Source organism: Variovorax sp. GW822-FHT04A09 (assembly GCF_058801005.1).
In genome coordinates this window covers 54,620-109,289 of sequence record NZ_JBXAMV010000009.1, presented here as the reverse complement: position 1 = coordinate 109,289, position 54,670 = coordinate 54,620, and the positions used below count along the sequence as shown (strand labels likewise).

General features: G+C 68.1%; 60 protein-coding genes and 1 tRNA gene (2 of these 61 cut by a window edge). 33 read left to right on the top strand and 28 right to left on the bottom strand.

The features are described from left to right. The 9 genes in view from AC1RLW_RS30835 to AC1RLW_RS30795 are tightly spaced (at most 58 nt apart) and all read left to right on the top strand, a layout consistent with a single transcriptional unit that may run on beyond the window. Positions 1–368 carry the 3' portion of an ABC transporter substrate-binding protein gene (locus tag AC1RLW_RS30835; protein ID WP_159274675.1) on the top strand. 649 nt of this gene lie to the left of the window's left edge, so the window shows 368 of its 1,017 coding nt (coding positions 650–1,017); its start codon lies off the left edge, out of view; it ends in the stop codon at positions 366–368. A 17-nt stretch (positions 369–385) separates the two neighbouring features. Beyond that, positions 386–949: a VOC family protein gene (locus tag AC1RLW_RS30830; protein ID WP_159274676.1), complete on the top strand. Its 564-nt coding sequence runs from the start codon at positions 386–388 to the stop codon at positions 947–949. Between the two features lie 51 nt (positions 950–1,000). Beyond that, positions 1,001–1,771, top strand: coding sequence for an ABC transporter permease (locus AC1RLW_RS30825; RefSeq protein WP_082818351.1), 771 nt, complete (start codon positions 1,001–1,003; stop codon positions 1,769–1,771). Between the two features lie 58 nt (positions 1,772–1,829). After that, on the top strand, positions 1,830–2,231 hold the full coding sequence (locus AC1RLW_RS30820) for a VOC family protein (protein ID WP_070063818.1): 402 nt from the start codon (positions 1,830–1,832) through the stop codon (positions 2,229–2,231). After that, positions 2,228–3,043 (top strand): ABC transporter ATP-binding protein, encoded by an 816-nt coding sequence (locus AC1RLW_RS30815; protein ID WP_493196188.1) that lies wholly within the window; start codon positions 2,228–2,230, stop codon positions 3,041–3,043. The genes AC1RLW_RS30820 and AC1RLW_RS30815 overlap by 4 nt, the downstream gene beginning before the upstream one ends. 43 nt (positions 3,044–3,086) lie before the next feature. Then, on the top strand, positions 3,087–3,980 hold the full coding sequence (dapA, locus tag AC1RLW_RS30810; RefSeq protein WP_493196187.1) for a 4-hydroxy-tetrahydrodipicolinate synthase: 894 nt from the start codon (positions 3,087–3,089) through the stop codon (positions 3,978–3,980). Positions 3,981–3,986: 6 nt separating this feature from the next. Further along, positions 3,987–4,829: an alpha/beta hydrolase gene (locus AC1RLW_RS30805; protein ID WP_493196186.1), complete on the top strand. Its 843-nt coding sequence runs from the start codon at positions 3,987–3,989 to the stop codon at positions 4,827–4,829. Then, positions 4,826–5,416 (top strand): malonic semialdehyde reductase, encoded by a 591-nt coding sequence (locus AC1RLW_RS30800; protein ID WP_493196184.1) that lies wholly within the window; start codon positions 4,826–4,828, stop codon positions 5,414–5,416. The genes AC1RLW_RS30805 and AC1RLW_RS30800 overlap by 4 nt, the downstream gene beginning before the upstream one ends. Before the next feature lie 10 nt (positions 5,417–5,426). Next, on the top strand, positions 5,427–6,164 hold the full coding sequence (locus tag AC1RLW_RS30795; protein WP_493196183.1) for a sulfite exporter TauE/SafE family protein: 738 nt from the start codon (positions 5,427–5,429) through the stop codon (positions 6,162–6,164). Between the two features lie 12 nt (positions 6,165–6,176). On the opposite strand, the gene AC1RLW_RS30790 is transcribed toward AC1RLW_RS30795, so the two are convergent. Continuing rightward, a complete protein-coding gene (locus AC1RLW_RS30790) occupies positions 6,177–6,878 on the bottom strand; it encodes a YggS family pyridoxal phosphate-dependent enzyme (protein ID WP_493196182.1) in 702 nt (233 codons plus the stop codon). Between the two features lie 51 nt (positions 6,879–6,929). Between AC1RLW_RS30790 and AC1RLW_RS30785 the strand changes: the two genes are divergently transcribed. The 3 genes from AC1RLW_RS30785 to AC1RLW_RS30775 all read left to right on the top strand — a co-directional run bounded on the left by AC1RLW_RS30785 (position 6,930) and on the right by AC1RLW_RS30775 (position 10,116). Further along, the gene (locus AC1RLW_RS30785; RefSeq protein ID WP_062482334.1) at positions 6,930–7,973 is read left to right on the top strand and encodes a type IV pilus twitching motility protein PilT; all 1,044 of its coding nucleotides are present in this window, start codon (positions 6,930–6,932) and stop codon (positions 7,971–7,973) included. 29 nt (positions 7,974–8,002) lie between these two features. Continuing rightward, positions 8,003–9,139: a PilT/PilU family type 4a pilus ATPase gene (locus tag AC1RLW_RS30780; protein WP_062482331.1), complete on the top strand. Its 1,137-nt coding sequence runs from the start codon at positions 8,003–8,005 to the stop codon at positions 9,137–9,139. A gap of 68 nt (positions 9,140–9,207) precedes the next feature. Next, positions 9,208–10,116, top strand: coding sequence for an NAD(P)-dependent oxidoreductase (locus AC1RLW_RS30775; protein ID WP_062482328.1), 909 nt, complete (start codon positions 9,208–9,210; stop codon positions 10,114–10,116). Positions 10,117–10,146: 30 nt separating this feature from the next. Here AC1RLW_RS30775 and AC1RLW_RS30770 read toward each other — a convergent pair whose 3' ends face one another. The 3 genes from AC1RLW_RS30770 to AC1RLW_RS30760 all read right to left on the bottom strand — a co-directional run bounded on the left by AC1RLW_RS30770 (position 10,147) and on the right by AC1RLW_RS30760 (position 12,039). Further along, entirely contained in the window at positions 10,147–10,944 is a 798-nt protein-coding gene (locus AC1RLW_RS30770) for a BON domain-containing protein (protein WP_095950095.1), read from the bottom strand. Continuing rightward, on the bottom strand, positions 10,941–11,582 hold the full coding sequence (locus AC1RLW_RS30765) for an SIS domain-containing protein (RefSeq protein ID WP_062482322.1): 642 nt from the start codon (positions 11,580–11,582) through the stop codon (positions 10,941–10,943). Before AC1RLW_RS30765 ends, AC1RLW_RS30770 begins: the two co-directional genes overlap by 4 nt. An 85-nt stretch (positions 11,583–11,667) precedes the next feature. Further along, positions 11,668–12,039, bottom strand: coding sequence for a YraN family protein (locus AC1RLW_RS30760; protein ID WP_493196180.1), 372 nt, complete (start codon positions 12,037–12,039; stop codon positions 11,668–11,670). Between the two features lie 48 nt (positions 12,040–12,087). Here AC1RLW_RS30760 and rsmI point away from each other — a divergent pair, with 48 nt between their 5' ends. Beyond that, entirely contained in the window at positions 12,088–13,047 is a 960-nt protein-coding gene (gene rsmI / locus AC1RLW_RS30755; protein WP_493196179.1) for a 16S rRNA (cytidine(1402)-2'-O)-methyltransferase, read from the top strand. Positions 13,048–13,050: 3 nt separating this feature from the next. Here the strand turns inward: rsmI and AC1RLW_RS30750 are convergent, their stop codons facing one another. From AC1RLW_RS30750 to AC1RLW_RS30735, 4 genes are all read right to left on the bottom strand, one after another. Then, on the bottom strand, positions 13,051–13,779 hold the full coding sequence (locus AC1RLW_RS30750; RefSeq protein WP_493196178.1) for a glutathione S-transferase: 729 nt from the start codon (positions 13,777–13,779) through the stop codon (positions 13,051–13,053). A gap of 89 nt (positions 13,780–13,868) precedes the next feature. Further along, positions 13,869–14,096, bottom strand: coding sequence for a hypothetical protein (locus tag AC1RLW_RS30745; RefSeq protein ID WP_062481748.1), 228 nt, complete (start codon positions 14,094–14,096; stop codon positions 13,869–13,871). Positions 14,097–14,257: 161 nt separating this feature from the next. After that, positions 14,258–14,332, bottom strand: a tRNA-Arg gene (locus tag AC1RLW_RS30740). 42 nt (positions 14,333–14,374) lie between these two features. Beyond that, a complete protein-coding gene (locus AC1RLW_RS30735) occupies positions 14,375–15,043 on the bottom strand; it encodes a TetR family transcriptional regulator (protein WP_493196177.1) in 669 nt (222 codons plus the stop codon). A 179-nt stretch (positions 15,044–15,222) separates the two neighbouring features. Between AC1RLW_RS30735 and AC1RLW_RS30730 the strand changes: the two genes are divergently transcribed. From AC1RLW_RS30730 to AC1RLW_RS30715, 4 genes are all read left to right on the top strand, one after another. Further along, positions 15,223–16,518 (top strand): efflux RND transporter periplasmic adaptor subunit, encoded by a 1,296-nt coding sequence (locus AC1RLW_RS30730; RefSeq protein WP_062481754.1) that lies wholly within the window; start codon positions 15,223–15,225, stop codon positions 16,516–16,518. Positions 16,519–16,533: 15 nt separating this feature from the next. Continuing rightward, positions 16,534–19,701 (top strand): efflux RND transporter permease subunit, encoded by a 3,168-nt coding sequence (locus tag AC1RLW_RS30725; RefSeq protein WP_062481757.1) that lies wholly within the window; start codon positions 16,534–16,536, stop codon positions 19,699–19,701. Further along, positions 19,694–21,118 (top strand): efflux transporter outer membrane subunit, encoded by a 1,425-nt coding sequence (locus AC1RLW_RS30720; RefSeq protein ID WP_062481759.1) that lies wholly within the window; start codon positions 19,694–19,696, stop codon positions 21,116–21,118. The genes AC1RLW_RS30725 and AC1RLW_RS30720 overlap by 8 nt, the downstream gene beginning before the upstream one ends. 115 nt (positions 21,119–21,233) lie before the next feature. Next, complete coding sequence (locus AC1RLW_RS30715; protein WP_447747539.1) at positions 21,234–21,839, top strand: c-type cytochrome; 606 nt, start codon at positions 21,234–21,236, stop codon at positions 21,837–21,839. A 91-nt stretch (positions 21,840–21,930) separates the two neighbouring features. On the opposite strand, the gene AC1RLW_RS30710 is transcribed toward AC1RLW_RS30715, so the two are convergent. From AC1RLW_RS30710 to AC1RLW_RS30695, 4 genes are all read right to left on the bottom strand, one after another. Further along, positions 21,931–22,479 (bottom strand): DUF2946 family protein, encoded by a 549-nt coding sequence (locus AC1RLW_RS30710; protein WP_390348271.1) that lies wholly within the window; start codon positions 22,477–22,479, stop codon positions 21,931–21,933. Next, positions 22,472–23,488, bottom strand: coding sequence for a YheT family hydrolase (locus AC1RLW_RS30705; RefSeq protein WP_493196176.1), 1,017 nt, complete (start codon positions 23,486–23,488; stop codon positions 22,472–22,474). The genes AC1RLW_RS30710 and AC1RLW_RS30705 overlap by 8 nt, the downstream gene beginning before the upstream one ends. Before the next feature lie 81 nt (positions 23,489–23,569). Then, entirely contained in the window at positions 23,570–24,022 is a 453-nt protein-coding gene (locus AC1RLW_RS30700; RefSeq protein WP_062481770.1) for a YybH family protein, read from the bottom strand. 51 nt (positions 24,023–24,073) lie between these two features. After that, entirely contained in the window at positions 24,074–24,877 is an 804-nt protein-coding gene (locus AC1RLW_RS30695; protein ID WP_493196175.1) for a Rossmann-fold NAD(P)-binding domain-containing protein, read from the bottom strand. 47 nt (positions 24,878–24,924) lie between these two features. Between AC1RLW_RS30695 and AC1RLW_RS30690 the strand changes: the two genes are divergently transcribed. The 4 genes from AC1RLW_RS30690 (at position 24,925) to trxC (ending at position 27,510) form a co-directional block, all read left to right on the top strand. Beyond that, positions 24,925–25,524 carry a LemA family protein gene (locus AC1RLW_RS30690; protein WP_172438430.1) on the top strand — a complete coding sequence of 200 codons (600 nt, stop codon included), beginning with the start codon at positions 24,925–24,927 and terminating at the stop codon, positions 25,522–25,524. A 12-nt stretch (positions 25,525–25,536) separates the two neighbouring features. Then, positions 25,537–26,463, top strand: coding sequence for a TPM domain-containing protein (locus AC1RLW_RS30685; RefSeq protein WP_493196174.1), 927 nt, complete (start codon positions 25,537–25,539; stop codon positions 26,461–26,463). A 5-nt stretch (positions 26,464–26,468) separates the two neighbouring features. After that, positions 26,469–26,999: a TPM domain-containing protein gene (locus AC1RLW_RS30680; protein WP_493196173.1), complete on the top strand. Its 531-nt coding sequence runs from the start codon at positions 26,469–26,471 to the stop codon at positions 26,997–26,999. Between the two features lie 61 nt (positions 27,000–27,060). Next, positions 27,061–27,510, top strand: coding sequence for a thioredoxin TrxC (gene trxC / locus AC1RLW_RS30675; RefSeq protein ID WP_070063801.1), 450 nt, complete (start codon positions 27,061–27,063; stop codon positions 27,508–27,510). Between the two features lie 18 nt (positions 27,511–27,528). On the opposite strand, the gene AC1RLW_RS30670 is transcribed toward trxC, so the two are convergent. From AC1RLW_RS30670 to AC1RLW_RS30595, 16 genes are all read right to left on the bottom strand, one after another. Beyond that, complete coding sequence (locus tag AC1RLW_RS30670) at positions 27,529–28,053, bottom strand: DUF3617 domain-containing protein (RefSeq protein WP_493196172.1); 525 nt, start codon at positions 28,051–28,053, stop codon at positions 27,529–27,531. 69 nt (positions 28,054–28,122) lie between these two features. After that, on the bottom strand, positions 28,123–28,818 hold the full coding sequence (locus AC1RLW_RS30665) for a phosphatase PAP2 family protein (protein ID WP_493196171.1): 696 nt from the start codon (positions 28,816–28,818) through the stop codon (positions 28,123–28,125). Between the two features lie 52 nt (positions 28,819–28,870). Continuing rightward, positions 28,871–30,001, bottom strand: coding sequence for a Gfo/Idh/MocA family protein (locus AC1RLW_RS30660; RefSeq protein ID WP_493196229.1), 1,131 nt, complete (start codon positions 29,999–30,001; stop codon positions 28,871–28,873). Positions 30,002–30,038: 37 nt separating this feature from the next. After that, positions 30,039–31,004: a substrate-binding domain-containing protein gene (locus AC1RLW_RS30655; RefSeq protein ID WP_062480193.1), complete on the bottom strand. Its 966-nt coding sequence runs from the start codon at positions 31,002–31,004 to the stop codon at positions 30,039–30,041. 44 nt (positions 31,005–31,048) lie between these two features. Then, on the bottom strand, positions 31,049–32,089 hold the full coding sequence (locus AC1RLW_RS30650; RefSeq protein WP_390348256.1) for an ABC transporter permease: 1,041 nt from the start codon (positions 32,087–32,089) through the stop codon (positions 31,049–31,051). Then, complete coding sequence (locus tag AC1RLW_RS30645; protein WP_493196170.1) at positions 32,052–33,590, bottom strand: sugar ABC transporter ATP-binding protein; 1,539 nt, start codon at positions 33,588–33,590, stop codon at positions 32,052–32,054. The genes AC1RLW_RS30650 and AC1RLW_RS30645 overlap by 38 nt, the downstream gene beginning before the upstream one ends. After that, a complete protein-coding gene (locus tag AC1RLW_RS30640; RefSeq protein ID WP_493196228.1) occupies positions 33,587–34,756 on the bottom strand; it encodes an ROK family protein in 1,170 nt (389 codons plus the stop codon). Before AC1RLW_RS30640 ends, AC1RLW_RS30645 begins: the two co-directional genes overlap by 4 nt. 247 nt (positions 34,757–35,003) lie before the next feature. After that, complete coding sequence (locus AC1RLW_RS30635; RefSeq protein ID WP_062480186.1) at positions 35,004–35,423, bottom strand: F0F1 ATP synthase subunit epsilon; 420 nt, start codon at positions 35,421–35,423, stop codon at positions 35,004–35,006. Between the two features lie 18 nt (positions 35,424–35,441). Beyond that, positions 35,442–36,857: a F0F1 ATP synthase subunit beta gene (atpD, locus tag AC1RLW_RS30630; RefSeq protein ID WP_062480184.1), complete on the bottom strand. Its 1,416-nt coding sequence runs from the start codon at positions 36,855–36,857 to the stop codon at positions 35,442–35,444. A gap of 43 nt (positions 36,858–36,900) precedes the next feature. After that, positions 36,901–37,776 (bottom strand): F0F1 ATP synthase subunit gamma, encoded by an 876-nt coding sequence (atpG, locus tag AC1RLW_RS30625; protein WP_062480182.1) that lies wholly within the window; start codon positions 37,774–37,776, stop codon positions 36,901–36,903. A 33-nt stretch (positions 37,777–37,809) separates the two neighbouring features. Then, positions 37,810–39,423 (bottom strand): F0F1 ATP synthase subunit alpha, encoded by a 1,614-nt coding sequence (gene atpA / locus AC1RLW_RS30620; RefSeq protein ID WP_062480180.1) that lies wholly within the window; start codon positions 39,421–39,423, stop codon positions 37,810–37,812. 47 nt (positions 39,424–39,470) lie between these two features. Beyond that, positions 39,471–40,001 (bottom strand): F0F1 ATP synthase subunit delta, encoded by a 531-nt coding sequence (locus AC1RLW_RS30615; protein ID WP_062480178.1) that lies wholly within the window; start codon positions 39,999–40,001, stop codon positions 39,471–39,473. A 7-nt stretch (positions 40,002–40,008) separates the two neighbouring features. Next, positions 40,009–40,479, bottom strand: a complete 471-nt coding sequence (locus AC1RLW_RS30610; protein WP_062480176.1) for a F0F1 ATP synthase subunit B — start codon at positions 40,477–40,479, stop codon at positions 40,009–40,011. Positions 40,480–40,512: 33 nt separating this feature from the next. Continuing rightward, positions 40,513–40,782 (bottom strand): F0F1 ATP synthase subunit C, encoded by a 270-nt coding sequence (gene atpE, locus AC1RLW_RS30605; protein ID WP_056576471.1) that lies wholly within the window; start codon positions 40,780–40,782, stop codon positions 40,513–40,515. A 49-nt stretch (positions 40,783–40,831) separates the two neighbouring features. Then, complete coding sequence (gene atpB / locus AC1RLW_RS30600) at positions 40,832–41,710, bottom strand: F0F1 ATP synthase subunit A (protein WP_062480174.1); 879 nt, start codon at positions 41,708–41,710, stop codon at positions 40,832–40,834. Positions 41,711–41,736: 26 nt separating this feature from the next. After that, positions 41,737–42,207, bottom strand: coding sequence for an ATP synthase subunit I (locus AC1RLW_RS30595; RefSeq protein ID WP_056576477.1), 471 nt, complete (start codon positions 42,205–42,207; stop codon positions 41,737–41,739). A 137-nt stretch (positions 42,208–42,344) separates the two neighbouring features. On the opposite strand from AC1RLW_RS30595, the gene AC1RLW_RS30590 reads away from it, so the two are divergent. The 12 genes from AC1RLW_RS30590 to AC1RLW_RS30535 all read left to right on the top strand — a co-directional run. Next, positions 42,345–43,238 (top strand): D-amino acid aminotransferase, encoded by an 894-nt coding sequence (locus AC1RLW_RS30590; RefSeq protein ID WP_493196169.1) that lies wholly within the window; start codon positions 42,345–42,347, stop codon positions 43,236–43,238. Continuing rightward, positions 43,235–43,546 carry a YbeD family protein gene (locus AC1RLW_RS30585; RefSeq protein ID WP_062480170.1) on the top strand — a complete coding sequence of 104 codons (312 nt, stop codon included), beginning with the start codon at positions 43,235–43,237 and terminating at the stop codon, positions 43,544–43,546. The genes AC1RLW_RS30590 and AC1RLW_RS30585 overlap by 4 nt, the downstream gene beginning before the upstream one ends. 56 nt (positions 43,547–43,602) lie before the next feature. Further along, a complete protein-coding gene (gene lipB / locus AC1RLW_RS30580) occupies positions 43,603–44,220 on the top strand; it encodes a lipoyl(octanoyl) transferase LipB (RefSeq protein ID WP_493196227.1) in 618 nt (205 codons plus the stop codon). A 7-nt stretch (positions 44,221–44,227) separates the two neighbouring features. Further along, positions 44,228–45,211 carry a lipoyl synthase gene (lipA, locus tag AC1RLW_RS30575; protein WP_062480166.1) on the top strand — a complete coding sequence of 328 codons (984 nt, stop codon included), beginning with the start codon at positions 44,228–44,230 and terminating at the stop codon, positions 45,209–45,211. Between the two features lie 411 nt (positions 45,212–45,622). After that, positions 45,623–47,518 carry a 1-deoxy-D-xylulose-5-phosphate synthase gene (gene dxs / locus AC1RLW_RS30570; RefSeq protein WP_493196168.1) on the top strand — a complete coding sequence of 632 codons (1,896 nt, stop codon included), beginning with the start codon at positions 45,623–45,625 and terminating at the stop codon, positions 47,516–47,518. A gap of 34 nt (positions 47,519–47,552) precedes the next feature. Further along, positions 47,553–48,494, top strand: a complete 942-nt coding sequence (locus AC1RLW_RS30565) for an SAM-dependent methyltransferase (RefSeq protein ID WP_062480112.1) — start codon at positions 47,553–47,555, stop codon at positions 48,492–48,494. A 27-nt stretch (positions 48,495–48,521) separates the two neighbouring features. Next, entirely contained in the window at positions 48,522–49,445 is a 924-nt protein-coding gene (locus AC1RLW_RS30560) for an SAM-dependent methyltransferase (protein ID WP_070063790.1), read from the top strand. A 2-nt stretch (positions 49,446–49,447) separates the two neighbouring features. Next, complete coding sequence (locus AC1RLW_RS30555; protein WP_062480108.1) at positions 49,448–50,530, top strand: terpene synthase family protein; 1,083 nt, start codon at positions 49,448–49,450, stop codon at positions 50,528–50,530. A gap of 56 nt (positions 50,531–50,586) precedes the next feature. Further along, positions 50,587–51,654, top strand: coding sequence for a terpene synthase family protein (locus tag AC1RLW_RS30550; protein ID WP_159274697.1), 1,068 nt, complete (start codon positions 50,587–50,589; stop codon positions 51,652–51,654). Positions 51,655–51,664: 10 nt separating this feature from the next. Further along, a complete protein-coding gene (locus tag AC1RLW_RS30545) occupies positions 51,665–52,786 on the top strand; it encodes a terpene synthase family protein (RefSeq protein WP_159274698.1) in 1,122 nt (373 codons plus the stop codon). Further along, on the top strand, positions 52,783–53,910 hold the full coding sequence (locus AC1RLW_RS30540) for a Rieske 2Fe-2S domain-containing protein (RefSeq protein WP_493196167.1): 1,128 nt from the start codon (positions 52,783–52,785) through the stop codon (positions 53,908–53,910). The genes AC1RLW_RS30545 and AC1RLW_RS30540 overlap by 4 nt, the downstream gene beginning before the upstream one ends. Positions 53,911–53,983: 73 nt before the next feature. After that, positions 53,984–54,670: the 5' portion of a polyprenyl synthetase family protein gene (locus AC1RLW_RS30535; RefSeq protein WP_159274880.1), read on the top strand. The gene runs 186 nt beyond the window's last position; only the first 687 of its 873 coding nucleotides appear in the window; the start codon lies at positions 53,984–53,986; its stop codon lies off the right edge, out of view.

Here is a 54,670-nt window from a genome sequence, read left to right as displayed (position 1 = left end):
GCGACTTCGGACTGGACGCCTACGGCAGCGGCTTCGCGGCCAGCGAAGACCTGATCAGGAAGCGCCCCGAGGTGGTGAAGAAGTTCCTGCGCGCCTCGTACCGCGGCTACGAATTCGCCATGGCCAACCCCGAGCAGGCAGCCGATCTCATGGTGAAGATGTTTCCCACCACCGACCGTGCCGTGGCGCTGGCGCAGATCAAGGACATGAACGACCTGCTGGTCGACCCGGCAGCCAAGGCCAAGGGGCTGGGCCACCTGCGCGATGACCGCATGCGCGCCACCGTGCAGTTCGTCGACAAGGCCTTCGGCCTCGGCGGCAAGGTGAAGCCGCAGGACGCGTACAGCAACGACCTGCTCGCACCATGAGCGCGGGAGCAATACCGATGGTTCAACGCCCCCGTCCCCAGCGCCTCGGGCACGTCGTGCTCAACGTGCGCGACCTGAAGGCCTCCGTGCGCTTCTACACCGAGATCGTCGGGCTGGAAGTGTCCGACCACATCGAGGACCAGATGGCCTTCCTGCGCTGCGGGAACGACCACCACGACCTGGCGCTGGCGCAGATTGCGCCCGGCGACCCGCAGCATGCTGCCACCTACGTGCCGGGACGGCCCGGGCTGGAGCACTTCGCCTACCAGCTCGGCTCGCTGGCCGAGATCGAGGACGCCGCGCGCTACCTGCAGGCGCAGGGCATCGACATCGTGCGCGGCATCGGCAAGCACGGGCCCGGCGAGAACCTGTTCCTCGTGTTCAAGGACCCCGACGGCAACTACTGCGAGTTCTATGCGGAGATGGTGCAGATCACGCCCGCGCAACCCTACACGCCCCGCGTCTGGAAGAACGACCTCGCGGCCTTCGACCAGTGGCACTTCGACCGGTTCGTGGTGCCGCCGCCCGAGTGGGGCCCGCGCACGGCCCGGGACGAAGACAGCGACGACCCGAAGCGCTGAACGCGCCGCACGACAAGACACGACACATAAAAAGATCCGGAGACAAGACACATGCACCCCGCCCCTTCCTCGCGCGCCGAATCGTGGCGCCGCTTCACCGACCCCGCCCTGCTGTTCCTCGCACTGGGCCTGCTGTGGGAAAAATCGGTCGACGTGTTCGGCATCAAACGCTACCTGCTGCCGCCGCTGTCGCAGGTGCTCGACAGCCTGTGGACCAACCGCATGGCACTGCTCGTGCAGTCGTGGGTCACGACGCAGGAGGTGCTGGCCGGCTTCGCGCTGGCGGCCGTCGGCGGCGTGCTGCTCGGGCTCGCGATCCACGCCATCCCGGTGGTGCGGCGGGCGCTGTACCCGCTCATCGTGGTGTTCCAGGGCCTGCCCAAGATCGCGCTGGCGCCGCTCATGGTGATCTGGTTCGGCTACGGCGACACCTCGAAGGTGCTGATGGCCTTTCTCTTCGCCTTCTTCCCGGTGGTGATCGCCACCATGGGCGGGCTGGCGGGCACGCCGGCGCACCTGGTGGAGCACTTCCGCGCCATCCGCGCCTCGTCCTGGACCACCTTCCGCCGCCTCTACGTGCCTTCGGCCCTGCCGTCGATCATGGACGGGCTGCGCTCGGCCATGCCGCTGGCCGTGATCGGCGCGATCGTGGGCGAGTTCGTCGGCTCCGAGCGCGGGCTCGGCCACCTCATCCTCGAGGCCAATGCCAACGCGCGCACCGACTACCTGTTCGCCGCGCTGGTGGTGATCTCGGTGGTCGCCGGCCTGCTGTACCTGCTGGTCGAGCTGGCCGCCAAGCGCATCTGGTGGCGCGGGCTCTGAGCCTTCACCCCTCTTTCTCTTTCGTCCTTTCAAAGATTTCAACTCAGGAGACATTCCCATGGCCAAACTGCGTCACATCGCCCTCGCCGTTCCCGATCCCCAGAAGGCGGCCAAGTTCTACAGCGAGGTCTTCGACCTCACCATCGTCGAACCCACGCACTCGCCCATCGCCGACGGCGTGTACCTCACGGACGGCACCATCTGCCTGGCGCTGCTGAACTACAAGACCGACGAGGCGGCAGGCCTTGAAAAGGGCAAGGACTGGATCGGCACGCACCACTTCGGTTTCTGGGTCGACGACCTGGACGCGCAGCGCAAGGCCATCGAGGACCACGGCGGCACCTTCTTCATGGACCTGCCGCACGACAAGAAGAGCCTGTACTACGAGATGAAATTCCGCGACCTCGACGGCGTGGTCTTCGACATCTCCGAAGGCGGCTGGGTGGGAGCGCGCAAGTGAAGCCTGGGACCGTTGCCACCGGCGAGGCGACGGTGCGCGCCCCCGGAGCCATCGACACAGCGATCGGCGTCAGCCGCGTCGCCAAGACCTTCGACGCGCGCCACAGCGTGCGCGCGCTGGAGCAGGTCGACTTCACGGTGCAGCGCGGCGAGTTCGTCTCGATCCTGGGGCCGAGCGGCTGCGGCAAGAGCACCCTGCTGCGCATCGTGGCCGGGCTGATCCAGCCCGACGCGGGCGGCGAGGTGCGCGTGCTCGGCCACCTGCAGACGCGGATGTCCGACGACGTGGGCGTGGTGTTCCAGACCCACAACATGCTGCCGTGGGAAACCGTGGAAGCCAACATCCGCCTCGCGGCCGAGGTGCGCAAGCTGCCGAAGAAGGACATCGACGAACGCGTGGAAGCGCTGCTGCCGATCCTCAAGCTGGAGAAGTTCCGCCGCAACTACCCGCACGAGCTCTCGGGCGGCATGCGCCAGCGCGCGGCGCTCGGGCAGATCCTCGTGATGCGGCCCCAGGTGCTGCTGCTCGACGAGCCCTTCGGGGCGCTCGACGCACTCACGCGCGACCAGCTCAACGTCGAGCTGCTGCGCCTGTGGCAGGAGATGCGCCAGACGGTGATCCTCATCACCCACAGCATCTCGGAGGCCGTCTTTCTCTCGGACCGCGTGCTCGTGATGTCCGAGCGGCCGGGGCGCATCGTCGAGGACATCCGCATCGACCTGCCACGCCCGCGCGACCCGCGCACCACCAAGGAAGCGACCGCCTTCGGCCACTACGTGGTGCAGCTGGGCCACCTGATGGGCGTCGACTGACGCCGCCCGTCGCCCCCTCTTCGTTCTTCTTCCGGAGCTCTCTTTGAACCTCTCGAAATTCCACGGCGTGGTGCCCGCCATGGCCACGCCTTTCACCGCCGACCACCGGCTCGACGAAGCCCGCGTCGGCGAGCTGATCGACAGCTACATCCGCGCCGGCGTGCACGGCATTTCCGTCGCCGGCAGCCAGGGCGAGTTCTTCGCCCTGGAGCGCGACGAACACATCCGCCTGCTGGAGCTGTCGATGCGCGCCATCGACGGCCGCGTGCCCTTGTATGCCGGCACCGGCGGCGCCACCACGCGCGACGCCATCGCGCTCACGCAGGCCGCCGAAGCCCTGGGCGCCGACCTGGCGCTGGTGATCACGCCGTACTTCGTGCAGCCCACGCAGGACGAGTTGGTGGCCCACTACACCGCCGTGGCGCGCGCGACGAAGCTGCCGGTGATGCTCTACAACAACCCGCCGCGCACCGCCGTCAACGTGCTGCCCGCCACGCTCGCACGCTGCATGCAGGAGGCCGACAACATCGTGGGCATGAAGGACTCGGGCGGCGACCTCACGCAGTCCATCGAGTACCTGCTGACCGCGCCGCGCCCCGCGCTGCTGTTCTCGGGCCGCGACACCATCGCGCTGTCGATGATGTTCCACGGCGCGCAAGGCACCATCTCGCCCGCCGCCAACGTGTTCCCCGAGCTCATGGTGCGCATGTACGACGCGCTGCGCGCCGGCCGCCACGACGAGGCGCTGCGCGTGTCGAACATCTTCGCGCCGCTGCGCGCGGCCTGGGCCTGGGGCTCGTTCCCGGTCGTCATCAAGGAAGCGATGACGCTCGCGGGCCGCAGTGCCGGGCCGACGCGCCCACCCGTCGCCGCGCTGCCGGAGAAGGTGCGCGCCGACCTGCGGGCCGTGGTCGAGCGCATCGGCGCCAGCGCGTAACCCGCCATGCCGCCGAACCCCACGGACGGCGACGGCGAGCGCCGCTACAACGCGCGCCTGGCCGTCCCGCACTACCAGGACATCTTCGACGGCTGGGCACGCGCGTCCGCCGCGGTGCGCGAGCGCGCCCGCGCGCGGCTCGACATCGCCTACGGGCCGCTTGCGGCTGAGCGCCTGGACCTGTTCCTGCCCGAGGGCCGCCCGCGCGGCACGCTGATGTACATCCACGGCGGCTACTGGCGCTCGCTCGACAAGTCGGACGCCTCGCTGGTCGCGCCGCCTTTCACCGCGGCTGGCTACGCGGTCGCGGTCGTCAACTACGCGCTGTGCCCGGCGGTGGACGTGGAGACCATCGTCGCGCAGGTTCGCCGTGCGGCCGCATGGCTCGCGTCGCACCACGCGCAATGGGATGCCCCGCCGGCACGCCTGTTCGCCTGCGGGCATTCGGCCGGCGGGCACCTGGCGGCGATGCTGCTGGCCACCGAGCCGGTGGTGGCGGCCGCGACCTGCATCAGCGCGCTGTACGACCTGCGCCCGCTGCTCGACGTGCCGTCGGTGATGGACGCCACGCGCTTCACGCCGCGCAGCGCGGCGGCGCTGAGTCCGGCGCTGTGGCGTCCCCTGACCGGTACGCGACTGCTCACCGCCCTGGGCGGCAACGAGAATCCTGGCTTCCGCGAACAATGCGACACCATCCGCCTGCACTGGCGCGACGTTCATGCGGGCCACATCGAGTGCCCGGGTCATGATCATTTTTCGATCCTCGACGAACTGACGCGCGCCGACGGCGCGATCGCGACAGCGACCTTGCGGCTGATGCAGTCCTTCGACCTTCCACGTTCCCCATGATTCCAGACAGTGCCCTCGACACCCTCTTTCGCCAGGCCCGCTCCCACAACGGCTGGCTGCCCCGCCCAGTCAGCGAGGCGCAGCTGCGCCAGATCCACGAGCTCGTGAAGTGGGGTCCGACCTCGGCCAACTGCTCGCCGATGCGCGTGGTCTTCGTGCGCACCGACGAAGGCCGCGAACGCCTGCGGCCGCTGCTCTCGCCCGGCAACGTCGACAAGACGATGACGGCGCCTGTCACCGCGATCCTCGGTTTCGACACGGCCTTCTACCGCGAGCTGCCACGGCTCTTTCCGCACCGGCCGTCGATGCAGGACGACTTCACGGGGCCCGACAAGGAGGCGCACGCGCTGCGCACGGCCTTTCGCAACGCGAGCCTGCAGGCGGCCTACTTCATGCTCGCAGCCCGCGCCATCGGTCTGGACTGCGGACCGATGTCGGGCTTCGACGCGGACGGCATGGACGAGGTCTTCTGGCACGGCACCTCGGTGCGCACCAACTTCCTGTGCAACCTCGGCCACGGCGACCCCGCCAAGCTGTTCGAGCGCCACCCGAGGCTCGCGTTCGAAGAAGCCTGCCGCTTCGCCTGAGGGTCGCACGATGCTTGTCGATGCGACGCTGATCGCCGCCGCCTTCGTGGCGGGCGCCCTGAACGCGGTGGCCGGCGGCGGCAGCTTCCTGACGCTGCCGGCCCTGGTGTTCGCGGGCGTGCCCGCCGTGAGCGCCAACGCCACGGGCACGCTGGCGCTGCTGCCCGGCTACCTGTCGGCGGCCTGGGGCTTTCGCGGCGACACCCAACCGCCGCCCGGGCTGTCCATGCGGACGCTCGTGGTGCTTTCGCTGATCGGCGGCAGTACCGGCGCGCTGCTGCTCCTGCTGACGCCCGATGCCACCTTCCGCCGCGTCGTGCCCTGGCTGCTGCTGCTCGCCACCTTGCTGTTCGTGCTGGCACCGCGCCTCACGGCGTCTCGACAGTCGGGCGCGCACCGGCCGGCGGTCGCGATGGTCTCGGTGCTCGCCGTCACGGTCTACGGCGGCTACTTCAACGGCGGGCTGGGCATCCTGCTGCTGGCACTGTTCGGCTTGCTCGGCCAGACCCGCCTGCTGGCGGCCAACGGGCTCAAGAACCAGGTGTCGGCGCTGCTCACGCTGATCGCGGTCGCCCTCTATGCCTGGGGCGGCCTGATCGCCTGGCGCGAGGCCGCGATCATGGCGGGCGCCGCGCTGCTCGGCGGCTACCTCGGCGCCCGGGGCGCGCGGCGCCTGCCGCCGGCCTGGCTGCGCGCGGGCATCGTCGCCACGGGGCTGACGATGAGCTTGCTGTTCTTCCTGCGCTAGGGGCCTATGACTTCAGGCGGGCTTGCGCGCCCGCCCGCCGAAGATCGCCGTACCGACCCGCACCATCGTGCTGCCGGCACTGACCGCCGCCTCGAGGTCCCCGCTCATGCCCAGCGACAGCGTGTCCAGCGCGATGCCCGCCGCCCGGATCGATTCGAACACCGCGTGCGCGCGCAGGCACAGTTCCCGCTGCGCCGCGAAATCCGCTGCCGGTTCGGGGATCGCCATGAGCCCGCGCAGCTGCAGCTGTGGCAAGGCCGCCACAGCGCGCGCGAGCGCCAAGGCCTCTTCCGGCGGCACGCCGGACTTGTTTGCACCGCCGTCCACGTTGACCTGCAGGCACACCTGCAGCGGCGGCAGATGCGCCGGGCGCTGGGCCGACAGGCGCTCGGCGATCTTCAGGCGGTCGATGCTGTGGACCCAGTCGAACTGCTCGGCCACGGGCCGCGTCTTGTTGCTCTGCAGAGGGCCGATGCAGTGCCATTCGAGTCCCGCGCGCAGGTCGGCCAGCGCGGCGATCTTGTCCAGGCCCTCCTGCACGTAGTTCTCGCCGAACGCCGCCTGGCCGGCCGCGCGCGCCTCGCGCACCGCCTCCGGCCCGAAGGTCTTGGACACCGCCAGCAGGCGTACCGCCGCCGGGTCGCGCCCGGCCTGCGCACAGGCCCGGTCGATCCGGGCCCTTACTTGCTGGAGATCGTCGCCAATCATCGTCATAATCTTCCGAATTCGTATCAAAACGTCACTAAAGCCTGCCTGAGGAGCCCCGTGGACATCACCCAACTGCTGGCGTTCAGCGTCAAGAACAAAGCCTCCGACCTGCACCTGTCGGCCGGCCTGCCGCCGATGATCCGCGTGAACGGCGACGTGCGCCGCATCAACGTCGATGCGCTGGACCACAAGGCCGTGCATGCCATGGTGTACGACATCATGAGCGACACGCACCGCAAGCACTACGAAGAGTTCCTGGAGGTCGACTTCTCGTTCGAGATCGACGGCCTCGCGCGCTTTCGCGTGAACGCCTTCAACCAGGCGCGCGGCGCGGCCGCGGTGTTCCGGACCATTCCCTCGAAGATCCTCACGCTCGAGCAGCTCAACGCGCCGAAGATTTTCGGCGAACTCGCGCTCAAGCCGCGCGGCCTCGTGCTGGTGACGGGCCCCACGGGCTCGGGCAAGTCGACCACGCTGGCGGCGATGGTGAACTACCTCAACGAGAACGAGTACGGCCACATCCTCACGGTGGAAGACCCGATCGAGTTCGTGCACGAATCGAAGAAGTGCCTGATCAACCAGCGCGAGGTGGGGCCGATGACGCTGTCGTTCGCCAACGCGCTGCGCTCCGCCCTGCGCGAAGACCCGGACGCGATCCTGGTGGGCGAGTTGCGCGACCTCGAAACCATTCGCCTCGCAATGACCGCGGCCGAAACCGGCCACCTGGTGTTCGGCACGCTGCACACCTCGTCGGCCGCCAAGACCATCGACCGGATCATCGACGTGTTCCCGGGCGAAGAAAAAGAAATGATCCGCGCGATGCTGTCCGAATCGTTGCAGGCCGTGATCTCGCAGACGCTGTGCAAGACCAAGGACGGCCAGGGCCGCGTGGCGGCGCACGAGATCATGCTGGGCACGCCGGCCATCCGCAACCTGATCCGCGAGGCCAAGGTCGCACAGATGTACTCCACCATCCAGACCGGCCAGGGCTCGGGCATGCAGACGCTCGACCAGAACCTGACGGAGCTGGTGCGCCGCAATACGATCTCTGCCGCCGAAGCGCGCGGCAAGGCCAAGATCCCCGAGAATTTCCCCGGCTGATCCCCACAGTCCTTCGGAGCACAGACATCATGGAACGCGATCAAGCCAGCCAGTTCATCAACGACCTGCTCAAGCTCATGGTGAGCCGCAACGGCAGCGACCTGTTCATCACCGCCGACTTCCCGCCGGCCATCAAGGTCGACGGCAAGGTCACCAAGGTGTCGCAACAGGCGCTGGGCGCACAGCACACGCTGGCGCTCACGCGCTCGATCATGAACGACCGCCAGACGGCCGAGTTCGAGCGCACCAAGGAGTGCAACTTCGCGATCTCGCCGACGGGCATCGGGCGCTTTCGCGTCAACGCGTTCGTGCAGCAGGGCAAGGTCGGCATGGTGCTGCGGACCATTCCCGCCAAGCTGCCGACCATCGATGGCCTGGGCATGCCGCAGGTGCTCAAGGACGTGGCGATGACCAAGCGCGGCCTCACCATCCTGGTGGGTGCCACGGGCTCGGGCAAGTCGACCACGCTGGCCGCGATGATCGACTGGCGCAACGAGAACTCCTACGGCCACATCGTGACGGTGGAAGACCCGGTCGAGTTCGTGCACCCGCACAAGAACTGCGTGGTGACGCAGCGCGAAGTGGGCATCGACACCGACAGCTGGGAAGCCGCGCTGAAGAACACGCTGCGCCAGGCGCCCGACGTGATCCTCATGGGCGAAATCCGCGACCGCGAGACCATGGAGCACGCCGTGGCCTTTGCCGAAACCGGCCACCTGTGCATGGCCACGCTGCACGCCAACAGCGCCAACCAGGCCCTGGACCGCATCATCAACTTCTTCCCCGAAGAGCGCCGTGCGCAGCTGCTGATGGACCTGTCGCTGAACCTGCGCTCGCTGGTGTCGCAGCGGCTGGTGCCCACCGAAGACGGCCAGGGCCGCGTGGCCGCCGTCGAGATCCTGCTGAACACGCCGCTGATCTCCGACCTGATCTTCAAGGGCGAGGTGGGCGAGATCAAGGAGATCATGAAGAAGAGCCGCAACCTGGGCATGCAGACCTTCGACCAGGCGCTGTTCGACCTGTTCGAGGGCAACGCGATCAACTTCGAAGAGGCGATCCGCAACGCCGACTCGGCCAACGACCTGCGCCTGCAGATCAAGCTCAACAGCCAGCGCGCGCGCAGCACCGACCTGGCGGCCGGCACCGAGCACTTCGCGATCGTCTGAAGCCGCTCCGCCGGTGCGCCGCGGGGCGCGCCGGCCTTGTTTCTTTCTTTGGCTTTAAGCTGTCGGCCATGAGCAGCATCAACCCCCGCACCTACGAATCCGTTCCCGCCCAGACGGTGGCCTTCCTCGGCCTCGGCGTCATGGGCGGGCCCATGGCCGGGCACCTGGCCAAGGCCGGCCACGCGGTCACGGTCTACAACCGCACTCCCGCCAAGTCGCAAGCCTGGGTCGCCGAGTTCGGCGCCCCCGGCCGCCACGCCCCCACCCCGCGTGAAGCGGCGGCCGGCGCGGACATCGTGTTCTGCTGCGTCGGCAACGACGACGACCTGCGCTCGGTGGTGCTGGGCGACGACGGCGCCCTGGCCGGCATGAAGCCCGGCGCCGTGCTCGTGGACCACACCACGGCCTCGGCCGACGTGGCACGCGAGCTGTCGAAGGCGGCGCAGGCGCGCGGCCTGCACTTCATCGACGCGCCCGTGTCGGGCGGCCAGGCGGGCGCGCAGAACGGTGCGCTCACCGTGATGTGCGGCGGCGACGCGGCGGTGTTCGAGCGCATCCGTCCGGTGGCCATGGCCTTCGCACGCGCCGTCACGCTGCTGGGCGACAGCGGCGCGGGCCAGCTCGCGAAGATGGTGAACCAGATCGCCATCGCGGGGCTGGTGCAGGGCCTGTCGGAAGCCATTGCCTTCGGCCAGCGCGCCGGCCTGGACATGGAAGCCGTGCTCGGCGTCATCGGCAAGGGCGCGGCCCAGAGCTGGCAGATGGACAACCGCGGCAAGACCATGATCGAGGGCAAGTTCGACTTCGGCTTTGCCGTCGACTGGATGCGCAAGGACCTGGGCCTGGTGCTCGACGAAGCCAAGCGCAACGGCGCGCGCGTGCCGGTGACGGCGCTGGTCGACCAGTTCTATGCCGACGTGCAGCAGGCCGGCGGCAGGCGATGGGACACCTCGAGCCTGATCATCAGGCTCAAATGAAAAAAGCCCGCGGAAGCGGGCTTTTTGGTTTCAGCGGACCGGCGAGGTCGTTGCACCGCCGGCCGGCGCGGGCAGCGGCTCCATCGGCGGCAGCGGCACGCGCGAACCCGAGGAGGAAGCACCCGGCGTCGATGGCGTCGCATTGCTCACCGGTGCGGGGCCCGTGCCGCCGCGCTGCGCAGCGGACTGGTTGGCCGCCTGGCTCGCGGCCAGGTCGGCCTCGCTCACCACCTCGACCACGCGCACGACCTTCGCCACGCCCGTCACGCCGCGCGTGATCTCGGTGGCGCGGTCGGTCTCGCGACGCGTGGCGATGCCCATCAGGTAGACCGTGCTGCGCTCGGTCACGACCTTGAAGGAGTTGGCGAAGATATCCTTGGCGTCGAGCAGCGAGGCCTTCACCTTGCCGGTGATGTACAGGTCGTTCGAGCGGTCCTGGAAGGTGCTCGGGGCGCCGATGGTGAGTTCGTTCACCACCGAGCGCACGTTGACCACGCGGCTCACCTCGTCCTCGACGCGACGGCGGTCGGCGTCGTTGCCGACGGCGCCGGTCAGCAGCACCTGGCGGTTGAAGCTGGTGACGCTCACGTACATGTTGTCGTTGGCGATGTCGCGCACGCGGGCCGCGGCACGCAGCTCGATGCCCTGGTCGTCGAGCTGGGCGCCCGAGCTGCGGCGGTCGGTCGCCACCATGCCCACGCCCACCACCGCGGCGCCGCCCACGACGAGCGGCACGCAGGCGGACAGTCCGGCCACCAGGGCGGCGCCCAGGGTGAGCGCCAGGGCGAAACGTTGGGTCGAGGCCTTGGTCAGGGTCGTCATGGTCATGAGGAAACTTCCTGTTCTCCGAGTAACTGGGCATCCACGCCGTCGCACAGGCAATGCAGCGCGAGCAGGTGGATTTCGTGAATGCGCGCCGCACGTTCGTGCGGCACGCTGATCTGTACATCGGTTTCGCGCAGCGCGCGGCCGATGGCGCCGCCGGTGCCGCCGACGCCGGGCGCCGCGGTGGCCAGCCCCGTGGCGGCGTTGCCGAGCAGCGCCACCACCGTCATGTCGCGCTCATGCGCGGAAAGCACGGCGGCCAGCACCGCGGACGACTGCCCGCTGGCGCTGAGCACCAGCAGCACGTCGCCGGCCTGGCCGAGCGCGCGCACCTGGCGCGCGAAGCGATCGGCATCGGCGGCCTGCGGGCTGTCGGCCGCCGGGTCGGTGGTGTCGCCGGGCAGCGCGATCGCGCCCAGCTCGGGCCGCTCGCGTTCGAAGCGACCCACGAAGTTCGAGGCGAACTGCGCGGCCAGCAGGCCCGACACGCCGGCCCCGCAGGCCAGTACCTTGCCGCCGCTGGTCACGCAGGCCAGCAGGGCCTGCATCGCTTGAGAGATGGGTTTGCTGAGGACCGGGCCGGTCTGGTATTTGAGGTCGGCACTGTCGATGAAGTGCTGCTGAATCCGTTGCTCGAGCATGGGGCGCGATGATAACTGGGGGTCGTGAAACAAGACGTTTGAGTGGTGGAGCCTTCAGCAAGGCTTCAGTTCCCTCGCGGGTGCGTCAGCCGGCGTCGAAGGCGGCTTTCAGCCAGGTGATTTTCTCCTCGATCAGCACCACATCGAAACGGCATGGCGGCAATGCGCGCAACCGGCCCAGGTAATGCCGCGCGGCCAGCACGATGCGCTGCTGCTTGCCCGCCGTGATGCTGCCGCCCGCGCCGCCATGCGAGCCCGCGCTGCGCTGTCGCACCTCGACGAACACCAGCGTGCCGTCGCGCGGATCGCGCATGATCAGGTCGACCTCGCCGCCGCCGCGCCCCGGCGTCCGATAATTGCGCGCGACCGGCACGAGGCCGGCCTGGCGCAGGTGGTCGAGCGCGGCGTCTTCCGCCGCATCGCCGCGATGCTTCGTGGTCGTGGTGCTTGTCGTCATGGCTCCCTGCCCTGTTTTCTTGTTGTCGCTGCCCTACGGAGAAACCTCTTGGCTTCACTCGCCCCTGCTTCCTTCGGCGCGGCCCTGCCGGCCGCGCTCGACGCCGCGGGCGCGCAGCATTATCCGCAGGGCACGCTGTACGTCGTCGCCACGCCGATCGGCAACCTGGCCGACATCACGCTGCGCGCGCTGCATGTGCTGCAGCTGGTGGACGCCGTGGCCTGCGAGGACACGCGCCACACGCAGAGCCTGCTGCGCGCCTACGGCATCGACCGCCCCGGCGCGCAACTGCTCGCGGTGCACCAGCACAACGAGGCCGAGGCCGCACAGGCCGTGGTCGCGCGGCTCGCGCAGGGCGAGCGCATCGCCTACGTGAGCGACGCCGGCACGCCCGGCGTGAGCGACCCCGGCGCGCGCCTGGCCGCCGCCGTGCGCGCGGCCGGCCAGCGCGTGCTGCCTCTGCCGGGCGCCAGCAGCGTCGTCACGCTCGTGAGCGCGGCCGGCCTCGTGGCCGAGGGCGGCGAGAGCAGCCACGCGCACAACAGCAGCGCCTTCGTGTTCGCGGGCTTCCTGCCGACCAAGGCCGGCGAGCGCGACACCGCCGTGCACGCCCTCGCGCAGGAGCCGCGCGCTGTGGTGCTGCTGGAAGCGCCGCACCGCATCGACAGCCTGGCCCGCGCGCTGGCCGTGCTGGGCGAGCGCCGCATCACCGTCGGCCGCGAGCTCACCAAGCAGTTCGAAGAAATCGCCACCGTGGCCGCCAGCGCGCTGCCCGACTGGTTCGGCGCCGACCGCGACCGCACGCGTGGCGAGTTCGCATTGGTGCTGCACCCCGTGGCGGTGAGCGGCGACGGCGGCGCGGAAGGCGAACGTGTGCTGCGCCTGCTGCTGGCGGAACTGCCGGTGAAGACGGCCGTGAAGCTGGCCGCCGAGATCAGCGGCGCGCCGCGCAACACGCTGTACGAGCTGGCGCTGCGCATCCGCAGCGAAGCCGGCGACGACGAATAGCCCTCAGCCATCCAGCTCGGCATAGCGCCGAAAGATCCCATCCTCGTTGAACGCAATGCGACGAGGGCTCTGCAGGTAGTCGTGCACGCGCTGGCGTCGCCGGATATTCGCGTGCAGCTTCACGACCGACGGCGTGGAGGCCAGCGCCCGCGCGGCGGCCTTCGGAAAGGCGTACTGCAGCCCATCCACCAGCTGGAACAGCGACAGGTCGGCATAGGTCAGCACGTCGCCGACCAGGTGCAAGTCGCCGGAAGGGTTGCGCTGCAGCACCTGCTCGAACCAGTTCAGGAATTTCGGAATGCGCGCTTCGCGGAAGGCACGCGCACGCTGAAGGGCCGCGTCGCGCTGGTCTTCGTAGTAGTCGCCGGTCGAGATCGGGTGATGGGTGTCGTGCGCCTCGGCCACCGCGTCGGCGATGGTGAGCTGCAGCTGGTGGGTCCACAGCCCGTCGGATTCGCCGATGCCGGCCAGCCCGAGCTTGGGGCCGAGGTACAGCAGGATCGCGGCGGTCTGGCCGACCACGATGTCGCCGTCGACAAGGAACGGCGGTGCGAACGCGGCGCGCGGGTTGCCGGGGTCGCCGAGCCGTCGGCCCAGCGCGGACTCACCACCGCCTTGCGAGGCGGGCAGCCGCGCGACATCGACGTAGTCGGCGCCCGCGGCCTCGAGGGCGAGCCGCACGAACTCGCCGCGGCCCTGGATCGTGGGCCAGTAATGCAGTTGGTATGCCATGCGGCCATGGTGTCAGGGCCGACGGGGCGCTGCAACCGATGACCGGCTGCGAGGGATGTCAGATCAGGCGGCGAAGGCGCGCGGCCGGCTCACCAGAACTTCCACCACGGGCGCGGCGGCTGGCGCAGGGCCAGGGGGCGGGTGTCCAGGTCGGCGCTCTGGCTCGGCGGAATCGAATCGCCGAAGCGGCGGCGCATCTCGGCCTCCAGGGCATGTGCGATGCCGCGGGCCTGTTTCTCGCCGCGCAGCGCGCGCCGACGCCATTCGGCGGCGTGTGCTGCGAGGCTGGTTTCGTCCAGTTCGGAGAGCTCCATCATGCGGGGAATTTTTACATGCGTGCGTCCGGGTGACAGGGTGCAACGGCGTGTCACGGCCCGGTCGCGCGGATCTCCGGATCGGCCTTGTCGCGCAAGGCCGGGCCGGGTCGGGGAAGAAGTGAAAAAACCGGAAGCCCTTGCGGAATTTCCGGTCTTGAAGGTGGTCCCGCCGCCAGGAATCGAACCTGGATCTCAGCCTTCGGAGGGCCGAATTCTATCCGTTGAAATACAGCGAGAGGGGTGCTCCGGAATGCACCGGAGCCACACATTATGGCCTATCAGGCCGCAGCGGTTTCCGCGTCGTGCGCCGTCGGGACGCCACCGGCCGGCGTGCGCGAGAAACCGAGCCCGGCCAGGTAGACGCGGAAGGTGCGCCGGCCGGTCGACACGAGGTCGAAGGCCGTGGGGTCGAGCAGCCAGTTCTGGATCAGCCCGCCCATCAGGGCGTGCATGCCCTGCGCCGCGACCGCACCCGGCAACGGCAGCCGGATGCGGGCGCGCCGCGCGGCCAGCCGCAGGGCCTTTTCGAAATCGACCACACAGGCGTTGCGCGCGTCCAGGTGGCGCTGCTGCACCGAGGCCATGTCATGCGTGTACTCGACCTTGTGGGTCGCGATGTCGAACACGCGCCGCACCTGCGGGTCGGCGACCATGAGCGTCAGCGCGTGGATCAGGCCTTCCTCGATCTCGACCAGCGGGTCATCGCCGGGGATGTCGCTCTTGGGCGGCGTTTCCAGCGGCAGGATCACGCGCTCCATCATGGCGTTGAACAGATCGGCCTTGTCCTTGAAGTGCCAGTAGATGGCGCCCCGGGTCGCGCCGGCCTGCTGCGCGATCTGCTGCAGCGTGGTCTGCGAAACACCTTGCGCCTGAAACAACAGCTCCGCGGCATCGAGCAATCGATGCCGCGTTGCCAGTGCTTCTTCCTTCGTACGACGTGCCACCAAGTCTCCTGATTTGTAAAGCGAACGCCCTTTGCGTATCGTGGGGCCATTGCATGGCTGTCACTATACATCCATGAATGTATGTAAACTAGCGCGCTTCTCGGATGGCCCACCTGCCCGTGCTGGTTTACGGATCTCTCCCGCAAACGCGCCATCTCCCGTCTTCGCATCAAAGGAATCACATGCCTCTTCTGCATGTCTCGCGTCAACCGTCCTTGTCGTTTTCGCCGCGTCTCGCGACCGTGGCCCTCGTCTCCCTCCTGTTCCTGGCCGCCTGCGGCAAGGGCGAGGCCCCGGCCGGTCCGGGCGGCGGTGGCGGTGGCGCCCGCCCGGCGCCTGAAGTCGGCGTGGTGACGGTCAAGCCCACCGACGTGGGCCTCGTGACCGAGCTGCCCGGCCGCCTCGAAGCCTCGCGCATCGCCCAGGTGCGCGCCCGCACGCCGGGCATCCTGCTCAAGCGCGAGTTCCGCGAAGGCAGCGACGTGAAGGCCGGCCAGCTGCTGTTCCGCATCGACCCGGCACCGCTGGTGGCCGCCACGCAGAACGCCCAGGCCGCCCTGGCCCGCGCCGAAGCCAACGCCGTGCAGGCCAAGGCACTGGCCGACCGCTACAAGCCGCTGGTCGAAGCCAACGCCGTGAGCAAGCAGGAATACGCGACGGCCGTGGCCTCCGCCAAGACGGCCGACGCCGACGTGGCCGCCAACCGCGCGCTGCTGCAGACCGCCAAGATCAACCAGGGCTACGCCGATGTCACCTCGCCCATCGCGGGCCGCATCGGCCGCGCGCTGGTCACCGAAGGCGCACTGGTCGGCCAGGGCGACGCCACCGAGCTGGCCGTGGTGCAGCAGATCAACCCGCTGTACGTGAACTTCACGCAGTCGGCCTCCGACGTGCTCAAGCTGCGCCGCGCCGTGGCCGCCGGCCAGTACAAGCGTGCGAGCGGCGAAGAAGCCGCGAGCATCCGCGTGGTGCTCGAAGACGGCACCGACTACGGGCAGGACGGCAAGCTGCTGTTCTCCGACCTCACGGTCGACCCGACCACGGGCCAGGTCACGCTGCGCGCCGAGATCCCGAACCCCAAGGGCGAGCTGCTGCCCGGCCTGTACGTGCGCGTGAAGCTCGAGCAGGCCCAGGTGACGAACGCGATCACGGTGCCGCAACAGGCCGTCACGCGCACCCAGCAGGGCGACCACGTGACGGTGGTCAGCGCCGACGGCAAGCTGAGCCAACGCACCGTGAAGATCAGCGCCGCCAAGGACAACCAGTGGGTGGTGCTCGACGGCCTGAAGGCCGGCGAACAGGTGATGGTCGACGGCTTCCAACGCCTGCAGATGATGCCGCCCGGCACGCCCGTGAAGGCGGTGCCGTGGCAGAAGCCGACGCCGAACGGCGCGGCTGCACCCGCGGCACCGGCGGCGTCTGCTGCCGCAGCGGCACCCGCCGCCAGCCCGGCTTCGGCCCCGGCTGACAAGAAGTAATCAGGAGCGCCTCGCATGGCCAAATTCTTTATCGACCGACCTATCTTCGCGTGGGTGATCGCACTGTTCATCATCGTGGTGGGCGGCGTCGCCATCACGCAGTTGCCGATCTCGCAGTACCCGCCGGTGGCCCCGCCGGCCATTGTGATCAACGTCGCCTACCCCGGTGCCTCCGCGCAGACCCTCGAGGACAGCGTGCTGTCCGTGATCGAGCGCGAGATGAACGGCTCGCCCGGCCTGATCTACATGGAATCGGTGGCCCAGGCCGACGGCACCGGCGCCATCACCATCAGCTTCGAGGCCGGCACCAACGAAGACCTCGCGCAGGTGGACGTGCAGAACCGGCTCTCGCGCGCCACGCCGCGGCTGCCCTCGGCCGTGACGCAGCAGGGCGTGCGCGTGGACAAGTCGCGCAACAACTTCCTGCTGTTCGCGATGCTGTCCTCGGACAACCCCGACTTCGACCCGGTGGCGCTCGGTGACTACGCCGCGCGCAACATCGTGCCGGAACTGCAGCGGATCGACGGCGTGGGCCAGGCCCAGCTGTTCGGCTCCGAGAACGCGATGCGCATCTGGATCGACCCGGCGAAGCTGCAAGGCTTCAACCTGTCGGCCAACGACGTCAATGCCGCGATCCGCGCGCAGAACGCCCAGGTGGCGTCGGGCACGCTCGGCGACCTGCCGAACATCCCCGGCCAGGCGATCTCCGCCACGGTCACGGTGAACGGCCAGCTCAACAGCGTCGAACAGTTCCAGAACATCGTGCTGCGCGCCAACACCGACGGCTCGACCGTGCGCCTCAAAGACGTGGCACGCGTCGAACTCGGCGGCCAGAACTACGCCACCTCCGCGCGCCTGAACGGCGTGCCGGCAGTCGGTATCGGCGTGCAGCCCACGCCGACCGGCAACGCGCTGAAGTCGGCCAAGGCCGTGCGCGCCAAGATGGCCGAACTGGAGCGCTACTTCCCCAAGGGCGTGAAGTGGGACATTCCTTATGACAGCTCGCGCTTCGTGCAGATCTCGATCTCCGAAGTGGTGAAGACGCTGTTCGAGGCCATCGCGCTGGTGTTCCTGGTGATGTTCCTGTTCCTGCAGAACTGGCGCTACACGATCATCCCGACGATCGTGGTGCCGATCGCGCTGCTGGGCACCTTCGCCACGCTGCTCGCACTCGGCTTCTCGATCAACGTGCTCACCATGTTCGGCATGGTGCTGGTGATCGGTATCGTGGTGGACGACGCCATCGTGGTGGTGGAGAACGTGGAGCGCATCATGAGCGAAGAGGGGCTCTCGCCGCTCGACGCCACGCGCAAGGCGATGCAGCAGATCTCGGGCGCCATCATCGGCGTGACCGTGGTGCTGATCTCGGTGTTCGTGCCGCTGGCCTTCTTCGCGGGTTCGACCGGCAACATCTACCGCCAGTTCTCGGCGGTGATGGTGGCCTCGATCGGCTTCTCGGCCTTCATGGCGCTGTCGCTCACGCCGGCGCTGTGCGCCACGCTGCTCAAGCCGGTGGAAGCCGGCCACCACCATGAGAAGCGCGGCTTCTTCGGCTGGTTCAACCGCGGCTTCTCGCGCACGGCCAAGGGCTACGAAGGCGTGGTCGCGCGCATCCTGCGCCGCGCCGCACGCTACCTCGTGATCTACGCCGCGATCATCGGCGCCGTCGCGTACTTCTACACGCACCTGCCGAGCTCGTTCCTGCCCGAGGAAGACCAGGGCAACATCATCGTGAACGTGCAACTGCCCCCGGGCGCGACGCAAGAGCGTTCGCTGTCGGTGATGCAGCAGGTCGAAGGCTTCATCCTGAAGCAGCCTGAAGTGCAGAGCATCGTGAGCGTGATGGGCTTCAGCTTCTCCGGCCAGGGCCAGAACGCAGGCCTCGCCTTCGTGACGCTGAAGGACTGGGAAGAACGCAAGGACCCGGCCAATTCGGCCAGTGCGCTGGCCGGCCGAGCCTTCGGTGCGCTGTCGGGCATCCGCGACGCCTTCATCTACCCGCTGAGCCCACCGCCGATTCCCGAGCTGGGCAACGCCAGCGGCTTCAGCTTCCGCTTGCAAGACCGCGCGGGCGCGGGCCACGAGGCACTGATCAACGCGCGCAACCAGCTGCTGGGCATGGCCTCGCAGAGCAAGATCCTCGCGCAGGTGCGCCCTGACGGCCTGGAAGACGCGCCACAGCTGGAGATCGACATCGACCGCGACAAGGCCAACGCCCTGGGCGTGAGCTTCGACGCGATCAACAGTGCGCTGTCGACCTCGCTGGGTTCGAGCTACATCAACGACTTCCCGAACCGCGGCCGCCTGCAGCGCGTGGTGGTGCAGGCCGATGCGCCGGCACGGATGCAGCCGGACGACCTGCTGCGCCTGAACGCCGTCAACACCAAGGGCCAACCGGTGCCGCTGTCGGCTTTCGCGACCACCAAGTGGGTCTCGGGCGCCACGCAGACCGTGCGCTACAACGGCTACCCCGCCATCCGCATCAGCGGCGACGCGGCGCCGGGCCAGAGCACGGGCGCAGCCATGGCCGAGATGGAAAAGCTCGCCGGCCAGCTGCCGCAAGGCTTCGGCTTCGAGTGGACCGGCCAGTCGCGTGAAGAAAAGCTCGCCGGCTCGCAGGCCATGATCCTGTACGGCTTCGCGATCCTGGCGGTGTTCCTCTGCCTGGCCGCGCTGTACGAGAGCTGGTCGATCCCGCTGTCGGTGATCCTGGTGGTGCCGCTGGGCGTGCTGGGTGTGCTGGTGGCGACGATGCTGCGCGCCTATTCGAACGACGTGTACTTCCAGGTGGGCCTGATCACGATCATCGGCTTGTCCGCGAAGAACGCGATTCTGATCATCGAGTTCGCGAAAGACCTGCAGGCGCAGGGCCGCGGCGTGGTCGAGGCCGCGCTCGAGGCCGCACACCTGCGGTTCCGTCCCATCATCATGACCTCGCTGGCCTTCGGCCTGGGCGTGCTGCCGCTGGTCCTGGCTTCGGGCGCAGGCTCGGCGAGCCAGCGTGCCATCGGCACCGGCGTGCTCGGCGGCATGGTGACCGGCACGGTCCTGGCCGTGATCTTCGTGCCGGTGTTCTTCGTGGTGGTGCGCACGCTGTTCAAGGGCAGCGCGCGCCAGCACGAGGCCGACAAGCGGCATGCGGCAGCAGCCGGCATCACGGGAGACACCACACACCATGACTAAGAAACCTCTGATCCCCACCGTGCTGGCAGCCGCGATGCTGCTGGCAGGCTGCTCGCTGATTCCGACCTACGAGCGCCCCGCGGCGCCGGTGCCGACGACCTACCCGGGCGACCCGGCGCAGCCGTCGGGCCCCGCCGCGGCCGCCCTGCCCTGGCAGGACTTCTTCACCGACCCGCGCCTGGCGGGCCTGATCCAGACGGCGCTGGCGAACAACCGCGACCTGCGCGTGTCGGTGCTCAACATCGAGCAGGCGCGTGCGCAGTTCCAGATCGAACGCTCGGCGCTGTTCCCGGCGCTCGGCCTCACGGGCACGGGCTCGCGCTCGAGCCCCAATGCCTACCAGGCGATCGATCCGACGCAGGGCAGCGTGGCCTCGCAGTACGCGGTCAACTTCGGCTTCACCGCGTGGGAGCTCGACTTCTTCGGCCGCATCCGCGCGCTGAAGGACCAGGCGCTGTCGCAGTACCTCGCCACCGAAGAGTCGCGCAAGGCCGCGCAGATCAGCCTGATCGCGGCCGTGGCCAGCGGCTGGCTCACGCTGCTGGCCGACGACGAGCTGCTCGAGATCACGCGCCAGACCATGGTCACGCGCGACGAGTCGGTGCGCCTGACCAAGCTGCGCTTCGACAACGGCGTGTCGTCCGAGATCGACTTCCAGGCCGCGAACTCGCAGGCCGAGACCGCGCGCGCCGCCTATGCGCAGCAGCAGCGCGCCCGCCTGCAGGACGAGAACGCACTCGCCCTGCTGCTGGGCGCACCGGTGCCGGCCGAGGCCACCGCCGGCGGCACCAAGGGACTCGCGGGCATCCGCCCGATGCCCGACGTGCCGGCCGGCCTGCCCTCCGACCTGCTGACCGAGCGGCCTGACATCCGCGCGGCCGAGCAGCAGCTGATCGCGGCCAACGCCAACATCGGCGCGGCGCGCGCGAACTTCTTCCCGCGCGTGTCGCTCACCAGCTCGATCGGCACCGCGAGCAGCGAGTTCTCGAACCTGTTCGACCGCGGCACCAAGGCCTGGAGCTTCGCGCCCACGGTCACGCTGCCGATCTTCGATGCGGGCCGCAACATCGCGGGGCTCAACTCGGCCAAGGCCGGGCGCGAGATCGCGGTGGCGCAGTACGAGAAGTCGGTGCAGACCGCGTTCCGCGAAGTGGCCGACGCACTCGCGGGCCGCGCCACGCTGGGCGAGCAGGCGCGCGCGCAGACCGCGCAGGCCGACGCCGAGGCGGTGCGCTACAAGCTGTCCGACCTGCGCTATCGCAACGGCATCGCCAGCGCGCTCGACCTGCTCGACGCACAGCGTTCGCTGTTCACGGCGCAGCAATCGGCAGTGGCCACGCGCCTGCTGCAGCTGCAGAACCAGGTCACGCTGTACAAGACGCTGGGTGGCGGCTGGGCCACACGCAACAACGGTTGAGACACCTGCGCGTCCGATATGGAGAGGTCAATTGCCCGCGCGGGCAAAGGGCCTCTCTATAATCGCCGGTTGGTTAGAAAAAGCCCCCGACGAGCCCCCCGTTATTGAGGACGCCATGAGCGCAGACCCGCACAACCAGGCCACAGAAGAAGCCCATACCGGCCCGATCAAGAACCCGAAGCAACTGCTGCTCGCGGTATTTTTCTCTTTCATCATTCCGATCCTGATCATCGTGGGCCTCGTGTCCTATGTGGTCTCGGGCACCAAGCCCGCCGGTACCGCGGAGGGCGACAACATGGCGCTCTACGGCGTGACCAAGGAATCGCGCGACCGTGAAGTGGCCGAGCGCCTCAAGAAGGTCGGCTCCATCGAGATCCGTGACGCCAACCGGCCGCTGGCCGCTGGCGATGCCGTGTTCAAGGCCCAGTGCGTGGCCTGCCACGGCGCACCCGGCATCCCCGGCGCCCCGCACCTGAACGACGCCGCAGCCTGGGGCCCGCGCATCGGCCAAGGCTACGCAACGCTGCTCGAGCACGCGCTCAAGGGCAAGGGCGCCATGCCCGCCCAGGGCGGCGGCGACTTCGAAGACATCGAAATCGGCCGTGCCGTGGTGTACCTGGCCAACGCCGGCGGCGCCAAGTTCCCGGTGCCGGACCGTCCGGCAGCGGCCGCCGCGCCGACCGAAGGTGCGTCGGCTGCGGCCAGCGCGCCTGCCAAGTAAGCGATCGACAGCGCCTTGCGCCCATGAAAAAACCGGCTCTCAGGCCGGTTTTTTTACGTCCGGACGATCCGGATTGCTATCTTTTCAGTAGCTATACAGCCACGCCTGCATGGCGTTCTGCCGGGCTCAGCACATGGCCGAAGCGCCCCGGCAGGTCGGCCGCGCGCACCGGCTCCGGCGTCCAGACGCCCTGCTCCACGGCCTCGGCGGCGATGCCCACGTCCTGCGTGTGCACCAGCCCGAGCCCCGCCGGGGCCACGAGATAGAGCCGGCCTTCTTCGTCGAGCAGGCAGCCCGACACCTCGGCCGGCACGCCCGTGTGGGCCGTGACTGTGAACGCGTTCGCGCCCTGCTGCGCCACGCGCCACACCAGCGGCGCCGCCTCCAGCTCGACATACACGCGCTGCGGCCCGTTCTGGAAGAACCACTGGCCGTCGGCGTCGTGCTCGTAGTTGCGGTGGATGAAGTCGATCAGCTTGTCGTGCCGCAGCATCGAGCCCTTGGCGCTGCGAAACGGGCCCTGCGCCTGCGTGCGGTCGTCGCGCATGTACCAGTTGCCGCGCGCGTCCAGGCCGAGCCAGCCGTAGCAGTGCGGCACGTTCGGCCACTTGGCCAATGCCTGTTTGACGATGTCATCCATGGGCCGTATTTTGCGCCTGCGTCGACGAGAGGTGGTGGGCCAGCCACCCTCCTACGCGCTCGGGCATCCCGCCCACGTGCCCCGGCGGCAGGCCCAGCGGAAAGCCCACGTGGCCGCCACCCGCGGGCTGCCACAGCGTGACGTGCGACCCGACCTCGTTCGGCGCCGGCAGGCTGCGGGCCGGAATGAAGGGGTCGTTGCGTGCGTTCACCACCAGCGCGGGCACGCGGATCGCGCCCAGCAGCGGCTTGGACGAGCCGCGCGCCCAGTAGTCGTCGGTGTTGCGAAAGCCGTGCAACGGCGCGGTGAACACGTCGTCGAAGTCATACAGGTCGCGCGCGGCCAGCAGCCGGTCGCGGTCGAACAGGCCGGGGAACTGCGCCAGCTTGGCCAGCGCCTTGGGCTTCATGGTGGCGAGGAACATGCGCGTGTAGACCAGCCGGTTGAAGCCGCGCCCGATCGCCTCGCCGCCCGCCGCCAGGTCGAGCGGCGCGCACACCGACGCCACCGCGTCGACCGAGGCCCGCGCGCTCTCGCCGGCCTCGCAGGCCCAGCGCAGCAGCGCATTGCCGCCCAGCGAGACGCCGGCCGCCAGCACCGGCCCGCCGCCGCCCTGCACCACGTGCTGCGCGTGCATGCGCCGCAGGATCCAGTCGATCTCCTCGTGGTCGCCCGAGTGGTAGGCGCGCGGCGCGAGGTTCAGCTCGCCGCTGCAGCCGCGAAAGTGCGGCACCGCGAAGGCCATGCCGCGCGCGGCGGCAAAAGCCGCGAAGGCCTCGGCGTAGTGGCTGCGCGACGAGCCCTCGAGCCCGTGGAACAGCACCAGCAGCGGCCGGGGGCCGGGCTGCGGCGCGTCGACGAAGTCGACGTCGATGAAGTCGCCGTCCGGCGCGGTCCAGCGCTCGCGGCGGTACACCGGCGCGGGCCCGTCGAAGCGGCGCGCGCACAGCGCGGCCCAGATGGTCTGCAGGTTGCCGCCGGGCAGCCAGCGCGGGGCGTCGTAGCCCATTGCGTCGTATGCAACGGGCGACGCGGAATCCGGTGAGAAAGAGGAAGAAGGAAAGGGAGAGGCCATCGCTCGGGGCAGGACTCAGTGCAGGACCTGCGGTGGATCGTTCGCGTCGTCCGGCTCGCGCGCGCTGCCCGGGCTCGCGTGGTGCGCCACCATGCGCCAGCCCTGCGCGGTCTTGTGATACACGTTGGTGGCCAGCACGAAGGCATGGCGCGGCCCCTCGGCCGTGAGCACCTCGATGCGCTCCAGCACGTTGTGCACGGCGCTCGCCAGCGACTCGATCTTGCGCACGCGCGCCGGCGTCGCATGGATGGCGCCGTTGGCGAACATCTGCTCGAAGGCCGCGCGGATCGCCACCGCGCCCACCAGCCGCGGGCCGCCCGGGTGGACGCAGAACACCTCGTCCTCGTCGGCCCAGCAGGCCATCAGCGCATCGACATCGCCGCGTTGCAGCGCTTCGTAGAAGGCGGCCTCGACATCGTCGGCAGTGCCGCCGATGGCCGCGGCGGCGCGGAAAGGGGTCTTGGGCATGGCGGTGAAGGGCGAGAGCGAAGGGGTAGGCCGGATTTTGCCCTGCCCATGTCACGGCCATGTGGCAGCAGGCGACCCGGCCGTGGGTGCTTCAGGCGCGGACGCCGGAATCAGCCACGCGCGCGCCGCCGCCTCGGTGGCGCCTTGCGCGGCCTGCCACACCATCTCGGGCGCGGCCACGTGCACGCCGGGCGGCGCCACCCGCAGCGCGAGGTCGACCAGCTCGGCCATCTTGGGCGCGCGCACGGGCTGTTCGTTGGCCGGCACCATGAACCGCATGATCGACAGCATCCAGGCTGCGAGCCGCTCGCCGAGGTTGGCCAGACGCACATCAGCGGGCTTGCGCGCCGAGCGCAGCAGGATCAGGCGCTCGAAGTCGCAGGCGACCACGGCCTGCTCGTCGAGGCTGGCCAGCCCGCGCTTGAGCGCCTCGGGCAGCCGGCCGCGGTCGTGCGGCTGCACGATGGCCAGCGTGCGCACGCCGCTGGCGCGCAGCCAGCGCGCCAGCTCGGGCAGGTCGGCGGGCTCGGGGTGCCACAGCGCGCGCTCGCGGCCGTGGTACAGGCGCGGCGGGTCGAAGGCAATCACCGCGACATCGGCCGCGACCGGCGGCCACTGCGCGATCGGCAGCGCCGGGCACAGAACACTTTCGACGCCGGGCAGCCCGTCGTGCATGGGCTCGCGCGCCAGCACGCGCGTGCGCTGGAAGCGGTGGCGGCCCGCGAGCCGGTGCAGCAGTTCCTGGCCGAGCGCGCCGGTCGCACCCGCGATCAGCAGCGTGCCGGTGGGCGGCGCGGCAGCGGGCGGCACCGCGCGGTTCGCGGCCTGCAGGGCGTGGAGGGGATCGAGGGCCATGACCCCATCTATGCTAACTTCGGCCTCCTTCTGCGGAGGTAATGCAAATGATGATGAAGCGCTGGTTCCTGATTCTCGCGGCCGTCCTGTCCCTCAGCGGATGCGGCTACAACCAGTTCCAGTCCCTCGACGAGGCCAGCAAGTCGGCCTGGAGCGAGGTCCTCAACCAGTACCAGCGGCGTGCCGACCTCGTGCCGAACATCGTCGCCACCGTGAAGGGCGAGGCCAGCTTCGAGCAGGACACGCTCACCAAGGTGATCGAGGCGCGCGCCAAGGCCACCTCGATCCAGGTGACGCCCGAGACGCTCAACAACCCCGAGGCCTTCAACAAGTTCCAGCAGGCGCAGGGCGAGCTGTCGTCGGCGCTGTCGCGGCTCATGGTGGTGGCCGAGCGCTACCCCGACCTCAAGGCCAACCAGGCCTTCCGCGACCTGCGCGTGACGCTCGAGGGCACCGAGAACCGCATCACCGTGGCGCGCAACCGCTACATCGAGAGCGTGCAGGAGTACAACGTGCTCGCGCGCAGCTTCCCGACCAACCTCACGGCCATGGTCTTCAGCTACAAGCCGAAGGCGAATTTCTCGGTGCAGAACGAAGCCCAGATCTCGACGCCGCCCACGGTCGATTTCAGCACCCCTAAGAAGTAAGAAGCGGCGCCGATGGCCGCAGCCCTGATCCGCCGCGCACTGGCAGCGATCTTCATCGCGGCCCTTGCATGGGTTGGCCTGCCCGCGCTGGCGCAGGGCCTGCTGCCGATCCCCACGCTCACGGCGCGCGTGATCGACCAGACCGGCACGCTCGACGCCGCGCAGCGCTCGGGCCTCGAAACCAAGCTCGCGGCCTTCGAGCAGCGCAAGGGCTCGCAGATCGTGGTGCTGATGGTGCCGACCACGGCGCCCGAAGACATCGCGAGCTACGCGCAGCGCGTGGGCGACGCCTGGAAGATCGGCCGCAAGGGCGTGGGCGACGGCCTCCTGGTCATCGTTGCCAAGGACGATCGCAAGATGCGCATCGCCACCGCCAAGACGCTCGAAGGCGCGGTGCCCGACCTCGCGGCGGTGCGCATCATCGACGAGGAGATGAAGCCGCGCTTTCGCAACAACGACTTCGCGGGCGGCCTGAATGCGGCGGTGGACCGGCTCATCGGCCTGGTCGACGGCGAGCCGCTGCCCGAGCCTTCGCGCAGCAATAGCGGAGGCAGCAGCAGCGATGGCTTCGACTGGGAGAACCTCGCGATCTTCCTGTTCGTCGGCGTCTTCGTCGGCGCGCCGATCGCGCGCGCCATCCTGGGCAAGACGATGGGCTCGGTGGCCATGGGCGGCGGCATCGGCGTGGTCGCGTTCCTCCTCACGACCAGCACCGTGATCGCGGTGATCGCCGGGCTGATCGCGCTCATGGTCTCGCTGTTCTCGGGCCTTGCCGGCTTTGGTCCCGGTCGCGGCGGCCGAGGCGGTGGCGGCGGGGGTGGCTGGAGCAGCGGTGGCGGTGGCGGCGGCTGGAGCAGCGGCGGCGGAGGTGGCGGCGGCGGATTCAGCTCCGGCGGCGGTGGCAATTTTGGCGGCGGCGGCGCGTCGGGAGACTGGTGAACCTCATGGCAACTGCAGACCCCACGCTCCTCTCGAAGCTGGGCCGCATCTGGCGGCATCGCTGGACCGACGAAGCCGCCGTGCGCCGCGTGCTGCCGGCCGACGCGATGCAGCGCCTGGCCGGCCGCGTGGCCGCGAGCGAGCGGCGCCACAGCGGCGAGATCCGCATCTGCGTCGAGGCCGGCCTGCCGATGTCCTACCTGTGGCGCCACGCGCCGCCCCGGGAGCGCGCCGTGACGCTGTTCGGCAAGCTGCGCGTGTGGGACACGGCGCACAACAACGGCGTGCTGATCTACCTGCTGCTGGCCGAGCACGCCATCGAGATCGTGGCCGACCGCGGCATCGACGCCCATGTGGGCTCCGCCGAATGGGCCGCCATGACGCAGCGCATGGCCGTGGCCTTCCGCGAAGGCCGCTTCGAAGACGGCATCACGCTGGCGCTGGAAGAGGTGTCGGCGCGGCTGATGGCCCACTTCCCGCTGGCCGACGACCAGCCCGACACCAACGAGCTGCCCGACGCGCCCGTGGTGCTCTGAGGCCCGGCGCCCTCGGTGCCGGCGCCTTGCAATCCGCGCACACGGCCCCTATTTTTCGGAGATGACCGAATCCGAATCGCTGCACATCGTCTGCCCGCACTGCCACACGACCAACCGCGTGCGCACGGCGCAACTGGGCAGCGCGCCCGACTGCGGCAGCTGCCACCGCCCGCTGTTCACCGGCCACTCCACGGCACTGCCCGACGTGGCCACCTTCGATCGCCACATCGCGCGCAACGAGATCCCGGTGCTGGTCGATTTCTGGGCGCCCTGGTGCGGCCCCTGCCGCCAGATGGCGCCGGCCTACGAACAGGCGGCGGCCCAGCTCGAACCGCAGGTGCGGCTGGCCAAGGTCGACACCGAGGCGGTGCAGGCGCTGGGCGCGCGCTTCAACATCCGCAGCATCCCGACGCTGGCGCTGTTCAAGGGCGGGCGCGAGGTCGCGCGGCAGGCCGGCGCGATGGGCGCGGCCGACATCGTGCGCTGGGTCAAGGCCAACGGCGCGGGCTGATCCCACAACCGGCCGCGCTCACTTGCGCGGCGGCATCTTCGCCATCGCGTCGAGCATGTTCATCTTCATGCCGTTGCCCATGACCATGTCGCCCGGCTTCTGGCCCGGCTTGCAAGGGCCGACCCACTTGGCGTCGACAACGCTCGTGCCTTCGGTGCGGCCCATCAGCGGCGGGCTGTAGGTCGACTTGCTTTCGACGCGGTAGGCGCTGCTGAAGTCGCCACTCATCACGGCGCGCGAGGTCGCGGTGGTCGGCCCGATCTTGCAGACCGAGTCGATGACCAGCTTCACGCCTTCGAGGCGCAGGTCCTGCTTGGAACACATGTCCTTGCCCATGCCCTGCCCCATCTCGCGCATCGCCTTGTCGGTGGCCGCGTCGATGCATTGCTGGATCGTCTGGCCCGGCGCCTTGGCAGCTGCCGCACCGCCCTCGCCGGTCTGGATTTCCCACAGGCCCGGCTTGCGTGCCGGGTAGTCGATGGCCAGCGCGGGGCCGGCGAGAAGACAGGCGGCGGCAGCGAGGGAGAACGGGCGAAAGGTCATGGCGGGCTCGGTGGACGGCGATGCCGCTTTGTACCGTCGGCGCCCGCGCGGCGGAATACCGCGATCGGTCTAAGCCGCGACCGGCGCCAAAGCCGCCGATGGGCGCTCGCGCAATGCGAAGCCCATCGCCAGGCCGAGCCCGAGGCCGCCCAGCACATCGATCAGCACATGCTGGCGCACGGCCATCGTCGAGTACACGATGGCCACCGCCCACGCGAGGTTGAGCAGCCGCAGCCAGCCCGGCGCGCCGGCCTCGCGCAGCTGCCGCGCCAGCACCATGCAGGCGAACACCGAGAACGACACATGCAGCGATGGAAAGGCGTTGCCCGCCGCATCGAAGGTCTTGAGGAAATGCAGCGACGAACCCGGCGCCGCATCGATCGCGAAGTTCGGGATCGCCGTGGGCATCCACCAGAACACGGCCAGCGCGATCGCCGTCATCACCGCGCAGCCGATGGCGATGGTGTTCAGCTCGCGCCGGTCCTTGGCCAGCAGCACCGGCAGCGCGATGTAGGCCCACAGCGTGAGGTACACCGGCAGCATCGCCGGCCAGAACGCGATCAGCCGGTCGACGGCCGTGAGCGGCAGCACCCACGCCGGCCCGGCGTGGTGCATGACCCAGAAATACAGCGGGAAGAAACCCAGCGTGGCGACGGTGTTGCCGGCCAGCTTGAGCAGCCACAGCGTCCGGCAGCGCTGCCACAGGGCGCGCGGCCATGAAGGCGGCAGCGAAGGGGTGTCGAAGGATGAGGAGGAGTGCGTCATGGCGGCCGCTGGTGCCGCGGCCTCGCCTCGTTTCAACGAGGCCCGTGCGCGGCTACCAGGGCGTCCACTTTAATTCGCTTCCAGCCGACGCCACCGTGCGCTCGATGAAGCGCACGCCGCGCGCCCCGTCTTCCACGCGCGGATAGTCCGCCGCCAGCGGATCGGCCACCTGCCCCGCGAGCCGCGCGCGGATGTCCGCCACCACGCCCGCATAGACGTTCGCAAACGCCTCGATGAAGCCTTCGGGATGGCCGGCCGGCAGGCGACTCGCGCGCCGCGCCGACTCGCACAGCCAGGGCGCGCCGCGCGTGAGCAGGCGCCGGGGCCCGTCGTGCGGCAGGTGCACGAGCTGGCTCGGCTGCTCCTGGCGCCATTCGAGCGTGCCCAGCGTGCCGGAGACGCGCAGGCGCAGGTCGTTCTCCAGCCCGGTGTTGATCTGCGAGGCCACCAGCACGCCGCGCGCGCCGCCCTGGAAGCGCAGCAGCAGGCTGCCGTCGTCATCGAGCATGCGGCCCGGCACCAGCGCGCCGAGGTCGGCGCAGAGGCTTTCTATTTCGAGGCCGGTGACGGTGGCGACGAGGTTCTCGGCGTGCGAGCCGATGTCGCCGATGGCGCCGGCCGCGCCGCTGCGTGCGGGGTCGGTGCGCCAGTCGGCCTGCTTGTTGCCGCCCGCGGCTTCCACGTGGCTGGCGAGCCAGCCCTGGTTGTATTCGACGACGACCTTGCGGACCTCGCCGATCTCGCCCGAGCGCACCATCTCGCGCGCCTGCCGCACCATCGGGTAGCCGGTGTAGTTGTAGGTGACGCCGAACACCGTGCCCTGCTTCGCCACGGTGGCGACCAGCGCATCGGCCTGGTCGCGCGTGTGCACCAGCGGCTTGTCGCACACCACGTGAAAGCCCGCCTCCGCGAAGGCTTGCGCCACGGGGTAGTGCACATGGTTGGGCGTGACGATCGAGACGAAGTCGATGCGCTCGTCGCCCGGGCGCTTCAGCTCGTCGGCCAGCAGCGCCTGCCAGTCGCCGTGGTTGCGGTCGTCGGCCAAGCCAAGGTCGCGGCCTGAGGCGCGCGCCTTGTCCGGGCTCGACGACAGCGCGCCGGCGATCAGCGCGATCTGGCCGTCGAGCGCCATGGCCTTGCGGTGCACGGCGCCGATGAAGGCGTCGCGACCGCCGCCGACCATGGCGCAGCGCAGGGGACGTGAAGCGATCTCGGTCACCTTAGAACGGCGAGTTCGGGTGGTAGAAATCCTTGGCGTTCTCTTTGGTGATCAGCACCGACGGAATGATCGTCGTCGCCGGCAGCTTCTCGCCCTTCAGGCGCGCCTCGGCCGTGAGCTTGATCGCGTCGTAGATGAACTTGGGCGAGTAGCTCACGTCGGCCGTGATGCGCTTGTCCTTGCCGTCCATGATGGTCTTGACCATGTCCTTGGCGCCGGCGCCGCCGAACACGATCTTGATGTCGTCGCGCTTGGCCTGCGAGATGGCCTTGAGCACGCCCACGGCCATGTCGTCGTCGGCGGCCCAGATGGCGTCGATCTGCTTGAAGCGCGTGAGGTAGTCCTGCGTGACCTTGAAGGCGTCGTCGCGGTTCCAGTTGGCGTACTTGGCGTCGAGCAGCTTGATGTCGGGGCTGCCCTTGAGCACGGCGTTGAAGGCGTCCATGCGCTCGTTGTCGAGCGTGGTCGCGATGCCGCGCAGAGCAACCACATTGCCCTTGCCGCCGAGCTGCTTGACGATGTACTCGGCCGGGATCTTGCCGAAGGCGGTGTTGTCGCCGGCTACATAGGCGTCCTGTGCGCTGGTGTCAGTCAGGCCGCGGTCGACCACGGTGACGTACGCGCCCTTGGCCTTGACCTGTGCGACCGGCTTGGTGAGCGCCGCCGATTCGAACGGGAACACGACGAGCGCGTTGATCTTGGTGACCGTCGACAAGTCCTGCAGCTGGTTGGCCTGCTCGGGCGCATTGGCTGCCGTCTTGATCGTGATCTTCAGGTCCTTGTGCTGCTTCTCGAGGTCCTTCTTCGCCTGGTTGGCCCAGTAGTTGATGCCGCCCATGAAGCTGTGCGTGGCCGCGGGAATCGACACGCCGAGGTTGACCTTGTCCGCGGCAAGCGCGGGCAGGCTGGCGGCGAACGCTGCGGTGGCAACCGCCGTGAGCGCGAGGCGTCGGGTGAAAGTCGTCATGCTGGATGTCTCCTCTTTGGTGGTGGAACGGAACGAACGGAAAACTAGCGCCGGCCTCTTTGGAGGAACGCGACGACGATGATCACGAAGCCCTGCACCGCCGCGTTCAGGTACACGCTGATGATGCTGGTGAGGTTCAGGATGTTGCTGATGACCGAGAGCAGGATCGCGCCCACCACCGTGCCGGTGATGCTGCCCGCGCCGCCCTTGAGCGCAGTGCCGCCGACGATCACCGCAGCGATCGCTTCGAGCTCCCACAGCAGGCCCGTGGTCGGCGAGGCCGAGCCCAGGCGCGGCACGTACAGCAGCGTGGCAATGCCCACGCACACGCCGAGCAGCACGTAGGTGAGGATCTTCACGCGGTCGACGTCCACGGCCGCGTAGCGCGCCACCTGCTCGTTGGAACCGATGGCCTGCACATAGCGCCCGTAGGCGGTCCGATTGAGGATGACGCCGCCGATGACCGCGACGATCACGAACACCCACACCGGCACGGGAATGCCCGCAAGGCTCGCGTAGTAGACCGGCGCATAGAGGTCCGACAGCTCGTTGTCGAGCGTGAGCGCGCCGCCGTCGGCAAAGTACGTGAGGTACGCGCGGAAGATCCCCAGCGTGCCCAGCGTCACGATGAAGGGCTCGATGCGGCCCTTGGTGATGAGCAGGCCGTGCGCCAGGCCGAACAGCGCGCCCAGCACCACGGCGAGCACCGCCCCCATCATCACCGCCATCAGCGGCGAGCCCGAGGCGGGGCCGGCCCAGTTGATGAACATGATCACGCTGCCCGCGATGAGTGCGGCCATCGAGCCCACTGACAGGTCGATGCCGCCCGAGATGATCACGAAGCACATGCCCACCGCGATGATGCCGATGAAGGCGGTGCGCGTGAGCACGTTCATCGCGTTGTCGACGGTGGCGAAGTCGCCGTTGAGCAGCGTGCCCGCGATGCACAGCAGCACGAGGCCGATGACGGGGCCGAGGCCGTGCAGGCGCTCGGTCCAGCGCGGCTTGGCCTCGCTGCGATGCGCTGCTGCCGCGGTGACGGCCGCTTCAGGCTGCGGTGGAGGTGTCTGCAGTTCCGGTGGCATGAGCGATGAGCTCCTCTTCAGTCAGGTGGGTCGCGTCGAGCGTGGCAACGAGCCGGCCCGCGCGCATCACCGCGACGCGGTGGCACAGGCCGATCAGCTCCATCAGTTCGGACGAGACGACGATCACCGCGAGGCCTTCGCGGGCGAGTCGCTGGATCAGGAAATAGATGTCGCGCTTGGCGCCGATGTCCACGCCGCGCGTGGGCTCGTCGAGCACCACCACCTTGGGCTGCGGCTGCAGCACCTTGGCGAGCGCGAGCTTCTGCTGGTTGCCGCCCGACAGCGACGAGGCCCGCACGTCGAGCGAGCCGGTGCGGATGCCGTAGTCCTTCACCGCCTCGCCGAGTGCCGCGCGTTCCGCGTCGGGCTTCAGCCAGGGCTGGGCGTAGCGCTCCAGCGCCATCAGCGTGAGGTTCTGGCGCAGGCCGAAGTGCACGTGCAGGCCCTTGCCCTTGCGGTCTTCGCTGAGGTAGGTGAGGCCGTGTTTCGCGGCGTCGCGCGGGTTGCGCCAGCCCTTGCCGTGCGGCACGGGCTCGCCACGCATCTCGACGGTGCCGCTGGCCAGGCGCAGCCCGAGCAGGCCTTCGAACAGCTCGGTGCGGCCGGCGCCGACGAGGCCCGCGAAGCCGAGGATCTCGCCGGGGCGCACCTCGAAGCTCGCGTCCTGCGCCCAGCCGGGCACGCTGAAATTGCGCACGCGCAGGGCGGGCTTGTCGGCGGCCACGACGAGGTCGCGCGGCGGGTACAGGTCAGCCAACTCGCGGCCCACCATGAGGTTGGCCATCTGCTGGCGCGAGACCTCGGGCGTCGGTGCGCGCGCCACGAAGCGCCCGTCGCGCATCACGATCACCTCGTCGGTGACCTGCTCCACTTCGTCGAGCTTGTGCGAGATGTAGACGATGGTCACGCCGTCGGCGCGCAGCTGCGCGATGAGCTTGAACAGGCGCTCGGTCTCGCCGGGCGTGAGCGTGGCGGTGGGCTCGTCCATGACGAGCAGGCGCGCGCGGCGGGCGATGGCCTTCGCGATCTCGACGAGCTGCTTCTCGGCGACGATGAGGCGGCGCACCTTGGTGCGCGGGTCGATGGCCAGGCCGACGGCGGCGAGCGCGGCGGCAGCATCGCGCTCCATCGTGGCATCGTCGAGCAGCCAGCCTTTTTTCTTTTCATGGCCCAGGAAGATGTTCTGCGCCACGCTGAGGTCTTCGGCGAGGTTGAACTCCTGGTGGATCAGCACGATGCCCAGTGCCTCGGCATCGCGCGAGCTCGTGAAGCTTTGCGGTTGGCCGTTGATGCGCAAGGTGCCGCTGGTCAGCGACTCGTAGCCCGACAGGATCTTCATCAGCGTGGACTTGCCCGCGCCGTTCTCGCCGAGCAGGCCGTACACGCGCCCCGGCGCCAGCGCAAAGCTCACGCCATGCAGCACCTGCACGGGGCCGAAGGCTTTCACCACGCCGTCGAACTCGACGGCCACGCTGCCCTTGGTTGCCACGGTATTCGTCATGGCGCTACCCCTCGGGCCTTGAGCGTTTCCTGCATCGCCAGCACGCCCGCGCCGACGAGGCCGCCCTGCGTGCCCAGCGGCGTGTACTGGATTTCCAGGTGTCGCGTCGACAGCGCGAGCGAGCGCTGGTAGACGCTCTGGCGCACGGCCGCGAGAAACAGCGGCCCGATGCGCGTGATGCCGCCGCCGATGAACACGTGCGAGGGATTGAAGAAGTTGACGACCGACGCGAGCATCTGCCCGATCAGGCTGCCCGCGCGCTGGATGATGGCGTTGGCCGCCGGGTCGCCGCCGCGGCTGGCCTGTCCCACGTCGAAGGCATCGATGCGCCCGCGCGTGCGCAGGCATTCGGCGAGCGTCGCGCTTTCACCGGCTTCGGCCGCCTGCATCGCCATGCGCGTGATCGCGGGGCCCGCCGCCATCGCCTCGACGCAGCCCAGGTTGCCGCAGTGGCAGCGCGGGCCTTCCTGGTCGACGCAGATGTGGCCCACGTCGCCGGCCGAACCGGCCGCACCGCGGTACACCTCGCCGTGGCAGACGATGCCGCAGCCGATGCCCGTGCCGATCTTGATGACGAGGAAATTGGAGAGCGAGCGCCGCAGCCGCCACAGCTCGCCGAGCGCCATCAGGTTGACGTCGTTGTCGACGAACACCGGCGCCGCATAGTCCTCGCGCAGGTAGTCGCGGATCGAGAAGCTGTCCCAGGCCGGCATCAGCGGCGGGTTCACAAGCTGGCCGATCTCGAAGTTGACCGGGCCGGGCACGCCGATGCCGATGCCCAGGACGTTCCGTGGGGCCTGCCCGCAGCGGGCCAGCAGTTCGCGCATCAGCACACGCACGCGCGCCAGCACCACGGCCGGACCTTCGCGCACGTCGGCGGCTTCCTCGTGCTGGGCCAGCACCGTGAGGTCGGGGCGCAGCACCGCGACATCGAGGCTGGTGGCGCCGATGTCGATGCCGACGAGCACACCGAGTTCGGCATTGAGCTGGAGGTTTTCGGCGCGGCGACCGCCCGAGGAGCGCTGCAGGCCGGCCTCGGCCAGCAGGCCCTGGTCGACCAGGCCGGCGATGAGTGCGTTGGCCTTGCTCTTGGAGAAGCCCAGCTGCTCGGCCATGGCATGGCGAGAGCCGCCGGCCGACCAGAAGGTCGATTCCAGCAAGCGCATTTCGTCGGTCGTGATGCCGCTCCAGGGTGCCACGCGTGTTGTCTCCGCTCTTCTTGTGGGAAAGGCGCCGGTCAGAAAGCACCGGTCGCCGGGCGAAGGCGAATACTAGGAGGGCATCTTCAGCCGGGCAAGGCTGAACTTCGACCTATTTCAGATCGAATGCACCTTCATCCTGGCTCGGACGGACGAAAAAAAGCCGCCCGGAGGCGGCTTTTTCTTGGCTTCTGCCCGAGGCAGCGGCTTTGATTTACTTCTTTTGGCGGTACTTGCGCAGCGCAGCGATCTGCGCAGCCATCACGGCCAGTTCCGACTGCGCCATCGCGATGTCGATGTCGCTCTTCGCGTTCTTCAACGCTTCCTCGGCGGCCGCCTTGGCCTTGTTGGCCTTCTCGTCGTCGAGGTCCTTGCCGCGGATCGCGGTGTCGGACAGCACGGTGACGGCGTCGGGCTGCACTTCGAGGATGCCACCGGCCACGAAGACGAACTCTTCGCCGCCGTCGGCCGTCTCGATGCGCACGGCGCCGGGACGGATGCGCGTGATCAGCGGCGTGTGACGCGGATAGATGCCGAGCTCACCGGCTTCACCGGGCAGCGCGACGAACTTGGCTTCGCCCGAGAAGATCGACTCTTCCGCGCTGACCACGTCGACGTGAATGGTGTTTGCCATCTGAGTTCCCATGCCGCCTTAGGCGACCTTCTTGGCTTTTTCGAACGCTTCGTCGATGGTGCCGACCATGTAGAACGCTTGTTCCGGCAGGTGGTCGGCTTCGCCGTTCACGATCATCTTGAAGCCGCGGATGGTTTCCGACAGCGGCACGTACTTGCCCGGCGAACCCGTGAACACTTCGGCCACGTGGAACGGCTGCGACAGGAAACGCTGGATCTTGCGAGCGCGGGCCACGGCGAGCTTGTCGTCGGGGGCCAGTTCGTCCATGCCCAGAATCGCGATGATGTCGCGCAGTTCCTTGTAGCGCTGCAGCGTGCCTTGCACGGCGCGGGCCACGTTGTAGTGCTCTTCGCCGACCACGTTCGGGTCGAGCTGGCGCGAGGTCGAGTCCAGCGGGTCCACGGCGGGGTAGATACCCAGCGAAGCGATGTCACGCGACAGCACCACGGTCGAGTCCAAGTGAGCGAAGGTCGTGGCAGGCGACGGGTCGGTCAAGTCGTCGGCAGGGACGTACACGGCCTGGATCGAGGTGATCGAGCCGACCTTGGTCGACGTGATCCGCTCTTGCAGACGGCCCATTTCCTCGGCCAGCGTCGGCTGGTAGCCCACGGCGGAAGGCATGCGGCCCAGCAGTGCCGACACTTCGGTACCGGCCAGCGTGTAGCGGTAGATGTTGTCCACGAAGAACAGCACGTCGCGGCCTTCGTCGCGGAACGACTCGGCGATGGTCAGGCCGGTCAGGGCCACGCGCAGACGGTTGCCCGGGGGCTCGTTCATCTGGCCGTAGACCATGGCGACCTTGGAGTCTTCGAGCTTCTCGAGGTTCACGACGCCGGAGTCGGCCATCTCGTGATAGAAGTCGTTGCCTTCACGGGTACGTTCGCCCACACCAGCGAACACCGACAGACCCGAGTGGGCCTTGGCGATGTTGTTGATGAGTTCCATCATGTTCACGGTCTTGCCCACGCCGGCACCACCGAACAGGCCCACCTTGCCGCCCTTGGCGAACGGGCACACCAGGTCGATCACCTTGATGCCGGTTTCCAACAGGTCCTGCGAGGGCGACAGTTCGTCGTACGCGGGGGCCTTGCGGTGGATGGAGGCGGTCAGCGTCTGGTCGACCGGACCACGCTCGTCGATGGGCGCGCCCAGCACGTCCATGATGCGGCCCAGCGTCGCCTTGCCCACGGGCACGGTGATGGGGGCTTGCGTGTTGGTCACGATCAGGCCGCGGCGCAGGCCGTCGGAAGAACCCAGCGCAATCGTGCGGACCACGCCGTCGCCGAGCTGCTGCTGGACTTCGAGCGTCAGTGCGCTGCCTTCGAACTTGAGGGCGTCGTAGATCTTGGGCATCTTGTCGCGCGGGAATTCCACGTCGACCACAGCGCCAATACACTGAACGATCTTGCCTTGAACTGCTTCTGCTTGAGCCATGTCTGCTCCGATAAAAATTTAAATCTGTTGAGGTCCGAAGGGCTCAGACACCGGCGGCCGCCGCAGCGCCCGAAACGATTTCCGAGAGCTCCTTGGTGATGCCGGCCTGGCGGGTCTTGTTGTAGACCAGCTTCAGCTCGCTGATCACATTGCCTGCGTTGTCGGTGGCAGCCTTCATGGCCACCATCCGCGCCGAATGCTCGGACGCCATGTTTTCTGCCACGCCCTGGTAAACCAGCGACTCGACATAGCGGACCAGCAGCTCGTCGATCACGCTTTGCGCATCGGGCTCGTAGATGTAGTCCCACGAATGCTGGCCTTCCTCGACTTGCAGCGAGTCAGCGGCCAGCGGCAGCAGCTGCTCGACGAGCGGCTCCTGCTTGATCGTGTTGATGAACTTCGTGTAGCACAGGTACACGGCCGAGAGCTTGCCTTCCGCGTAAGCGTCCAGCAGCGTCTTGACCGGGCCGATGAGCTTGTCCAGATGCGGCGTGTCACCCAGGTGGGTGACGTGCGCCACCACGCGGGCACCGATGCGGTTCAGGAAGCCCAGGCCCTTGCTGCCGATGGCGACCGACTCGATCGCCACGCCGGCCGACTGCGCTTCGCGCAGCTTGGCTGTCACGGCGCGCAGCAGGTTGGTGTTCAAGCCACCGCACAGGCCCTTGTCGCTCGTCACGATGATGAAGCCGATCGCCTTGGCGTCGTTCTTCTTCATGAAGGCGTGCGTGTACTCGGGATTCGCCTTGCCAAGGTTCGCCGCGATGTTGCGGATCTTCTCGCTGTAGGGGCGTGCGGCACGCATGCGCTCTTGCGCCTTGCGCATCTTGGAAACCGAGACCATTTCCATGGCCTTGGTGATCTTCTTGGTGTTCTCCACCGATTTGATCTTGCCGCGGATTTCCTTACCAGCTGCCATATGAGCTCCTTCTTGCGTCGGTCAAAAGGTCGCTCAGGCGAACGACTTCTTGAACGAGGTGGCTGCTGCCAGCAGTTCGGCTTCGGCGTCCTGGCACACCTTCTTGAAGGCCTGCTTTTCCGCGCTGTCGTCCGGCTTGGCCGGCTTGACGTCCCACTTGGCACCATGCTTTTCCATGGTTTCGAGCAGGGCGGCGTGGCTCGTCTTCAGCAGCTGGTGGAAGCCGTGTTCGAACGGGAGCACCTTCTTGACGTCGATGTCGTCCATGAAGCCCTTGTTCACTGCGAACAGCGTGGCATTCATCAGCGAGATCGGCAGCGGGCTGTACTGGGTCTGCTTGAGCAGTTCCGTCACGCGCGCACCGCGGTCGAGTTGCTTGCGGGTCGCTTCGTCCAGGTCGGAAGCGAACTGCGCGAACGCGGCCAGTTCACGGTACTGGGCCAGGTCGGTACGGATACCGCCCGACTGGTTCTTGATCAGGTTGGTCTGCGCCGACGAGCCCACGCGCGACACCGAGATACCGGCGTTGATGGCGGGACGGATGCCGGCGTTGAACAGGCTGGTTTCCAGGAAGATCTGGCCGTCGGTGATCGAGATCACGTTGGTCGGAACGAAAGCGGACACGTCGCCAGCTTGCGTTTCGATGATCGGCAGTGCCGTCAGCGAACCGGTCTTGCCCTTGACTTCACCCTTGGTGAAGGCTTCGACGTAGTCGGCGTTCACGCGGGCTGCGCGCTCGAGCAGACGGCTGTGGAGATAGAACACGTCGCCGGGGTAGGCTTCGCGGCCTGGCGGGCGGCGCAGCAGCAGCGACACCTGACGGTAGGCCACGGCCTGCTTGGACAGGTCGTCATAGACGATCAGGGCGTCCTGGCCGCGGTCGCGGAAGTACTCGCCCATCGTGCAGCCCGAGTAGGCCGACACGTACTGCATGGCAGCCGATTCGGAAGCCGATGCGGCCACCACGATGGTGTAGTCCATCGCGCCGGCTTGTTCCAGCGAGCGCACCACGTTCTTGATCGACGAAGCCTTCTGGCCGATCGCAACGTAGACGCAGGTCATGTTCTGACCCTTCTGGTTGATGATCGCGTCGATCGCCACGGCCGTCTTGCCGGTCTGGCGGTCGCCGATGATCAGCTCGCGCTGGCCACGGCCGACGGGCACCATCGAGTCGATCGACTTCAGGCCGGTCTGCATCGGCTGGTCCACGGACTTCCGTGCGATCACGCCAGGTGCAACCTTTTCGATCACGTCGGTCATCTTGGCGTTGATCGGACCCTTGCCGTCGATCGGCTGGCCCAGTGCATTCACCACGCGGCCGATGAGCTCGGGGCCCACGGGCACTTCCAGGATGCGGCCCGTGCACTTGACGGTGTCGCCTTCGGAGATGTGCTCGTACTCGCCCAGAATCACGGCGCCGACCGAGTCGCGCTCAAGGTTCAGCGCCAAGCCGAACGACGGCGTGCCGTCAGCCGTGGGCGGGAATTCCAGCATTTCGCCTTGCATCGCGTCCGACAGGCCGTGCACGCGCACGATGCCGTCGGTCACCGAGACCACGGTGCCCTGGTTGCGGATGTCGGCGCTGACGCCAAGGCCTTCGATACGGCTCTTGATCAGTTCGGAAATTTCTGCGGGATTGAGTTGCATGACTCTTTCCTTCTTTCAATAAATAGGGCCAACCGCGGCTCGCCGCCTCAGGCGGTGAGCGCTGCTTTCATTTGTTCGAGACGCGCCTTGACGGAGGTGTCGAGGACTTCGTCCCCCACCACCACACGGATGCCGCCGATCAGCGAAGGATCGGATTCCACACGCGTGTTCAGCGGGCGACCGAAACGGCGCTGCAGTGCCACGGCGACCTCGGCGAGACTCGCCGCGTCGATCGGGAAGGCGCTGTAGATCACCGCGTCGGCCGTGCCGCCCTTGGCGTTCTTGAGCTCGCGGTACTGGGCCGCGACTTCAGGCAATGCAGCAAGCCGGCCGTTGTCGATCACCGTGCGCAGGAAGTTCTTGCCGGTGTCCGGCAAGGCTTGCGGCAGCAGCCCGGAGATCAGATCGAAGATCTGTTCCGGCGACACCTTCGGGTCGGCAGCGAACTGCAGGAGCTGCGGATCGGCAGTGATGGCGGCCAGCTGGCCGATCCATCCGGCCGTGCCTTCGAGGTCGCTCGAAGTAGCCCCGAAGAGCGCGTCCGCGTAGGGGCGGGCAATGGTCGCAAGTTCGGCCATATCGTCCTCAGAGCTCGGTCTTCAGGCGCTGGAGCAGGTCGGCGTGGACACCGGCGTTGACTTCCTTGCGGAGAATCTGCTCGGCACCCTTGACGGCCAGTGCAGCAACCTGCTCACGCAGGGCTTCACGGGCACGCACGGACTGCTGTTCGGCTTCGGCGTGCGCGTCGGCCACGATCTTGTTGGCCTCCACCGTTGCACGGCCCTTGGCCTCTTCGATGATCTGCTGGGCGCGGCGCTCGGCATCGGCCAGGCGGCTGGTGGTCTCGTTGCGAGACTGAACCAGTTCCTGCTCGACGCGCTGGTTGGCGGAAGCGAGTTCAGCCTTGGCCTTCTCGGCGGCCGCCAGGCCCGCAGCGATCTTTTGTGCGCGTTCATCCAAAGCCTTCGCGATGGGCGGCCACACGAATTTCATCGTGAACAGCACCAGCAGCAGGAAGACGATGGCCTGAACGAACAGGGTCGCGTTGATACTCACGGCAACACCTTTCTGGAGTGGCGTTGAACCGGCTTACTTGGGCAGGTTGGCCAGCAGGGTCGCGGCGAACGGGTTGGCGAAGGCGAACAGCAGGGCGATGGCCACGCCGATCAGGAAGGCCGCGTCGATCAGACCAGCCAAGATGAACATCTTGGTCTGCAGGTCGTTCATGAGCTCAGGTTGACGGGCCGACGATTCCAGGAACTTGCCACCCATCAGCGCGATGCCGATGGAAGCACCGATGGCGCCGAGACCGACGATCAGACCACAAGCGAGAGCGACGAGACCGAGAATGTTTTCCATGATGACTCCTTAGAACAGATTTAAAGCAAACGAAAAGAAAAAGGGAAACTCAATGCGCCTCATGCGCCTGGCCCAGATAGATCAGGGTCAGCATCATGAAGATGAAAGCCTGCAGCGTGATCACCAGGATGTGGAAGATCGCCCAGACGGTGCCGGCAATGATGTGCCCGATGGGCAGCATCACACCGGAGAACGAGGCCGCCATGGCACCGCCCATGAGGGCGATGAGCATGAAGACGAGCTCGCCCGCATACATGTTGCCGAACAACCGCATGCCGTGCGAGACCGTCTTGGCCAGGTACTCGATGACCTGCATCAGCAGGTTGACGGGCCACAGCAGAGGGTGGGCACCGAAAGGCGCGGTGATCAGCTCGTGGCCCCAGCCGCCCAGGCCCTTGACCTTGACGCTGTAGAAGAGGCACAGGAGCAGCACGGAAGTGGAAAGACCGAGCGTGGTCGAGAGGTCGGCGGTCGGCACGGCACGCATGTAGGCGTGGTGCGGATCGTGGCCCAGCGCCGAGTAGACCTGGGTCCAGATGGCCGGCAGCAGGTCGACCGGCAGCATGTCCATCGCGTTCAGCAGGAAGATCCAGACGAACACGGTGAGCGCCAGCGGGGCGATGAACTTGCGGCTCGCAGCGTTGTGCACGTTGGCTTTGGCCTGGTTGTCCACCATCTCGACCAGGATCTCGACCGCCGCCTGGAAACGGCCGGGCACGCCGGGCGTTGCCTTGCGGGCAGCCAGCCACAGCACGAAGCAACCCAACGCGCCGATGATCAGCGCGTAGAGCACCGAGTCGAGGTTGATGACGTTGAAGTCAACAATGGCGGATTGAACGACGGGCTTGAGGCTCCAGTCGACTTGCCAGTGCTGGAGGTGGTGAACGATGTATTCACTCGCGGTCGGGGCGTGTCCTTCGGCGGCCATCTTTCAGCGTCTCTCTTCCAAAACAGTCAAATCCGGTTCAAAAATTTGGGCCGCACCAGCAGTGCCACCCAGTACATCTTCATGGCGACCACCACGCCAGCCACCATGGCCAGCCAGACGAGCCCCCCGATCAGCCACGGCGCCGCGGCCAGCAAGGCAACGGTCAGCGCGATCTTGATCATCTCCCACACAAAAAACCTCAACATGACAGCCTGCGACGGCATGCCCGGTTTGCGCCGGACACCGCGGACAAACAAGGCCGCGGGGATCGCTACTGTCATGGCTCCGTAAAACGCCGAGATTGCAGCCTCGGATCGCGCCGTCCAGATCCACGCCAGGCAAGCTACCACCACGCCTGCAGCCACTTGGGCTGCGATCACCCACCAGGGTGACAGCTCGGGGTTTTGCTCGCGCAACTTCTGGGCCTCTTCGGCCGTGAGTGGCTTGAAATCGGATTCTTCGGCGTCAACCTCAGGGACAGGGGCGTTGGTTGTCATTCGAATGCACCCCGTGTTTGTCCCCGGAGAATTTTACAAAGCCATTGATTATAAGTAAAACCTAGCGGGGTCCCGCCATAACGTGACACTTCGTCGACAGTTCTGCACCGAGTGTGGCGTCCGCCCATAATTTGCGGATGCAAGACATCACCTCGGCACTGCCCGACACGCCGTGCTTTCTCAACGGCGAATTCACCCCTCTGCGCGACGCGAAGATCAGCGTCCTCGACCGCGGCTTCATCTTCGGCGACGGCATCTATGAAGTGATCCCCGTCTACTTCGGCGCGCCCTTCTGCTTCGATGAACACATCGCGCGCCTCGAGCGTTCGCTGGCCGAGCTGCAGATCGACAACCCCTACACCCGCGACGAATGGCGCGCCATCGCCACGCGGCTTGCCGCGCCGCAGGGCAAGGCACCGCAGGCGATCTACTTCCAGGTCTCGCGCGGCGTGGCACCACGCGACCACGTCATGGTGCGCGGCCTGCGCCCCACCGTGTTCGCGATGGTGAACCCCCTGCCGCCCGTGGCCGATGCGGTGCGCGCCAAGGGCGTGGCCTGCGTCACCGCCGACGACTTCCGCTGGCAGAAGGCCCACATCAAGAGCACCAGCCTGCTGGGCGCGGTGCTCGCACGGCAGATCAGCGTCGAGGCCGGCGCGACCGAGACCGTGATGTTCCGCGGCGACTGGCTCAGCGAGGCCTCGTCGAGCAACGTGTGGATCGTGAAGGACGGCACGCTCATCGGCCCGCCCAAGGACAACCTCGTGCTGACCGGCATCCGCTACGGCCTGCTCGAGCGCCTGTGCCAGGACAGCAGCATTCCCTTCGCGCTGCGGCGCGTGTCGCGCGACGAGGTGTTCGGCGCCGACGAGCTGCTGCTGTCCTCGGCCACCAAGGAAGTGTTGCCCGTTGTCACACTCGATGGCCAGGCCATTGGCAATGGCCATCCCGGCCCCATCTACCAGAGCTTGTATGCCGCCTACCAACAGGCCAAGCAACGCAACGCCGACGCGCCAGGAGCCACCGCATGACCGATACCCCGACGACCCCCACCGACACCGCATCGATCCCCGATCCGCGCAAGGAATCGCTGATCGAGTACCCCTCGCAGTTCCCCATCAAGGTGATGGGCGCGAAGGTCGACGGCTTCGTGCACGCCATCACACAGATCGCCGAGCGCTTCGATCCGGCCTTCGACGCCACCACGGTCGAGCTGCGCGACAGCAAGGCCGGCAACTACCTGGGCGTGACCATCACCGTCACCGCCACCAGCCGCGAGCAGCTCGACGACCTCTACCGCGCCCTGTCCGCGCACCCGATGGTGAAAGTCGTTCTTTGACGCCCCTCGAAGCGCAGTGGCTCGGCCGGGCCGACTACCTCGCCACGTACGCGGCGATGCAGCGCTTCACGCAGGGGCGCACGCCCGAGACGCCCGACGCGCTATGGATCTGCGAGCACGACCCCGTGTTCACGCAGGGGCTGGCGGGCAAGACCGACCACATCCTGGCCCCCGGCCCGATCCCGGTCGTACAGACCGACCGGGGCGGGCAGGTCACCTTCCACGGCCCGGGACAGGTGGTGGCCTACCCGCTCATCGACCTGCGGCGCGCGGGCTACTACGTCAAGGAATACGTCTACCGCATCGAGGAATCGGTGCTGCGCACGCTCGCCCACTTCGGCGTGACGGGCCACCGCGTGGCGGGCGCACCGGGCATCTACGTGCGCCTGGACGACCCGTTCTCGCACGCCGCCCTCACCGGCCCGATGCCCGGCGCCGACCCGTTCCGGGGCCTGGGCAAGATCGCCGCGCTGGGCATCAAGGTGAGCCGCCACGCCACTTACCACGGTGTGTCGCTCAATGTCGCGATGGACCTCGAACCCTTCTCGCGCATCAACCCTTGCGGCTACGCGGGGCTGAAAACGGTCGACCTTTCTACAATCGGCGTCCAAACCACATGGGAAGAAGCCGCCAAAGTGCTGAGCCAAAAACTCGGCGCTTTCCTGGCTCCTTGACACACCAATGAGCACCACCGAAGTCGTCCGCGACGCCCAGAGCGCCGAAACCTACAACCCGCTGGCCAAGCAGAAGGCCGCGGCCAAGCTCTCGCGCATCCCCGTCAAGGTGGTGCAGACCGGCGAAGTGCTCAAGAAGCCGGAATGGATCCGCGTCAAGGCCGGCAGCCCCACCACGCGCTTCTACGAGATCAAGCAGATCCTGCGCGAAAGCAACCTGCACACCGTCTGCGAAGAAGCCTCGTGCCCGAACATCGGCGAATGCTTCGGCAACGGCACGGCCACCTTCATGATCATGGGCGACAAGTGCACGCGCCGCTGCCCGTTCTGCGACGTGGGCCACGGCCGCCCCGACCCGCTGGACAAGGACGAGCCGCTCAACCTGGCCAAGACCATCGCCAAGCTGCGCCTGAAGTACGTGGTGATCACCAGCGTCGACCGCGACGACCTGCGCGACGGCGGCAGCCAGCACTTCGTCGACTGCATCAGCAACATCCGCGAGCTCTCGCCGATGACGCAGATCGAGATCCTGGTGCCCGACTTCCGCGGCCGCGACGACCGCGCGCTGGAAATCCTCAAGGCCGCGCCGCCCGACGTGATGAACCACAACCTGGAAACCGCGCCGCGCCTGTACAAGGAAGCGCGCCCGGGCAGCGACTACCAGTTCAGCCTGAACCTGCTGAAGAAGTTCAAGGCGCTGCACCCGAACGTGCCGACCAAGAGCGGCATCATGGTCGGCCTGGGCGAAACCGACGAAGAGATCCTGCAGGTGATGCGCGACATGCGCGCCCACGACATCGACATGCTGACCATCGGCCAGTACCTGTCGCCGTCGGGCTCGCACCTGCCGGTGCGCCGCTACGTGCACCCCGACACCTTCAAGATGTTCGAGGAAGAGGCCTACAAGATGGGCTTCAGCCACGCCGCCGTGGGCGCGATGGTGCGCTCCAGCTACCACGCCGACCAGCAGGCGCACGCCGCCGGCGTCTGACGGCACCGCCCGGCCGCCCGCCATGCGCGGGCGTCGGCGCCCCCTCCCTCCTCTCCCCCTGACCTCGCACCGCGGCCGTTTTGGAACGGCCGTGGCGGTCGTGCGCGCGCGCCGCGCCATCCAAAAAACTGATTAAAACCTCGGGGGTAAATAACCCGGGGTATCAAAAAATTTGCAGCCGCATTCGCTTGTGCGCGCCAAATCCATCCCCTACGCTGACCTCCTGATTTCGCCCGACCCGGAATTAAAAACCCGGAGCCGACGCGCTTTCAGGTTCCCTTGGAGGCTTTGACAAGGAAATTGAACCATCAATTTCCAAGGCATTGTTTTGTCCGAAATTAGCAAGTACCGCATCGCATAAAAAATTCAGTCGCCACGGCCCGCGCGTTTCCATCTCACGGAGAAACCGGAATGCATGCCCTGCTCGAAGCCATCGATTCGCCCCATTCGCTGCGCCAGCTCGGCATTGCTCAATTGCCGGGCCTTGCGGATGAATTGCGATCCTTCATCGTCGACAGCGTGTCGCGCACGGGCGGCCACTTCGCCTCCAATCTGGGCACGGTCGAGCTGACGGTCGCCCTGCACTACGTGTTCGACACCCCGCGCGACCGCATCGTCTGGGACGTCGGCCACCAGAGCTACGCCCACAAAATCCTGACCGGCCGGCGCCAGGCCATGCCCACCTTGCGCCAATTCGGTGGTATTTCCGGATTTCCGAGGCGCGCCGAATCCGAGCACGATCATTTCGGCACCGCGCATTCCAGCACCTCCATTTCCGCCGCCCTGGGATTTGCACAGGCCGCCCGCATTTCCAATTCGACCGACCACGCCATTGCGGTGATCGGCGACGGGGCCTTGAGCGCCGGCATGGCTTTCGAGGCCATGAACAATACGCAGGCCTGCGGCCGCTTATTGGTGATATTGAACGACAACGACATGTCGATTTCACCACCCGTCGGCATGCTACGCCTTTATCTGGGCGGATTGATTTCAGAACGCGCCTATGCCAGCGCCAATGAAGCCAGCCGGCAAAGATTGCGCGCCATGCGCCCGGCGCTGGCCCCCTGCGAGCCCTCGGAGCTCGGCCTGTCGCCCGCCACCCTGTTCGAGCAGTTCGGCTTCCACTACACCGGCCCCATCGACGGCCACGACCTGGGCGCGCTGATCCCGGCCCTGCAGAAGTTGCAGGCGCAGCCGGGTCCGCAGCTGCTGCACATCGTCACGCAGAAGGGCCACGGCTACCGCCCGGCCGAGCAGGACCCGGTCCTGTACCACGGCCCCGGCAAGTTCGACCCCGCCGCCGGCATCAAGACCGCCCCGGCAGCCGCCCCCGCCAAGCCGACCTACGCCCAGGTCTTCAGCGACTGGCTCTGCGACGAGGCCGAGGCCGATGCGCGCGTGGTCGCCATCACGCCGGCCATGCGCGAGGGCTCGGCGCTGATGGACTTCGAGCGGCGCTTTCCCGAGCGCTACTTCGACGTCGGCATCGCCGAGCAGCACGCCGTGACCTTCGCCGCGGGCCTCGCGGCGGCGGGGATGCGGCCCGTGGTCGCCATCTACTCGACCTTCCTGCAGCGCGCCTACGACCAGCTGGTCCACGACGTGGCCTTGCAGAACCTGCCGGTCGTGTTCGCGGTCGACCGCGCCGGCATCGTCGGCGCCGACGGCGCGACGCACATGGGCGCCTTCGACGTCGCCTACCTGCGCTGCATTCCGAACATGGTCGTGATGGCCGCGTCCGACGAGGACGAGTGCCGCCAGATGCTGCACACCGCCCTGCGCCACGACGGCCCGGCCGCCGTGCGCTACCCGCGCGGCGGCGGGCCCGGCGCGCTGCCCGTGCGCGCGCTGCAGCCGCTGCACATCGGCCGCGGCCAGGTGCGGCGCGAATCGACGCAGCCGATGGGCGCACGCATCGCCATCCTGGCCTTCGGCACCATGGTCGTGCCCAGCCTGGCCGCCGCCGAACGGCTCGACGCCACGGTCGCCAACATGCGCTTCGTCAAGCCGCTCGATGCCGACCTGGTGCTCTCGCTCGCCGAGACCCACGACGTGCTGGTCACCGTCGAAGAAGGCTGCGTGATGGGCGGCGCCGGCGCGGCCTGCCTCGAATCGCTGGCCGCGCAGGGCGTGCTGATTCCGTCGCTGCAACTCGGCCTGCCCGACCAGTTCGTCGAGCACGGCGACTGCGCCCGATTGCTTGCAGCCCACGGCCTGGATGCCGACGGGCTGGTGCAGTCGATCCAGGCGTTCTTCGATGCCAACGCCCCCGCGTTCCGCACGGCTCGCATGAGCCTCGTTTCCTGAAACCCACCGTGACCGCCAGCCACAGGAGAACCCGATGAGCACAGCCACCGCACGCCGCATCGACGCGCCCGCCCCGCCTTCGCTTCAAGTGATCCGGGGTGCCGAGGCCAACCCGTACCACGCCAAGGTCGAGTACACCTACCAGGACGACCCCGAGGACTGGCGCAAGGCCATCGGCGAGGACCTGATGTTCCAGTTCGGCGTCTACGACGACCCGCGCTCGGTGCCGCCGATCTCGCTCAACGAATCGGGCCTGCGCTACTTCGACCAGCAGATGGAAATCGCGGGCCTGGACCAGCCCCCGCCGTTCCCCATCCGCCGCATCCTCGACGTGGGCTGCGGCTGGGGCTTCGGCCTGCGCTACCTCGCGGAGCACTTTCCGCAATGCCGCCAGCTCGACGGCATCAACATCAGCGAGACGCAGCTCGCGCACTGCGCCCGCTACCACGCCCAGCAGCACCTGAGCGACCGCGTGAACCTGTACCTGTGCGATGCGCAGGACGTCGCCCTGCTGCCCAACCCCGACACGCCCTACGACCTGGTGACGATCCGCGGCGTCATCTCGCACTTTCCGAACGACCTGTACGAACGCTCGATGAAGCAGGTGGCCGCGCGCATGCGCCCGGGGGCCAAGGTCGTCATCTCCGACAACCTCTACAACATCCCGCTGGACAACTACCGCTCCGACATCGAGGACGAGGTCGACCGCCTCGCCTGCAAGCACCGCAAGACGCCGGCCTACTTCCGCCGCGTGCTCGAAGAAAGCGGCTTCGTGGTCGAAGACATGCGCGTGCTCCCGCGCAACATCGACGTGGCGCGCTGGTTCACCGACGTGAAGGAAAACATCGAGAAGAACTTCACGCCCGACACCATCCCGCCGCCGCTGGAAGAGCTGCGCGTGATGGCGGTCAGCCTCTCGGTCGCGCTGATCAAGGACAAGTTCTCGACCTACAGCGTCATCGCGCGACGCCTCTGAATTTCCCCCACCAGGAGCGCCCACACCATGCAAGCATCCGCGCAAGCCGTCGGCATCGACGTCATCCACAGCCGCAGCCTCGACCACTACCAGGACAAGATCGAGCAGGTCTATGCCGACACGCCCGACCAGTGGCGCAAGGCGATCGGCAACGAGCTCTGGTACCAGTACGGCGTGTTCGACGAGAAGATGGACCCGCACGACCTCCCGCTCGACGCCTCGGGGCGGCGCCACATGGAGCACCAGTTCGAGCTCGCCGAGCAGGCCGGCGCCGACCTCTCGCCGGCCACCGTGCGCCGCGCGATCGACATCGGCTGCGGCTGGGGCCCGGTGCTGAAGTTCATCGCGCAGCGCTACCCGCAGTGCGCGCGCATCGACGGCGTGAACGTGAGCCGCCCGCAGCTGGAGTGCGCGCGCGAACTCATCGCGCACGAGGGCCTGGCCGACCGCGTGCGGCTGTACCAGTGCAATGCCAAGGACATCGGCGAGCTGCCCGATGCGCAGGTGCCCTACGACCTGGCCATCCTGCGCGGCAGCCTCATCCACTTCACGCCCGAGGTGCTGGAGCAGGCCATGGCCTCGCTGTCGGCGCGCATGCGCACGGGCGGCACGGTCATCATTTCGGAGAGCCTCTACAAGGTGGACCTGGCGACCTACAAGTCGCACATCCCGGACAAGGTCGACCGCGCCGCGTCGGGCTACCGCAAGACGCCCGACGGCGTGAAGCAGGTGCTCGAGCGCCACGGCTTCGCGGTGCTCGACCAGCGCGTGCTGCCCTCGAACGCGGAGGTGATCCGCTGGTACGGGCTGGTCAAGGACAACCTGGACGCGCACCACCCGACCAGCAAGACCGCCACGTTCACCGAGCTGCGCGACATCGCCGTGAGCTTCTCGGACGCGCTGCTCAAGGACAAAGCCTCGTCGTTCAGCTTCATTGCGCGGCGGACCTGAGCATGCCCGAACCGACCCCGTTCGCCCAAACCCTGGCCCGCATGCCCGAACTGGGCAGCAAGGTCCATCTCCCCGACCCGGGCCTCACGCTCAAACCCACCTGGCACCCGCAGAACGACGCCATCGAGGCGCGGCTGGCGGTGGACGACCGGCCCTATGTGCTGGCGCACTTTCGCAGCGAGAAGGCCACCGCCGCCTACCTCGGGCAGCGCGTGCCGGCCTACGGCGGCCTGTGCTACCCGCACGCGAAAGCGGACCGCATCTATTCCGTCATGCGCATGATGAATGCGGGGACCCTGATGGACGATGCCTTCACGCCCCTGGAGCTGAGCGCCGACCAACGCCCGCGCGACGAACTCCTGCGCCACTACCTCGATGCCCTGGAAGGCATCCTGCCGCCGGCCAGTGCGCCGCTGCCGCGGCTCCTGTTCGACACGCTGCCGCCCATCCAGGCGCAGCTGGCGCAAAAGCCCCGCGTCTGGGAGCGCATGAAAGCCGGCATCCGCAGCCAGCTGGTGCGCATGGCCGATCCGCTGGCCTACCAGATGGACACGCTGACGCTGGATGGCTACATGGACCTGCGCCGCGACAACGCGTTCGGCGAGTACCTGACCATGCTGACCGAGTACGCCCTGGACGTGGACATGACCGATGCGCTGGCCGAAGACGCATCGCTGCGCGCGGTCCGCACCGCGGCCATGGATGCGGTCATCCTGGTGAACGACTTCTTCTCGTTCCGCAAGGAGGTGCCGGCGAGGGATTCGCTCAACGCCATGTGGGTGCTGATGCGCGAGGAGGGGCGGGACCTGCAGCAGGCGGTCTATCGCCTGGCCGCGCTGTGCGCGCGCAACGAGCAGGCGTTGATCCGGTCGCGCGACGAGGTGCTCGCCGGCCCCCTTGGGCAGCGCCCCGACGTGCGCGCCTACGTGCGCGAGCTGGAATACATCAGCTCGGGCAACGCGGAGTGGTGCGTCATCACGCGGCGCTACCACCTCTCGGACCAGCGCTTCGTTTCCGGCGAAGTGACCATCGCGGCGGCTCCGACGCTGGACGACATCGCGGCGGCCGACGCGCGCGCCGCCTGACCCTGCGCCACACCGACATCCCCACGCACTTCGATCCATTTCACAGGAGCAGATGCATGAATGCCGTTCTCGAAAGCACCACGCCCGCGGCGCTGGAGCCTCCCCCGAAATTCGTGATCCCCGAGATGTTGAAAGCCATCCGGCCGCGCATCAACACGAGCTACCCCTACATCAAGCGGCTGCATGCGCAATGGCTGTACGAGAACTACGGCAAGCCGGAGCCGGGCAGCCTGCACGGCGCCATCGAGCGCATGGATTCGCTCTACGACGCCAGCGTGTTTCCGGACGGCATTCCGGAGCGGGTCGCGCACCACGCGAGCATCCTGACGCTGATCTTCCAGTGCGACGACCTGACGACCAGCGACCCCGAGCAGTGCGCGAAGATCATCGCCGAAGACCCCGACGCCCACGACGCGCGCGTCATGGAAGGGCTCTGGCAGACCATCCGCCAGCATGCGCCCAGCGACGCGGTGTACCAGCGCCTGCGCGGCCGCTGGACCCGCTGGATGCACCACCTCAAGGTCGAGAAGGAATTTCGCGACAACTGGGCCAACGAGGACATGGAGAGCTTCCTCAAGGTGCGCCTGATGTCCAGCGGCATGCAGCCTTACATCGCCGCCATGGAATACGTGCTGGACATCGACGTGTCCGACCTGATCGAGGACCCCGACATGAAGCGCGCGGTGGACCTCGTCAGCTGGCACTGTGCGTTCACGAACGACGTGTACTCATATGCCGTCGAGTACTACTCCACCGAGGACACGCTGAGCTCGGTCCTCATCATGCGCAACACCCGCGGCCTCGATGCGCAGCAGGCCATCAGCGCCGTCTGCGAAATGATGGAAGAGATGTACGCAGAGCTGGCCGGCCTGATCGCCCGGCTGCACGAGCGCTATGCCAATCACCCGCTGGGCGCGCGCCTGCACCTGTACCTGGACACCTACCTCCTGATGGTGGTGGGCACGCTGCAGTGGCACATCGAATCGCCGCGGTACGGCGGGCACGGGCACATCTGGAACGGGCTGCCCATGCGGCATGTGGATGTGAGCCTGGCGGGCACCGACAAGATGGAGGGCGCAGGCGCCCCGCAGCAGGCACCGGTCGGCTCTGTCTACGTGTCGTAGAGACCGCGCCATGAAGCTGCCGTACTTCGAGTGCCCCATTCCCAGCGCCATTCATCCCGGGGCGGCGCACGCGGATGCGCAGTCGGTCGCCTGGATGCGGCGCTTCTCCCTGTGCCTGAACGACACCGAACGCGACCGCATGGCCCGCTCCGGCTGCGGCGAACTCGCGGCCCGCATCGTGCCCGACGCCACGCCGCAGACCCTGCAGATCCTCTCGGACTTCTTCATCTGGAACGTCTCGTTCGACGACGAGTACTGCGACGAGGGTCCGCTGAGCCGGCAACCCGGCCGGCTGGCCGGCGTACTGGCGATGATCCATCGGGCGATCGAGACGCCGGAAGACAGCGCGCAGGTCGACGACCGCTATGCCGCCGCCATGTGCGACATCCGCCGCCGCCTGGAGGCGCACGCCACCGCCGACCAGATGGCCCAGTGGCTGGCCGCCATGCGGGGATGGTTCTTTGCCGAGGTCTGGAAGGCGGGCAACGTGGCGTCGGGCCATGTCCCTTCGCTGAACCAGTACGGGTTGCTGCGCCTGTACAGCGGGGGCGGCCTGGCCTTTCCCACGCTGGCCGCGATCACCGAAGGCTATGCGGTGCCCACGGACCTCCTGGAGGATCGCCGTGTCAGGGCGCTCGCGGAAATGGCGCTCACGCTGGCCACCTGGAGCGCCGACATCGTGTCGTACGAGAAGGAGGTGGCGCGCGAGCAGGGCGGGCACAACCTGATCAGCGTGATCCAGCACGGGTCCCAATGCTCGCCCGCGGTGGCAGGCGCACGGGCCGTCGCCATGTACATGGAGATCATGCAGCTCTTCCTGGGCCTGCGCGGCGAGCTCATCGCCGCCGGCACCTCGCCCGCGCTGCAACGCCATGTGCAAAGCCTGGGCCGCATCGTCAGGGCCACGTTCGACTGGTGCCACGGCTCCGAGCGCTACGAGCAGGACGGCGTGCCCGACGAAGCCGGGCCGCAGGGCGCCCCTGCGCCGAAGGCGGAATCCACTGCGTCCGCCATCCCGTGCATCGCCTGGTGGTGGACGCACGACCCCGCGGCGCAAGAAGCCCGCCGGGGCACGCCGGCCCTGCACGTCGCAGGCCAGGGTGAACGCGCCCGTGCGGGAGCGCTCCCATGAACCCGCCCACGATGCCGCGCGTGATCGATGCGGCCTTCCAGGAAGCAGGCCATCTCGCGCCGCCCGCCGCGGCAAGCTGCGGCCCGGCCGCGCACACCATCGGCCTGCAGCAATTTCGCAGCACCGTGGGCGAAACACGCCGCCCGCTGCCCTATGCCGAGGGCTGGTTCCTGGGGTGCTTCTCCAGCGAGCTCGCGCGCGGGCAGGTGCTGACGGTCCCGTTCATGGGGCAGGAACTCGTCCTGTACCGCACGCACGCCGGGCTCGCCCGTGTCGTCGAGCCGTACTGCCCGCACCTGGGCGCTCACCTGGGCCACGGCGGCAAGGTCGACGGCGAGAACCTGGTGTGCCCGCTGCACGGGCTGGCCTACGGGCCGGACGGCGGCTGCGTGCGCACCGGGCATGGCGAGCGACCGCCGCGCGCCGCGCTGACCGCGCGCCACGCCCGGGAAATCGACGGGGCCGTCCTGGTGTGGGTCGACCATGCGGGCCGCCCTCCCCAGTGGGACGTGTCGCACCACGACCTCGGCGACTTTTCTTCGGCCTGCTACATCCGCAAGACGCTGGACGGCTACGCGCACGATGCGGTGGAGAACGGCGCCGACATGGTTCATTTCGGCTGGCTCCACGGGCTCTCGGACATGACCATGTCTCACCGGGCGGAGGACTGCAGGTTCGAGATCTCGATCTCGGCCCGCTGGAAGGGGCTGCACATCCGTGGCGAATTCATGAACTACGGCGTCGGCTATGTGATGGGCTCGTTCGAGATGCCCGACCTGGGCGTGCGGCTGCAGACGCAGGTCTTCTTCACGCAGATCGCACCGCTGAAATGGAAGCTGGCGATCGCGGACCGGCTTCGCATCGTGCGGCTTGGCCGCGCGCCCCGCATGCTGAGGAGCGCGATCTACGCCGTGCTCACGCCGATCGCCAGCCGATGGATGCGGTGGTTCATCGAGCCGGACTTTCCGATATGGAATGCCAAGAGCTTCATCAAGCATCCCAGGCTGACCGCGGGCGACAAGACCCTCATCGTCCACCGGCGCTGGGCGTCGCAGTTCTATCCGGGCGGCCTCGTGGACGATCCCGGCGCACTGCAGCATGCGGGAGATCACCATGCCCCTTGAAGCCCTGCTGCCGTGCGACGTCCGCGAGGCCCCGGTGCCGCAGAGCGGACCCGCCGGCTCCTTCGACACCTGGATGCACGACGCGGTCCGCCGCACCGAGCACGCACTCGCCGCCGGCCTGCCGCCGGCCGAGACCCTGCCCACGCACCTGCACGAAGCGCTGCGCTACGCCGCGCTCGGCGGCGGCAAGCGCATCCGCCCGCTGCTGTGCCAGGCGGCGGGCGCTCTCGTGGACGCACCACCCGACGCGCTCGACGCCACGGGCGCCGCGATCGAGATGGTCCACGTCTACTCGTTGGTGCACGACGACCTGCCCGCGATGGACGACGACGACCTGCGCCGCGGCAAGCCCACCGTGCATGTGGCTTACGACGAGGCCACCGCCATCCTCGTGGGCGATGCGCTGCAGGCCCAGGCCTTCCTCACGCTGAGCGAACTGCCGCTGCCGGCCGAGCGCCGCATCGCACTGGTGCGCGAGCTGGCGCAGGCGGCCGGCTCGCGCCAGCTCGTGGGCGGCCAGGCCATCGACCTGCAAAGCGCAGGCCGGTCCTTGAGCCAACCCGCACTCGAGCAGATGCATCGCATGAAGACCGGTGCACTGATCCGCGCGGCCGTGCGCATGGGCGCGCTGTGCGGCGCGGCCGACGTGCCGGCCAGCGCCGCGCTGTACCGCGCGCTCGACGACTACAGCAGCGCCATCGGCCTGGCCTTCCAGGTGGTCGACGACATCCTCGACGCGACCGCTGACACGGCCACGCTC

Coding starts and splice junctions, on each gene's coding strand:
- AC1RLW_RS30550 (WP_159274697.1), top strand. CDS start 50,587: ATGAATGCCGTTCTCGAAAGCACCACGCCCGCGGCGCTGGAGCCTCCC.
- atpG (WP_062480182.1), bottom strand. CDS start 37,776: ATGGCAGCTGGTAAGGAAATCCGCGGCAAGATCAAATCGGTGGAGAAC.
- AC1RLW_RS30635 (WP_062480186.1), bottom strand. CDS start 35,423: ATGGCAAACACCATTCACGTCGACGTGGTCAGCGCGGAAGAGTCGATC.
- AC1RLW_RS30560 (WP_070063790.1), top strand. CDS start 48,522: ATGCAAGCATCCGCGCAAGCCGTCGGCATCGACGTCATCCACAGCCGC.
- AC1RLW_RS30820 (WP_070063818.1), top strand. CDS start 1,830: ATGGCCAAACTGCGTCACATCGCCCTCGCCGTTCCCGATCCCCAGAAG.
- AC1RLW_RS30565 (WP_062480112.1), top strand. CDS start 47,553: ATGAGCACAGCCACCGCACGCCGCATCGACGCGCCCGCCCCGCCTTCG.
- lipA (WP_062480166.1), top strand. CDS start 44,228: ATGAGCACCACCGAAGTCGTCCGCGACGCCCAGAGCGCCGAAACCTAC.
- atpB (WP_062480174.1), bottom strand. CDS start 41,710: ATGGCCGCCGAAGGACACGCCCCGACCGCGAGTGAATACATCGTTCAC.
- AC1RLW_RS30775 (WP_062482328.1), top strand. CDS start 9,208: ATGAGCAGCATCAACCCCCGCACCTACGAATCCGTTCCCGCCCAGACG.
- dxs (WP_493196168.1), top strand. CDS start 45,623: ATGCATGCCCTGCTCGAAGCCATCGATTCGCCCCATTCGCTGCGCCAG.
- AC1RLW_RS30765 (WP_062482322.1), bottom strand. CDS start 11,582: ATGCTCGAGCAACGGATTCAGCAGCACTTCATCGACAGTGCCGACCTC.
- AC1RLW_RS30540 (WP_493196167.1), top strand. CDS start 52,783: ATGAACCCGCCCACGATGCCGCGCGTGATCGATGCGGCCTTCCAGGAA.
- atpE (WP_056576471.1), bottom strand. CDS start 40,782: ATGGAAAACATTCTCGGTCTCGTCGCTCTCGCTTGTGGTCTGATCGTC.
- atpD (WP_062480184.1), bottom strand. CDS start 36,857: ATGGCTCAAGCAGAAGCAGTTCAAGGCAAGATCGTTCAGTGTATTGGC.
- AC1RLW_RS30750 (WP_493196178.1), bottom strand. CDS start 13,779: ATGGCATACCAACTGCATTACTGGCCCACGATCCAGGGCCGCGGCGAG.
- AC1RLW_RS30655 (WP_062480193.1), bottom strand. CDS start 31,004: ATGACGACTTTCACCCGACGCCTCGCGCTCACGGCGGTTGCCACCGCA.
- AC1RLW_RS30690 (WP_172438430.1), top strand. CDS start 24,925: ATGATGATGAAGCGCTGGTTCCTGATTCTCGCGGCCGTCCTGTCCCTC.
- AC1RLW_RS30650 (WP_390348256.1), bottom strand. CDS start 32,089: ATGCCACCGGAACTGCAGACACCTCCACCGCAGCCTGAAGCGGCCGTC.
- AC1RLW_RS30795 (WP_493196183.1), top strand. CDS start 5,427: ATGCTTGTCGATGCGACGCTGATCGCCGCCGCCTTCGTGGCGGGCGCC.
- trxC (WP_070063801.1), top strand. CDS start 27,061: ATGACCGAATCCGAATCGCTGCACATCGTCTGCCCGCACTGCCACACG.
- AC1RLW_RS30805 (WP_493196186.1), top strand. CDS start 3,987: ATGCCGCCGAACCCCACGGACGGCGACGGCGAGCGCCGCTACAACGCG.
- AC1RLW_RS30790 (WP_493196182.1), bottom strand. CDS start 6,878: ATGACGATGATTGGCGACGATCTCCAGCAAGTAAGGGCCCGGATCGAC.
- atpA (WP_062480180.1), bottom strand. CDS start 39,423: ATGCAACTCAATCCCGCAGAAATTTCCGAACTGATCAAGAGCCGTATC.
- AC1RLW_RS30670 (WP_493196172.1), bottom strand. CDS start 28,053: ATGACCTTTCGCCCGTTCTCCCTCGCTGCCGCCGCCTGTCTTCTCGCC.
- AC1RLW_RS30680 (WP_493196173.1), top strand. CDS start 26,469: ATGGCAACTGCAGACCCCACGCTCCTCTCGAAGCTGGGCCGCATCTGG.
- AC1RLW_RS30595 (WP_056576477.1), bottom strand. CDS start 42,207: ATGACAACCAACGCCCCTGTCCCTGAGGTTGACGCCGAAGAATCCGAT.
- AC1RLW_RS30555 (WP_062480108.1), top strand. CDS start 49,448: ATGCCCGAACCGACCCCGTTCGCCCAAACCCTGGCCCGCATGCCCGAA.
- lipB (WP_493196227.1), top strand. CDS start 43,603: ATGCAGCGCTTCACGCAGGGGCGCACGCCCGAGACGCCCGACGCGCTA.
- AC1RLW_RS30715 (WP_447747539.1), top strand. CDS start 21,234: ATGAGCGCAGACCCGCACAACCAGGCCACAGAAGAAGCCCATACCGGC.
- AC1RLW_RS30695 (WP_493196175.1), bottom strand. CDS start 24,877: ATGGCCCTCGATCCCCTCCACGCCCTGCAGGCCGCGAACCGCGCGGTG.
- AC1RLW_RS30545 (WP_159274698.1), top strand. CDS start 51,665: ATGAAGCTGCCGTACTTCGAGTGCCCCATTCCCAGCGCCATTCATCCC.
- AC1RLW_RS30830 (WP_159274676.1), top strand. CDS start 386: ATGGTTCAACGCCCCCGTCCCCAGCGCCTCGGGCACGTCGTGCTCAAC.
- AC1RLW_RS30640 (WP_493196228.1), bottom strand. CDS start 34,756: ATGCGCTTGCTGGAATCGACCTTCTGGTCGGCCGGCGGCTCTCGCCAT.
- AC1RLW_RS30665 (WP_493196171.1), bottom strand. CDS start 28,818: ATGACGCACTCCTCCTCATCCTTCGACACCCCTTCGCTGCCGCCTTCA.
- AC1RLW_RS30760 (WP_493196180.1), bottom strand. CDS start 12,039: ATGACGACAAGCACCACGACCACGAAGCATCGCGGCGATGCGGCGGAA.
- AC1RLW_RS30585 (WP_062480170.1), top strand. CDS start 43,235: ATGACCGATACCCCGACGACCCCCACCGACACCGCATCGATCCCCGAT.
- AC1RLW_RS30705 (WP_493196176.1), bottom strand. CDS start 23,488: ATGGGCTACGACGCCCCGCGCTGGCTGCCCGGCGGCAACCTGCAGACC.
- AC1RLW_RS30725 (WP_062481757.1), top strand. CDS start 16,534: ATGGCCAAATTCTTTATCGACCGACCTATCTTCGCGTGGGTGATCGCA.
- AC1RLW_RS30700 (WP_062481770.1), bottom strand. CDS start 24,022: ATGCCCAAGACCCCTTTCCGCGCCGCCGCGGCCATCGGCGGCACTGCC.
- AC1RLW_RS30645 (WP_493196170.1), bottom strand. CDS start 33,590: ATGACGAATACCGTGGCAACCAAGGGCAGCGTGGCCGTCGAGTTCGAC.
- AC1RLW_RS30770 (WP_095950095.1), bottom strand. CDS start 10,944: ATGACCATGACGACCCTGACCAAGGCCTCGACCCAACGTTTCGCCCTG.
- AC1RLW_RS30800 (WP_493196184.1), top strand. CDS start 4,826: ATGATTCCAGACAGTGCCCTCGACACCCTCTTTCGCCAGGCCCGCTCC.
- AC1RLW_RS30720 (WP_062481759.1), top strand. CDS start 19,694: ATGACTAAGAAACCTCTGATCCCCACCGTGCTGGCAGCCGCGATGCTG.
- AC1RLW_RS30745 (WP_062481748.1), bottom strand. CDS start 14,096: ATGATGGAGCTCTCCGAACTGGACGAAACCAGCCTCGCAGCACACGCC.
- AC1RLW_RS30730 (WP_062481754.1), top strand. CDS start 15,223: ATGCCTCTTCTGCATGTCTCGCGTCAACCGTCCTTGTCGTTTTCGCCG.
- AC1RLW_RS30685 (WP_493196174.1), top strand. CDS start 25,537: ATGGCCGCAGCCCTGATCCGCCGCGCACTGGCAGCGATCTTCATCGCG.
- AC1RLW_RS30825 (WP_082818351.1), top strand. CDS start 1,001: ATGCACCCCGCCCCTTCCTCGCGCGCCGAATCGTGGCGCCGCTTCACC.
- AC1RLW_RS30615 (WP_062480178.1), bottom strand. CDS start 40,001: ATGGCCGAACTTGCGACCATTGCCCGCCCCTACGCGGACGCGCTCTTC.
- AC1RLW_RS30590 (WP_493196169.1), top strand. CDS start 42,345: ATGCAAGACATCACCTCGGCACTGCCCGACACGCCGTGCTTTCTCAAC.
- AC1RLW_RS30660 (WP_493196229.1), bottom strand. CDS start 30,001: ATGGTCGGCGGCGGTCGCGACGCCTTCATCGGCGCCGTGCACCGCAAG.
- AC1RLW_RS30710 (WP_390348271.1), bottom strand. CDS start 22,479: ATGGATGACATCGTCAAACAGGCATTGGCCAAGTGGCCGAACGTGCCG.
- AC1RLW_RS30780 (WP_062482331.1), top strand. CDS start 8,003: ATGGAACGCGATCAAGCCAGCCAGTTCATCAACGACCTGCTCAAGCTC.